This is a genomic window from Erwinia sp. 2186, from assembly GCF_057812255.1.
In genome coordinates this window covers 688,741-746,411 of record NZ_CM173824.1, presented here as the reverse complement: position 1 = coordinate 746,411, position 57,671 = coordinate 688,741, and the positions used below count along the sequence as shown (strand labels likewise).

General features: G+C 55.8%; 48 protein-coding genes and 1 riboswitch (2 of these 49 only partly in view). Of the genes, 22 read left to right on the top strand and 26 right to left on the bottom strand.

All coding sequences use genetic code 11. From position 1 onward, the window contains the following. Positions 1–755, bottom strand: partial view of a transporter substrate-binding domain-containing protein gene (locus ACXKZG_RS03455; RefSeq protein ID WP_471720981.1) — the 5' portion only. It extends 16 nt beyond the left edge of the window; the window shows 755 of its 771 coding nt (coding positions 1–755); the start codon lies at positions 753–755; its stop codon lies beyond the left edge, outside the window. A gap of 165 nt (positions 756–920) precedes the next feature. Between ACXKZG_RS03455 and ACXKZG_RS03450 the strand changes: the two genes are divergently transcribed. Beyond that, positions 921–1,502, top strand: coding sequence for an NAD(P)H-dependent oxidoreductase (locus ACXKZG_RS03450; RefSeq protein ID WP_346567159.1), 582 nt, complete (start codon positions 921–923; stop codon positions 1,500–1,502). Between the two features lie 33 nt (positions 1,503–1,535). Then, positions 1,536–1,844 carry a putative quinol monooxygenase gene (locus ACXKZG_RS03445; RefSeq protein ID WP_013203849.1) on the top strand — a complete coding sequence of 103 codons (309 nt, stop codon included), beginning with the start codon at positions 1,536–1,538 and terminating at the stop codon, positions 1,842–1,844. A gap of 96 nt (positions 1,845–1,940) precedes the next feature. On the opposite strand, the gene ACXKZG_RS03440 is transcribed toward ACXKZG_RS03445, so the two are convergent. From ACXKZG_RS03440 to ACXKZG_RS03420, 5 genes are all read right to left on the bottom strand, one after another. Then, positions 1,941–2,840 (bottom strand): LysR family transcriptional regulator, encoded by a 900-nt coding sequence (locus ACXKZG_RS03440; RefSeq protein WP_013203863.1) that lies wholly within the window; start codon positions 2,838–2,840, stop codon positions 1,941–1,943. 99 nt (positions 2,841–2,939) lie between these two features. Next, positions 2,940–3,317, bottom strand: coding sequence for a DUF1090 domain-containing protein (locus ACXKZG_RS03435; RefSeq protein ID WP_134822764.1), 378 nt, complete (start codon positions 3,315–3,317; stop codon positions 2,940–2,942). A 16-nt stretch (positions 3,318–3,333) separates the two neighbouring features. Continuing rightward, the gene (locus ACXKZG_RS03430) at positions 3,334–3,816 is read right to left on the bottom strand and encodes a GlcG/HbpS family heme-binding protein (protein WP_134822765.1); all 483 of its coding nucleotides are present in this window, start codon (positions 3,814–3,816) and stop codon (positions 3,334–3,336) included. 70 nt (positions 3,817–3,886) lie between these two features. Beyond that, positions 3,887–4,534, bottom strand: coding sequence for a response regulator transcription factor (locus ACXKZG_RS03425; protein WP_488875698.1), 648 nt, complete (start codon positions 4,532–4,534; stop codon positions 3,887–3,889). Further along, positions 4,531–5,856, bottom strand: coding sequence for a sensor histidine kinase (locus ACXKZG_RS03420; RefSeq protein ID WP_488875697.1), 1,326 nt, complete (start codon positions 5,854–5,856; stop codon positions 4,531–4,533). The genes ACXKZG_RS03425 and ACXKZG_RS03420 overlap by 4 nt, the downstream gene beginning before the upstream one ends. 195 nt (positions 5,857–6,051) lie before the next feature. Here ACXKZG_RS03420 and ampC point away from each other — a divergent pair, with 195 nt between their 5' ends. Then, complete coding sequence (gene ampC, locus ACXKZG_RS03415; RefSeq protein ID WP_488875696.1) at positions 6,052–7,218, top strand: class C beta-lactamase; 1,167 nt, start codon at positions 6,052–6,054, stop codon at positions 7,216–7,218. 80 nt (positions 7,219–7,298) lie between these two features. Here the strand turns inward: ampC and parE are convergent, their stop codons facing one another. Genes parE through nudF form a run of 5 tightly spaced genes read right to left on the bottom strand, consistent with a single transcriptional unit; the run spans position 7,299 to position 11,757 of the window. After that, complete coding sequence (gene parE / locus ACXKZG_RS03410) at positions 7,299–9,194, bottom strand: DNA topoisomerase IV subunit B (RefSeq protein WP_053144838.1); 1,896 nt, start codon at positions 9,192–9,194, stop codon at positions 7,299–7,301. Positions 9,195–9,247: 53 nt separating this feature from the next. Next, complete coding sequence (gene yqiA / locus ACXKZG_RS03405) at positions 9,248–9,829, bottom strand: esterase YqiA (RefSeq protein WP_134822769.1); 582 nt, start codon at positions 9,827–9,829, stop codon at positions 9,248–9,250. Between the two features lie 3 nt (positions 9,830–9,832). Beyond that, a complete protein-coding gene (gene cpdA, locus ACXKZG_RS03400; protein WP_013203871.1) occupies positions 9,833–10,660 on the bottom strand; it encodes a 3',5'-cyclic-AMP phosphodiesterase in 828 nt (275 codons plus the stop codon). Between the two features lie 39 nt (positions 10,661–10,699). Beyond that, on the bottom strand, positions 10,700–11,125 hold the full coding sequence (locus tag ACXKZG_RS03395) for a DUF1249 family protein (protein ID WP_488875695.1): 426 nt from the start codon (positions 11,123–11,125) through the stop codon (positions 10,700–10,702). Then, positions 11,122–11,757 carry an ADP-ribose diphosphatase gene (gene nudF / locus ACXKZG_RS03390; RefSeq protein WP_013203873.1) on the bottom strand — a complete coding sequence of 212 codons (636 nt, stop codon included), beginning with the start codon at positions 11,755–11,757 and terminating at the stop codon, positions 11,122–11,124. Before nudF ends, ACXKZG_RS03395 begins: the two co-directional genes overlap by 4 nt. 212 nt (positions 11,758–11,969) lie before the next feature. Between nudF and tolC the strand changes: the two genes are divergently transcribed. From tolC to ACXKZG_RS03360, 6 genes are all read left to right on the top strand, one after another. Then, positions 11,970–13,448: an outer membrane channel protein TolC gene (gene tolC, locus ACXKZG_RS03385; protein WP_488875694.1), complete on the top strand. Its 1,479-nt coding sequence runs from the start codon at positions 11,970–11,972 to the stop codon at positions 13,446–13,448. Positions 13,449–13,592: 144 nt separating this feature from the next. Next, positions 13,593–14,264, top strand: coding sequence for a DUF1190 family protein (locus ACXKZG_RS03380; RefSeq protein ID WP_013203875.1), 672 nt, complete (start codon positions 13,593–13,595; stop codon positions 14,262–14,264). 4 nt (positions 14,265–14,268) lie between these two features. Further along, entirely contained in the window at positions 14,269–15,429 is a 1,161-nt protein-coding gene (locus tag ACXKZG_RS03375; protein ID WP_488875693.1) for a glutathionylspermidine synthase family protein, read from the top strand. A 542-nt stretch (positions 15,430–15,971) separates the two neighbouring features. After that, positions 15,972–16,415, top strand: coding sequence for a hypothetical protein (locus ACXKZG_RS03370; RefSeq protein WP_487320601.1), 444 nt, complete (start codon positions 15,972–15,974; stop codon positions 16,413–16,415). 235 nt (positions 16,416–16,650) lie between these two features. After that, positions 16,651–25,107: an Ig-like domain-containing protein gene (locus ACXKZG_RS03365; RefSeq protein ID WP_488875692.1), complete on the top strand. Its 8,457-nt coding sequence runs from the start codon at positions 16,651–16,653 to the stop codon at positions 25,105–25,107. 127 nt (positions 25,108–25,234) lie between these two features. Then, positions 25,235–26,251: a hypothetical protein gene (locus ACXKZG_RS03360; protein ID WP_134822773.1), complete on the top strand. Its 1,017-nt coding sequence runs from the start codon at positions 25,235–25,237 to the stop codon at positions 26,249–26,251. Positions 26,252–26,261: 10 nt separating this feature from the next. Here ACXKZG_RS03360 and ygiD read toward each other — a convergent pair whose 3' ends face one another. After that, positions 26,262–27,047 carry a 4,5-DOPA-extradiol-dioxygenase gene (gene ygiD, locus ACXKZG_RS03355; protein ID WP_134822774.1) on the bottom strand — a complete coding sequence of 262 codons (786 nt, stop codon included), beginning with the start codon at positions 27,045–27,047 and terminating at the stop codon, positions 26,262–26,264. A 195-nt stretch (positions 27,048–27,242) separates the two neighbouring features. On the opposite strand from ygiD, the gene zupT reads away from it, so the two are divergent. Beyond that, a complete protein-coding gene (gene zupT / locus ACXKZG_RS03350) occupies positions 27,243–28,010 on the top strand; it encodes a zinc transporter ZupT (protein ID WP_488875691.1) in 768 nt (255 codons plus the stop codon). Between the two features lie 104 nt (positions 28,011–28,114). Here zupT and ribB read toward each other — a convergent pair whose 3' ends face one another. After that, a complete protein-coding gene (ribB, locus tag ACXKZG_RS03345; protein WP_013203882.1) occupies positions 28,115–28,771 on the bottom strand; it encodes a 3,4-dihydroxy-2-butanone-4-phosphate synthase in 657 nt (218 codons plus the stop codon). A 107-nt stretch (positions 28,772–28,878) separates the two neighbouring features. After that, positions 28,879–29,031: riboswitch (FMN riboswitch) on the bottom strand. 147 nt (positions 29,032–29,178) lie between these two features. Between ribB and ubiK the strand changes: the two genes are divergently transcribed. Next, entirely contained in the window at positions 29,179–29,466 is a 288-nt protein-coding gene (gene ubiK / locus ACXKZG_RS03340) for a ubiquinone biosynthesis accessory factor UbiK (protein ID WP_013203883.1), read from the top strand. 64 nt (positions 29,467–29,530) lie between these two features. On the opposite strand, the gene hldE is transcribed toward ubiK, so the two are convergent. From hldE to ACXKZG_RS03325, 3 genes are all read right to left on the bottom strand, one after another. Further along, the gene (gene hldE, locus ACXKZG_RS03335; protein ID WP_338573525.1) at positions 29,531–30,958 is read right to left on the bottom strand and encodes a bifunctional D-glycero-beta-D-manno-heptose-7-phosphate kinase/D-glycero-beta-D-manno-heptose 1-phosphate adenylyltransferase HldE; all 1,428 of its coding nucleotides are present in this window, start codon (positions 30,956–30,958) and stop codon (positions 29,531–29,533) included. Between the two features lie 119 nt (positions 30,959–31,077). Continuing rightward, a complete protein-coding gene (gene glnE, locus ACXKZG_RS03330) occupies positions 31,078–33,912 on the bottom strand; it encodes a bifunctional [glutamate--ammonia ligase]-adenylyl-L-tyrosine phosphorylase/[glutamate--ammonia-ligase] adenylyltransferase (RefSeq protein ID WP_488875690.1) in 2,835 nt (944 codons plus the stop codon). A gap of 57 nt (positions 33,913–33,969) precedes the next feature. Next, the gene (locus tag ACXKZG_RS03325) at positions 33,970–35,274 is read right to left on the bottom strand and encodes a CYTH domain-containing protein (RefSeq protein WP_013203886.1); all 1,305 of its coding nucleotides are present in this window, start codon (positions 35,272–35,274) and stop codon (positions 33,970–33,972) included. 271 nt (positions 35,275–35,545) lie between these two features. On the opposite strand from ACXKZG_RS03325, the gene ACXKZG_RS03320 reads away from it, so the two are divergent. Both ACXKZG_RS03320 and ACXKZG_RS03315 read left to right on the top strand, forming a co-directional pair. Further along, positions 35,546–36,166: a TIGR04211 family SH3 domain-containing protein gene (locus tag ACXKZG_RS03320; protein WP_013203887.1), complete on the top strand. Its 621-nt coding sequence runs from the start codon at positions 35,546–35,548 to the stop codon at positions 36,164–36,166. A 139-nt stretch (positions 36,167–36,305) separates the two neighbouring features. Next, complete coding sequence (locus tag ACXKZG_RS03315; RefSeq protein ID WP_346567178.1) at positions 36,306–37,532, top strand: multifunctional CCA addition/repair protein; 1,227 nt, start codon at positions 36,306–36,308, stop codon at positions 37,530–37,532. A gap of 49 nt (positions 37,533–37,581) precedes the next feature. Here ACXKZG_RS03315 and bacA read toward each other — a convergent pair whose 3' ends face one another. Then, positions 37,582–38,400, bottom strand: coding sequence for an undecaprenyl-diphosphate phosphatase (gene bacA / locus ACXKZG_RS03310; RefSeq protein ID WP_013203889.1), 819 nt, complete (start codon positions 38,398–38,400; stop codon positions 37,582–37,584). 143 nt (positions 38,401–38,543) lie between these two features. After that, complete coding sequence (gene folB / locus ACXKZG_RS03305; protein ID WP_013203890.1) at positions 38,544–38,903, bottom strand: bifunctional dihydroneopterin aldolase/7,8-dihydroneopterin epimerase; 360 nt, start codon at positions 38,901–38,903, stop codon at positions 38,544–38,546. A 107-nt stretch (positions 38,904–39,010) separates the two neighbouring features. Here folB and plsY point away from each other — a divergent pair, with 107 nt between their 5' ends. Further along, positions 39,011–39,619: a glycerol-3-phosphate 1-O-acyltransferase PlsY gene (gene plsY / locus ACXKZG_RS03300; RefSeq protein ID WP_013203891.1), complete on the top strand. Its 609-nt coding sequence runs from the start codon at positions 39,011–39,013 to the stop codon at positions 39,617–39,619. A gap of 100 nt (positions 39,620–39,719) precedes the next feature. Here the strand turns inward: plsY and tsaD are convergent, their stop codons facing one another. Then, entirely contained in the window at positions 39,720–40,739 is a 1,020-nt protein-coding gene (tsaD, locus tag ACXKZG_RS03295; protein WP_013203892.1) for a tRNA (adenosine(37)-N6)-threonylcarbamoyltransferase complex transferase subunit TsaD, read from the bottom strand. 302 nt (positions 40,740–41,041) lie between these two features. Here tsaD and rpsU point away from each other — a divergent pair, with 302 nt between their 5' ends. The 3 genes from rpsU to rpoD all read left to right on the top strand — a co-directional run bounded on the left by rpsU (position 41,042) and on the right by rpoD (position 45,213). Then, positions 41,042–41,257: a 30S ribosomal protein S21 gene (gene rpsU, locus ACXKZG_RS03290; protein ID WP_001144069.1), complete on the top strand. Its 216-nt coding sequence runs from the start codon at positions 41,042–41,044 to the stop codon at positions 41,255–41,257. 111 nt (positions 41,258–41,368) lie between these two features. Next, positions 41,369–43,114, top strand: coding sequence for a DNA primase (gene dnaG, locus ACXKZG_RS03285; protein ID WP_013203893.1), 1,746 nt, complete (start codon positions 41,369–41,371; stop codon positions 43,112–43,114). Between the two features lie 260 nt (positions 43,115–43,374). Continuing rightward, positions 43,375–45,213 carry an RNA polymerase sigma factor RpoD gene (gene rpoD / locus ACXKZG_RS03280; RefSeq protein ID WP_013203894.1) on the top strand — a complete coding sequence of 613 codons (1,839 nt, stop codon included), beginning with the start codon at positions 43,375–43,377 and terminating at the stop codon, positions 45,211–45,213. Positions 45,214–45,285: 72 nt separating this feature from the next. On the opposite strand, the gene mug is transcribed toward rpoD, so the two are convergent. From mug to ACXKZG_RS03260, 4 genes are all read right to left on the bottom strand, one after another. Then, positions 45,286–45,804, bottom strand: coding sequence for a G/U mismatch-specific DNA glycosylase (mug, locus tag ACXKZG_RS03275; protein WP_488876218.1), 519 nt, complete (start codon positions 45,802–45,804; stop codon positions 45,286–45,288). 37 nt (positions 45,805–45,841) lie between these two features. After that, positions 45,842–46,798, bottom strand: coding sequence for a YncE family protein (locus tag ACXKZG_RS03270; protein ID WP_265909649.1), 957 nt, complete (start codon positions 46,796–46,798; stop codon positions 45,842–45,844). Positions 46,799–46,869: 71 nt separating this feature from the next. Next, positions 46,870–47,331, bottom strand: coding sequence for a heme-degrading domain-containing protein (locus ACXKZG_RS03265; RefSeq protein ID WP_013203897.1), 462 nt, complete (start codon positions 47,329–47,331; stop codon positions 46,870–46,872). Positions 47,332–47,431: 100 nt separating this feature from the next. Next, on the bottom strand, positions 47,432–48,352 hold the full coding sequence (locus ACXKZG_RS03260) for a LysR substrate-binding domain-containing protein (RefSeq protein ID WP_134822779.1): 921 nt from the start codon (positions 48,350–48,352) through the stop codon (positions 47,432–47,434). A gap of 130 nt (positions 48,353–48,482) precedes the next feature. On the opposite strand from ACXKZG_RS03260, the gene ACXKZG_RS03255 reads away from it, so the two are divergent. Further along, a complete protein-coding gene (locus tag ACXKZG_RS03255; RefSeq protein ID WP_013203899.1) occupies positions 48,483–48,872 on the top strand; it encodes a tautomerase family protein in 390 nt (129 codons plus the stop codon). Positions 48,873–48,908: 36 nt separating this feature from the next. Here ACXKZG_RS03255 and ACXKZG_RS03250 read toward each other — a convergent pair whose 3' ends face one another. From ACXKZG_RS03250 to ACXKZG_RS03240, 3 genes are all read right to left on the bottom strand, one after another. Continuing rightward, complete coding sequence (locus ACXKZG_RS03250) at positions 48,909–50,255, bottom strand: amidase (protein ID WP_488875689.1); 1,347 nt, start codon at positions 50,253–50,255, stop codon at positions 48,909–48,911. A gap of 60 nt (positions 50,256–50,315) precedes the next feature. Next, positions 50,316–51,476 (bottom strand): alanine racemase, encoded by a 1,161-nt coding sequence (locus tag ACXKZG_RS03245; protein WP_488875688.1) that lies wholly within the window; start codon positions 51,474–51,476, stop codon positions 50,316–50,318. A 151-nt stretch (positions 51,477–51,627) separates the two neighbouring features. After that, positions 51,628–52,779, bottom strand: coding sequence for a porin (locus ACXKZG_RS03240; protein ID WP_013203902.1), 1,152 nt, complete (start codon positions 52,777–52,779; stop codon positions 51,628–51,630). Positions 52,780–53,109: 330 nt separating this feature from the next. Between ACXKZG_RS03240 and ACXKZG_RS03235 the strand changes: the two genes are divergently transcribed. The 4 genes from ACXKZG_RS03235 to opgB all read left to right on the top strand — a co-directional run. Then, a complete protein-coding gene (locus ACXKZG_RS03235; protein ID WP_488875687.1) occupies positions 53,110–54,888 on the top strand; it encodes a glycerol-3-phosphate dehydrogenase/oxidase in 1,779 nt (592 codons plus the stop codon). Beyond that, positions 54,860–55,705: a class I fructose-bisphosphate aldolase gene (locus tag ACXKZG_RS03230; protein ID WP_041692131.1), complete on the top strand. Its 846-nt coding sequence runs from the start codon at positions 54,860–54,862 to the stop codon at positions 55,703–55,705. Before ACXKZG_RS03235 ends, ACXKZG_RS03230 begins: the two co-directional genes overlap by 29 nt. A gap of 14 nt (positions 55,706–55,719) precedes the next feature. Further along, entirely contained in the window at positions 55,720–57,210 is a 1,491-nt protein-coding gene (locus ACXKZG_RS03225) for an FGGY-family carbohydrate kinase (protein ID WP_488875686.1), read from the top strand. Positions 57,211–57,583: 373 nt separating this feature from the next. After that, positions 57,584–57,671, top strand: the 5' end (the start) of a protein-coding gene (gene opgB / locus ACXKZG_RS03220) for a phosphatidylglycerol--membrane-oligosaccharide glycerophosphotransferase (RefSeq protein ID WP_488875685.1). The gene runs 2,210 nt beyond the window's last position; only the first 88 of its 2,298 coding nucleotides appear in the window; it begins with the start codon at positions 57,584–57,586; its stop codon lies off the right edge, out of view.

Genomic DNA, 57,671 nt, shown 5'->3' with positions numbered 1-57,671 from the left:
AGCCACTGGCTGACAACCTGCTGATATTCGCCGGTGGCATTGCTCAAATGCAGCCACTGGTCGACATACAGTTTCCAGCTCAGATCGTCACGCGGCAGCATGTAGGCTTTCTCGCCGTACTGCATCGGCTGCTCAGGATTGATGGCGCAGAGCTTGGGATAATGCTTCTGCTGGAACATCGCTTCCGAGGCATCGGTGATCATCACGTCGGCCTTTTTATCCACTAACTGCTGGAATATGGTGACGTTGTCGTGGAACAGCGTCAGGTTAGCCTGCGGCAGGTAAGCGTGGGCAAACGCCTCGTTGGTGCCACCCGCCGGTTCGATCAGCCGCACCGACGGCTTATTCAGCTGTTCAATGGTGCGGTACTTCTTCTTATCGGCACAGCGCACCAGCGGGATCTTGCCATCGGTACCCAGCGGGGTAGCAAACCAGGCGGTTTGCTGGCGCTTCAGGGTGACCGACACGCCGCCCAGGGCGATATCGCACTGCTTGGCGATAAAATCTGGCGTTAAGGTTTTCCAGGTTGTGGGCACCCACTTCACTTCCGCGCCGAGATTTTTAGCCAGTGACTGCGCCATCGCGATATCAATACCTTCATATTGCCCGTCAGCGCGCAGGAAGGTGTACGGCTTGTAATCGCCGGTGGTGCAAACCGTCAGGACTTTGCTTTGCAGCACGCGGTCCAGATGTGACTGAGCACTGGCGCCGCCTGCAACCAGCAATAACGCGGCAACCCCGCTTTTAATGCGCATTTTTTTTATCATTGTTGTCTGTCTCATGGTAACTGTGCCGAAATCCTACCTTGTGAAGCGCCATTATTGCTCAAAAAGCAAAAGTGTTGTGATCAAACACACATTTTTCTCTGCGGTTCTCGCGCGTAGACTGGCCGTAATGTCATGAACTGGAGAACAAAGAGCATGAGCAAGATTTTAATTATTGATGCAGGAAAAGCCTTCGCCCATTCAAAAGGCGAGCTGAACCACACGATGACCGAAGTGGCCGCTACCTTTTTACGCGATGCCGGCCATCAGGTCGACGTCACCGTGGTTGACGACGGGTATGTGGTAGCCGATGAAGTGCAGAAATATCTTGATGCAGATACCGTGATTTACCAGATGCCAGGTTGGTGGATGGGCGAGCCGTGGATCCTGAAAAAATACATTGATGAAGTCTTTACCGAAGGCCACGGTTCGCTATACGCCAGCGATGGCCGTACCCGCTCCGACGCGGCGAAAAAATACGGCTCCGGCGGGCTGATTCAGGGCACCAAATATATGCTTTCCCTGACCTGGAATGCGCCACTGCAGGCCTTTACCGATCCCGAGCAGTTCTTCGAGGGCGTCGGCGTCGATGGCCTGTACCTGCACTTCCACAAGGCAAATCAGTTCCTCGGCATGGAAGGTTTACCGACCTTTATTTGTAACGATGTGATTAAACAGCCGGAGATTGCCGCAGATATTGCACGCTATCGGACTCATCTGAGCGAAATCTTTGCTTAACTAGTCAGACGACAATCCCAAAAAGGAACGACTATGCTCACCGTGATCGCTGAAATTTGCGTAAAGCCAGGCCGCCGTACGGCCGTTTTACAGGCTATTGAGAACGTAACGCCAACAGTGTTGGAGGAAGCGGGCTGCGGAAGCTATCAGGCGCTGACTGACTATAAAGCGCAGGTTCCCTGGAAGCAGCATTCGCCGGATTCCATCTTTATGGTCGAGCACTGGGATTCTCTGCGCCATCTGGAGCAGCATCAGCAGGCTGCCCATATGGAACAGCACCGCACCAACATCAAAGCCGATGTGGTGGATGTGAAGATTTTCGTGCTGGAAGCGGCTAAGTAACCTGCCTTAATCACTTCGCCCGGATGAGCACACCTCTCCGGGCGATTTTTCTGACCCTGTCGGTATTCGCTATATTTTCTCTGCACTTGCCCTTTTTTAAAGCAAAGGCTTGCTGGCGATCTGCTCGCTAAGAAAATCCAGGAAGCAGCTGATCCGCACCGATAAGGTGGTGTTGCGGTAGTAGACCGCGTGGATCGGGTGATGCATCTCGCGCGTCAGGTCATCCAGCACGGTAACAAGCCTGCCGCTGGCGCGATCCTCGCGACTGAGAAAATCAGAGATGCGCACGATCCCCTGCCCGTAAACCGCCAGCTGCCTGAGCGTTTCGCCACTGGATGCCGACATTGTCGGTTTGATTTGCAGCGGCTCCCCTTCACTCTTCCACACCGGCCAGACGTTATGACGATCTAACTGGCTGAAGCCCAGCAAACGGTGATCGTCCAGATCCTCCACGCGCGTCGGCACACCATATTTCGCCAGATAGTCCGGGCTGGCCACCAGGCGTAATCGGCTGCTGCCTAATGCCCTGGCATGAATACTGGAATCCCTGAGTTCACCAATCCGGATGGCGATATCGGTCTGCTGCTCCAGCAGATCGATCACCAGATCGTCGGTGTTCAGTTCAAGTTGGATTAATGGATAGCGCGCGGTGAATTCGTCCAGTAACGGCACGATCACATGCAGCATAAACGGCGTGGCGGCATTGACCCGCAGCCGGCCAGAAGGGATTTCACGCCGCTGAGCAATCTGCTCCTCGGCGGTTTCGACCGAACGCAGGATCTCCCGCGCGTGCTCCAGAAAAATCTGGCCCTCTTCGGTCAGGGCGATGCGACGGGTGGTGCGGTGCAATAAGGTGGTCTGCAGCTTCTTTTCCAGCCTGCTCAGCGCACGGCTGATGCCGGAAGTGGTCTGGCTCAGCTGTTCGGCGGCAGCGGTGATCGAACCGGTATCGACAACCACGACCCAGGCCCGCAGTTCTTCAAGCGTGATTTTCAAGGATGGCCTTAGCGAAAGTGAGGACCGGCTGAGTATATCCCAGAAACTGTGAAGTCATAAAAAAAGGAGCCTCGAGGGCTCCTTTTGCAGGTGCAGAGATTACTTGCTCAACTGCGCCTGCGCGTCTTTTAACTCTTCGTTAGCGCTGTCCAGTTTCTTCTGCTGTTTGGCAATTTTCTTGCTGTTGCCGCTGGCCTGCGCTTCACGCAGATCGGTTTCGCGCTCGGCGACTTTGGCCTGCTTCTCACTGACCTTCTGTTGGCGATCGGCCAGCAGACCTTCGTTAGTGCAGTGCTGATCGATCTCTTTCAGCGCTTTTTCCAGGCCCGCTTTCTGTGAACTGTTGCCATGGGCGTCGGCATAATTAATTTGTTCGACAACCTCTGCGCGTTTCGCGGCGCAGCCGGTTGCCGGTTCCGCGGCCTGGACTGAACCCCACACCATCAGCAGCGAAGTCAGTAGAATGATTTTTTTCATGATTTAGCCTTCCTCATTAGCCTTTGAACACATTATCGATAGCGGCCTGAGCGCACTGCTCATCCAGATTTCCGCCTGGTGCACCACCCACGCCTACCGAGCCGATCACCTGGTCGCCATCACGCAGCGGCAAACCACCAGCCAGCAACAGGAAACCCGGGATGTCACGCATATTGGCGGCACCGGCGTTCGACTGCGCGGCTTCCATCACTTTGCCAGAGGCGTTTTTCGCGCTCAGCGCGGTGAAGGCCTTCATGCGGCTGGCTTCAACGGTGTGCGGGCCGGCGTTATCCATGCGCTGCAGGGCTTTCACGTTGCCGCCACGATCGAGGACGGTCACGCTGACGTTATATTTTTTTGCCGAACAGGACTGAATGACGGCAGACGCCAATTCATTGGCCTGCTGCAGAGATATGTTTTTTTCAGTCAGCGACGCGGCATGTACCGGCAGTGCGCTAAAGCAGGCCAGTACGGCCAGAGCAGAAAGGGTCTTTTTCATCTCAGTATTCCTGTTTTCGGTAAGTGGACCCTATTCTGCAGGAAACGTCAGAGGCGAACTATTCGGTGGATTACCCATCGCGCCTGGTAGATCTACCAGGTTCAGACAGGGTTTGCAGCCGGGCATACTGCCAGACCAGCGTTGCCAGGTTGTTGACCTCAAGGCGGGCAAAGATCGAGGCACGATGCGCTTCGGCGGTACGCGGGGAAAGCGCCAGCGTCTTAGCGATCTCTTTGGCGCTCTGCCCTTCGACCAGCAGCGCCAGCACCTCGCGCTCACGGTTCGTCAGCTGAGCAAACTTATTCTCCAACTGCTGCCGTTCCTGCCGTTGCCCGGCGCGCAGTTCGCTCTCTTTGAAGGCCTCGCTGATGCACTCAATCAGCGCATCGCTGTCGATGGGTTTGGTAAAAAACTCCCAGGCACCGTGCTGGAACGCCCGGCGGCACAGGTCGATAGTGCCGTGGCCGGTCATCAGGATCACCGGCAGCAGCGGATAGTGACGGGACGTCTCTTCCAGCCAGCTCAGCCCGCTTTTTCCCGGCATGCGGATATCCAGCAACAGGCAACCGGTCAGCGAGGGCGTGACCGACGCGTCGCTTTCAAAGGCGGCAATGCTGTCGAAGGTGTTGACCTGCCAGCCCAGCGTCTGCAACAGAAAGCTCAGGGATTCCCTGATCGACGCATCATCGTCAATCAGCCAGATAGGTGACTCGTTCATTGCTTCTCCCAAAGCTGAAAACGCAGGTGTATGCAGGCTCCGCCAGCCTCATGGTTCGACAGGCGAATCGTCCCGTTCATGCGTAATACCAGGGTTTCCGCCAGCGTCATCCCCAGGCCGATACCCTCGGCGCGGGTGGTATAAAACGGCATCAGCGCCTGCTTCAGGCCCTCTTCCGAAAATCCTTTCCCGCCGTCGGTCAGCGTTATCAGCACGCTGCGATCGTCCACCCTGCACTGCACCCGAACCCAGCCTTTGCGCTGCGCGCTCTGCGCCTGCACCGCATTGCTTAACAGATTATGCAGCACCTGCTCCAGCCACAGGCGGTCGGCGCGCACCAGCGGTGCTGGCGTAACAAAATCGCGCTGCACGGCTATCTCGCCTTCGCGGATCTCCCGCGCCAGCAGATCCTCGACATGTCCCCACAGACGTTTCACGTCCACCGCTTCCATCTTCACTTCACGTTGTTCAAGGTGATCGCGGAAGCGCTGCAGCAGTAAGGCAATGCGCTGAGTCTGGCTTAAGGCGCCCTCTAGCGCTTTCGGCAGCAGGCTGAGATCGCCCTTGGCCACCAGCCTTTGCGCGCCCTGTAACCAGGTCTGGATGGCGGTCAGCGGCTGATTGATCTCATGCACCATGCCCGCCGTAATTTCGCCCAGTGCGTTGAGCTGTGAATGCTGATAAAACTGCGCGCGGCGATCGGCCTGGCGCTGGCGCTGCAGCTGATGCAGCAGCAGAACCAGCCCACTAAGCAGCAGCGCCAGCAGTAACGAAGGCCATATTTTGACTGCCGCCCAGTTTGCCGACGCGTCAGCGGTCAGCGTAAACGGCTGGATCTCCTGCGCAAAGGTCGTCGACCAGTGCCAGAGCCCGCCAGACTGCCCGCTGCCGGCGGTGAGCAGCACGTTTTCCTGCCAGCTTAACGTCAGATGGCTGAACTCAGCCTGCTGTAATGCCGCCGCGATGACCGGGCGAAAGTCCACCAGCTCGCGGACATTCTGCCAGGGATTATTCAGCCAGTAACGGCCATTATCCGCGAGGGTAATCCGCACTTCTTCAGAGCTTCCGCCAGGCAGGGGTTCAATGGCGACAATTTGCGGGAATTTGTGATTAAGCGCTTTGGCATCGCTGCCGGGTGAGATCAGCGGCAATACCGCCGCATTCTGCGTCAGCCGGTACGCAATCTGCAGCTCCACTTCCTGAAACGCCTTATTGAGCGCTTTCCATTGTTGATACAGCTGAATGCCGGGCACCACCATCAGCGGGATCGCCATCAGCAGTAACCAGATGATCAGGCTGCGTTTTATCAGCGGAAATGTCACCAGAAGATCCTTAATCAGCACATTGGCGGCAGAGTAGCCTGTATTATCGCCAGGGATCAACTAAACGGACAGAGAATAAGGGAAAGGGTAAATGTCGCGGCCATCACAAAATTGGCCGATTGCGGTTAAGGACATGTTAACTTCCGGGAGGATCCCTTAGCATAAGCCGGTTAATTAATTATCTGGAGCACTGTGATGTTTAAAGGACTTTCCCCTGTTGTTTGCCTGTCTGCCGTACTGACGTTGACCTCTGCTGACGCTTTTTCTGCCCCGACGCTGAGTAGTGAACAGATCAAGAGCGTGGTCGATGGCCAGATTGCCCCGCTGCTTAAAGCCCAGCAGATCCCCGGCATGGCCGTGGCAGTGATCTATCAGGGTCATCCCTGGTTCTTTAACTATGGCGTGGCGGAAGTGAAAAGCGGCCGCCCGGTTTCTGCCAGCACTATTTTTGAGCTGGGCTCGGTCAGCAAAACCTTTACCGGCGTGCTGGGCGGCTATGCCGTGCAGAGCGGGCTGATCAAGCTCGATGATCCGGTGGCGAAATACAGTGCAGAATTGTCCGGTAAACAGTGGCGCGATATCACCCTGCTCAACCTCGCCACCTATACGGCGGGAGGATTGCCTCTGCAGGTGCCTGATGCGGTCACCGACCAGAAATCGCTGTGGAATTACTATCAGCAGTGGCAACCACAGTGGAAAGCCGGAACTATGCGCAACTATTCCAACGCCAGCATTGGCCTGTTTGGACTGTTAGCCGTGGCGAAATCCAACAGCAGCTTTGCTTCGCTGATGCAGCAGCAGGTTTTCAACCCGTTAAGCCTGACCCACACCTACCTTCGCGTGCCCGAATCCGCTCAGGCTGACTACGCCTGGGGCTATAAAAATGGCCAGCCGCTGCGCGTGACGCCGGGTCCATTGGATGAACAGGCGTATGGCGTGAAGTCCAGCGCGCAGGACATGGCGAAATTTTTACAGGCCAATATCGATCCCGACAGCCTGCCATCTGAGGATGCGGTGCTGAAAAAATCGCTGCTGACCGCGCAGAAAGGCTATTACCAGGTGGGGAATTTCCGGCAGGGACTGGGTTGGGAAATGTATGACTGGCCGACCAATCCCCAGACGATTATTGCCGACAGCGCCAATGACGTTGCCCTGAAGCCACGTGAGGTCCGTGCGCTGGTGCCGGCCCGTGCGGCAACGCCCGCCAGCTGGATCCATAAGACCGGCAGCACCAATGGCTTTGGCACTTACATTGCCTTTATCCCTGCGGAGAAGCTCGGGATCGTGATGCTGGCGAACAAGAATTACCCGAACCCGACTCGCGTGGAAGCCGCGGCGAATATTCTGCAGGCATTGCGTTAAGCTGTTAACCCGCCAGCGTTGACGCAATAAACAAGGCCCGGACGGTTTCCTGTCCGGGCCTTGTTTATATCGGCGTTAGATTACGCTTCGATATCCGCCGTATGGCCGTTTTCCTGCAGCCAGTTGCGGCGATCTTCCGAACGCTTCTTCGCCAGCAGCATATCCATCACCGCCATGGTCTTCTCCACTTCATCATCTTCAACCGTCAGCTGAACCAGGCGACGGGTGTTCGGATCAAGGGTGGTTTCACGCAGCTGTAAGGGGTTCATCTCGCCCAGCCCTTTAAAGCGCTGTACGCCAGGCTTGCCCTTTTTACGCTTGAGCTGATCGAGAATGCCGGCTTTCTCTTCTTCATCGAGCGCGTAATAAACCTCTTTACCCAAATCGATGCGGTAAAGCGGCGGCATCGCCACGTAGACGTGGCCGTTTTTCACCAGCGTGCGGAAGTGACGCACAAACAGCGCGCAGAGCAGCGTGGCGATATGCAAGCCATCGGAGTCCGCATCCGCAAGGATACAGATTTTGCCGTAACGCAGCTGGCTGAGATCTTCGCTGTCTGGATCGATGCCAATCGCAACCGAGATATCATGAACTTCCTGCGAGGCTAACACCTCATCCGAAGAGACTTCCCAGGTATTCAGGATCTTACCTTTCAGCGGCATGATCGCCTGATATTCACGATCGCGGGCCTGCTTGGCCGATCCGCCTGCGGAATCTCCTTCCACCAGGAACAGCTCGGTGCGGTTAAGATCCTGCGCGCTACAGTCAGCCAGTTTGCCAGGCAGTGCCGGGCCGCTGGTCAGCTTCTTACGCACCACCTTTTTGGCGGCACGCATACGCCGTTGCGCGCTGGATACTGCCATTTCGGCCAGCATCTCAGCGGTCTGAATATTCTGGTTCAGCCACAGGCTGAAGGCATCCTTCACCACGCCCGAAACAAAGGCTGCGCACTGACGTGAAGACAGGCGCTCTTTGGTCTGGCCGGCAAATTGCGGATCCTGCATTTTGACCGACAGCACGTAAGCACAGCGATCCCAGATATCTTCCGCAGACAGCTTCACGCCGCGCGGCAGGATATTGCGGTATTCGCAAAACTCACGCATCGCATCCAGCAGGCCCTGACGCAGACCGTTGACGTGCGTCCCGCCCTGCATAGTCGGGATCAGGTTGACGTAGCTTTCGGTCAGCAGCTCGCCGCCTTCCGGCAGCCACAACAGCGCCCAGTCCACCGCTTCCACATCGCCGGCGAACGCGCCGACAAATGGCCGCTCTGGCAGCGTAGGCAGACCGTTTACCGCTTCACACAGGTAATCGGTCAGGCCATCGGCATAGCACCAGGTCTGTTCGGTGTTGTTCACGTTGTCTTTGAAAACAATTTCAACGCCCGGACAGAGTACCGCTTTTGCCTTCAGCAAATGGCTGAGGCGCGAAACGGAAAATCGTGGGCTGTCGAAGAAGTTCACGTCTGGCCAGAAGCGGACGCGGGTGCCGGTGTTGCGCTTACCCACGGTGCCGGTGACGTGCAAATCTTCCACTTTATCGCCGTTTTCGAAGGCCATTTCATAGACTTCGGCATTACGGCGAACCGTCACTTCCACTCGGGTGGAAAGGGCGTTAACCACCGAGATCCCCACGCCGTGCAGGCCGCCAGAGAACTGATAGTTTTTGTTGGAGAATTTACCGCCGGCGTGCAGACGACAGAAGATCAGCTCAACGGCTGGAACACCCTCTTCCGGGTGAATATCCACAGGCATGCCGCGGCCATCGTCGATAACTTCCAACGATTGATCGGCATGCAGGATCACTTCGACGCGTTTGGCATGGCCCGCCAGCGCCTCATCGACGCTGTTATCGATCACTTCCTGACCTAAGTGGTTAGGACGTGATGTATCGGTGTACATCCCCGGACGGCGACGAACGGGTTCAAGGCCGCTGAGTACCTCAATGGAGTCAGCGTTATAGCTGGATTGAGTCATCGTATAAATCTGATTGGTGGCTAAAAGTGAGAAGCCAGTCGCCGCGACTCACGTCAGCCGGAGGACAAGCCCAGGAAGTCGAGGATCGGGGAGAAATGGCGTTCGAATCCGATAAAAGCATGATTGCCGCCCTCTTCAACCGTCTGGCGGCAGGCACTGTAGTAGTCCAGGGCCTGACGGTAGTCGAGCACTTCATCGCCCGTTTGTTGCAGCAACCAGAGCAAATCCGGTGACTTTAACGGGTCAATCTGCATCATTTTCAGATCGTAAATATGGCGTGACTCTAACACATATTGCTGGCCGGTGTATGGGTTCTCGTTGTTGCCCAAATAATCCGCCAACAGCTCAAAAGGCCGCACCGCCGGGTTCACCACCACCGCCGGAAGATGGAAGCGTTGTGACATCCAGGTGGCGTAATAGCCGCCTAACGAAGAGCCGACAATGCCGACCTGTTCACCGGATGCAGACATCAGCCAGTTCTCCAGCATCTGCGCGGCTTCGCCAGGAAAAGCAGGGAGTTGCGGCACATGCACCCTGAGATCGGGATGGTGAGCGGCCAGCCATTCACGGAACTGGGTGGCTTTGGCTGACTGCGGGGAACTGTTAAAGCCATGCAGATAAAGTAGCGTGGCCATCCGTCAGTATCCTTCCGAATCGGGATCGGGACTGAAGGCCCGCGTCGCCAGGCGTTCAACCTGCGTTTCCACCCGACCGTCCGGCAGAAGATCCAGCCAACGCCAGCCCGGCGCTTCGGAATCAATGGTGAAATTGGTGCAATGGGGTTTGAACTGCACGCAGGTCGACGGTGTCGCCAGCAGGCGGCGTCCGTTCCAGTTCAGATCGAGATCCTGATGAATATGGCCGCACAGTAGCGTGGTGGCCAGCGGGTATTTTTGCAGCACCGCATCCAGCGAATGGGGATTGCGCAGGCTGTGTTGATCCAGCCAGGTACAGCCAGAAGGCAGCGGATGGTGATGCAACAGCACCAGCGTGTGACGATGCGGTTCTTTCGCCAGCGTATTCTCCAGCCATTCCAGCTGATAGTCGCTGAGCATGCCGTGCGGCACGCCAAACACCTGGCTGTCTAACAAGACAATCTGCCAGCTGTCGCCGATCAGCACATGTTTCTCATCGGCAATCTGCGATTCGGCCAACGTACTGAACATCGCGGGCTGGAAATCGTGATTTCCTGGCAACCAGACGCAGGGCGCGGGCAGGCGCGCGATACCCTCAGCAAAATGCTGATAGGCTTCGACAGTATGGTCCTGAGCCAGATCGCCTGTGGCGACAATCAAATCATAGTGACGGGGGCTGGCGGATATTGCCTGCAGTACCGCGTCATAACTGGCCCAGGTGTTCACACCCAGCAGCGTTTCATCTTTACCTGCAAAGAGGTGGGTATCGGTTATCTGTAAAATCCTGACCGTAGACCCACCCGCCGCAGGAAGTAGTAGCCGGCTATCCAATCAAAATCCTTAGGGTTAACGCCATCTCAGTTGTCTGTCTTAGCAAACCGGTACGGCCATCGCGCCATGCGCCAAACAGTAGCGCAACCAGTCTGCGAGGAACTGGTTTATCTGATGCTTTTCATCACGCTGATGGAGCTTTTTATTAGGATAATCATAGCGCGCTTTGAAGCGATAGATCTGTTGCGTTGAACACACTTCCGCAACCATCGCATCGTGATACAGCCTGACGGACATGGCAGGCAGGCTCCAGTAGCTCACCGCGGGCGCGGTTTGCTTCACTTCCACCAGCGTGGTGTAACGCGTCGATTCCTGGATGGTGACAGAATAATGGGCACCGTTCACCTGATAGGTCACTGACCCTCCCGCCTGGTCTTCTTTAGGCAGCAGGCGACGCAGCTGGGCGAAATTGGTTTCGCACACGCGCATCATTTCAGGGAAATCAGGTACATAGCGCTTTATCATTCGGTTTTCCACTCGTTGCGTAGTTTTTTATGGTGCAGTTCAAGCCATTGCAAAGCGATGACAGAGGCTGCGTTGTCTATTTTCCCCTCTTCCACCCACTGGTAAGCCTGCTCACGGCTGACCACATGGACAAGAATATCCTCATTCTCTTCCTCCAGACCGTGGTTTCCCTTCGCCACGCTGGCATCCACTTCTCCCACCAGGATATGCAACCGCTCGCTGGTGCCGCCAGGACTGGCCAGATAGCTCAGCACCGGCTTCACGCGCGCGGGGGTTATCCCGGCTTCTTCTACTGCTTCACGCCGCACCACATCTTCATAGGTTTCGCCCGGCTCAACGATCCCGGCGACTAATTCTAACAGCCAGGGCGTCTCACTGCTGTCAAACGCGGGAATTCGGATTTGTTCGATCAGGACCACTTCGTCGCGCACGGGGTCATAGGGTAGCAGCACTGCGGCATGTCCGCGCTCAAAGACTTCCCTTTTTACTTCACCACTCATCCCACCCTTAAACAAGCGGTGACGAAATCGGTAGCTGGTGAGTGAAAAAAAACCGCTATAAAGTGTCTCTCGTGCAATAATTTCTACATCGTTTTTTGTGAAAGTCACTGGGTATTTTTTGCTGTTTTCCATCGGGGCAGCTCCATTCCGGATGAGTGCGAAAACGAGAAAAGCAACCCGAATCCGCTGAGAGTGTGGTTCTTAATGAATTATTTGAGTAAATTAGGGCAACATGGCACGTTCAGCCAACTTAACTGTTCCGTTTACTCTGCTAGAATCGGCGATTATTTTTTGGCTTACGTCAGCGCTACCATAGCAATTTTGCTGCACTACAAGGAATGCAAATGAAGAAACTGCTCCCGTTACTCATCGGCCTGAGCCTGGGCGGCTTCAGTGTCGCCAGTCAGGCAGAAAACCTGTTGCAGATTTACCAACAGGCTCGTTTGTCTAACCCCGATCTTCGCAGTTCTGCAGCAGATCGTGATGCGGCCTTTGAGAAAATCAACGAAGCCCGTAGCCCGTTGCTGCCGCAGTTAGGCCTGGGTGCTGATTATACCTATAACAACGGCTATCGCGACAGCAGTGGCCTGCATTCCAATACCACCAGCGGAACCTTGCAGCTGACTCAGACCATTTTTGACATGTCAAAATGGCGTGCGCTGACCCTGCAGGAAAAACAAGCCGGCATCCAGGATGTGACTTATCAGACTGCACAGCAGACGCTGATCCTGAACACCGCTACCGCCTACTTTAACGTGCTGAATGCGATTGATACGCTGTCCTACACGGAAGCGCAGAAACAGTCTATTTATCGCCAGTTAGATCAGACCACCCAACGCTTCAACGTCGGTCTGGTTGCCATCACTGACGTGCAGAACGCCCGCGCCCAGTATGACAGCGTGCTGGCTAACGAAGTGACCGCACGCAACGCGCTGGATAACAACGTTGAAATCCTGCGTCAGGTCACCGGCAACTACTATCCAAGCCTGGCGTCGCTGAACATTGACCGCTTTAAAACGGAAAAACCTCAGCCGGTTAACGCACTGCTGAAAGAAGCCGAAAGCCGCAACCTGAGCCTGTTGTCAGCGCGTCTGTCCCAGGATCTGGCACGCGAAACCATCCGTTCAGCCGAAACTGGCCATATGCCAACGCTGGATCTGACCGCCTCTACCGGTATGTCTAACAGCAAATACGGTGGCAGCCGCGCCAACCAGACGTCTGCGACCGATGACAGCATCACCGGTTCTAACCAGGTTGGCCTGAGCTTCTCTCTGCCGCTGTACAGCGGTGGCGCCGTCACCTCTCAGGTTAAGCAGGCGCAGTATTCATTCGTTGCTGCCAGCGAGCAGCTAGAAAGCGCGCACCGTTCTGCCGTTCAGACCGTGCGTTCTTCCTTTAACAACGTGAATGCGTCCATCAGCAGCATCGACGCGTACCGTCAGGCCGTGGTCTCTGCCCAGAGCTCCCTCGATGCGATGGAAGCCGGTTATCAGGTGGGTACGCGTACCATCGTTGATGTGCTGGATGCGACCTCCACGCTGTTCAGTGCTAAACAGCAGCTTTCCGATGCCCGCTACAGCTACATGATCAATGAGCTGAACATCAAGTCGGCACTGGGTACGCTGAACGAGCAGGATCTGCAGTCGCTGAATGCGCGTCTGGGCAAAGATGTGTCTACCTCTCCTGAGGCGGTGGCACCTGAAACCCCGGAGCAAAATAACGCGGCTGATAACGGCAATGCTGCACCGGCTCAGGTTCATGCTACGCCGGTTGCGCAAAGTACCGCGCCAGCTCGTGCCAGCGGCAATCCATTCAGTAAGTGATCCCCTGAGGGGCAGCGCCTGCTGCCCCTTCACAATCAAACGTATAGCTAAGTAAAGATCCCCCTCCGTACTGCCCTCATCGCTTCATTTTTCACCGCTGTTACCCTATTCTATGCACTACCTTTGGGCACAGGACAGAACGTGATGAAACGGACTAAACAAATCAATCATGCCTCCTTTCGCAAAAGCTGGAGCGCACGACACTTAACCCCGGTAGCCTTAGCGGTCACCGCGGTCTTTATGCTTGCCGGTTGTGAACAATCGGATGAAAGCGTTTCCTTGTATCAAAATGCCGACGACTGCTCCAGCGCCAACCCGGGCAAAAGCGAGCAATGCACCACGGCGTTCAACAACGCGAAAAAAGAAGCGGAAAAAACCGCACCGAAATATGCCACTCGTGAAGACTGCGTGGCGGAATTCGGTGAGGGTCAGTGCCAGCAAACCCCTGCTCAGGCGGGTGTAGGCACAACCAATAATGCCGAATCTCAGCAGAGCGGAAGCTTCTGGATGCCGCTGATGGCAGGCTACATGATGGGCCGTATGATGGGCGGCGGTTTTGGTGGTCAACAGCAGCCGCTGTTCACCTCACGCGCACCGAACAGCCCGGCCAACGGCAAGTTTGTTGATGCCAGCGGTAAAAGCTTTGGCGCTGCCACACCAGGTCGCACCATGAACGTGCCGAAAACCGCCATGGCGCCGAAACCTGCCACCACCAGCACGGTCACCCGTGGCGGCTTTGGTGACAGCGTAGCTAAGCAGGCCACCGCGCAGCGTAGCAGCGCGACATCCGGTTCCCGCCGCACCTCAGGGGGCTAATGCCATGAAGCGTCTTGCTATCGCTGAACGCCCGGACTGGCGTGAAAAGGCCACCGAATACGGTTTCCGTTTTCATACCATGCACGGCGAGCCTTACTGGTGTGAGGATGCTTACTACCAGTTTACGCTCCAGCAAATTGAGAAGCTGGAGGACGTAACCAGCGAACTGCATCAGATGTGTTTACAGGTGGTGGAGAAAGTGGTGAACAGCGAAGAGCTGCTCGCCAAATTCCGCATTCCAAAACACACCTGGGACTTCGTGCGCGCCTCGTGGAAAACTAACCAGCCGTCGCTCTATTCGCGGCTGGATCTGGCCTGGGATGGCCATTCCGACATTAAGCTGCTTGAGAACAACGCCGATACGCCGACCTCGCTGTATGAAGCGGCGTTCTTTCAGTGGATCTGGCTGGAAGATCAGCAGGCGGCGGGTAACCTGCCCACCGGCAGCGATCAGTTCAATAGCCTGCAAGAGAAGCTGATTGAGCGCTTTGCCAACCTCCATCAGCAGCATGGCTTCAGCTGGCTGCATTTTGCCTGCTGTCGCGACACCGACGAAGATCGTGGCACGGTTCAGTATCTGCAGGACTGCGCCACCGAAGCCGGCTTACCGAGCGAATTTCTGTTTATGGATGAAATTGGCCTGGGCGAAAGAGGCCAGTTCACCGATGTGCATGACCAGGTAATCGGCAACCTCTTCAAGCTGTATCCGTGGGAGTTTATGCTGCGTGAGGTGTTCTCTACCAAGTTGGAAGATGCTGGCGTTCGCTGGCTGGAACCGGCATGGAAAAGCATTATCTCCAACAAAGCGTTGCTGCCGCTGCTATGGCAAATGTTCCCCAATCATCCGAATTTGTTGCCGGCGTATTTTGCCGAAGATGAGGTGCCGCATATGGATAAATATGTGGTTAAGCCGTTGTTTTCGCGCGAAGGTTCGAACATCAGCATCATGGAAAACGGCAAGGAAATTGCCAGTGCCGATGGACCTTATGGCGAAGAAGGCATGATTGTGCAGCAGTTCCACCCGCTGCCAAAATTTGGCGACAGCTACACCTTAATTGGCAGCTGGCTGATCGACGATCAACCGGCTGGTATTGGCATCCGCGAAGACCGGGCGTTGATTACACAGGATCTGTCGCGGTTCTATCCGCACACCTTTATTGAATAACGCTGTTATGTCTTTCAGTTGAGCACTCCGTTAACGCGGAGTGCTTCGCTGATGCTGTTCATGTCTTTCCACCCTGTTCTCGGCCCCGGTTCTGCCCCTTCCTTTCCTTTTCCGTCTTTCACGGCAATTTTCTCCTTAGTTTTTTAAAATTTGCGCTGCAGGCAGTCTGATAATTCCTCTTATTCACCTCAAAAATTCCTAAGCGGTTATGCTAACAATCATCAATAATATGAAGACGCACACGCCGAAATAAACAATCGTCCAGAATGACATCAGGATAAAACACAAGGATATCAAGATCTAAAGGTGCCAATAAACGCCCTATATATCCAGTAGTGGCACCCGTAATGGATAACGCTAAAGATTAAGATCTTTATTAATTCCATGATCGTTTTAACAAAACAAGATCTGTTCAACTAATCGTCAAAAACGATTTCATTAAGATCTCTCCCATCTTTATCCTCATGCAAAAGTTGTTAAGAAAAATCCAGTCCTGCGGAGGAATCTTAATAACTTTATTAAAGTTGCCGCCTTGTTATTAGATGAGAGCACCTGTGTGCTTTTCATTTTTACACTCGGCCTGGATAGCCATAAGGATATGTACAATGAAGATTCATCAATTCGTCTCACTTGCGCTTCTTTCACTGACGCTTTGCGCCTGCAGTTCGCCGCAAGGAAAAAAAGGAACGGTCAAAAAAACTGGCGACAGCCTGGTGCAACAAAAGACTGACGGTAAGAAGTGTGTTGATAACTTTGATATGTTGAAAGGCCTGAATTACGAAGCCTTTAATCAGTACCGTCTGCAATTCGATAAAATCAATAACTCCCACGCGTATTTTAAAAGTCATGAAGGCCTGATGGAACAGGATCCGAAAGAGCTGATGACGCTGACTCTGAATGACAAACTGAACATGGTCTGCGAGCGTGTAAAAAGCCAGGCTTTCCTGGAAATTCAAAAAAAAATGAAATCCATCAGCCAGATCTAAATAAACCGCTTTTTGCCGCTGACAGCCTGTCACATTAACAATCAAAAAATCTTTTCCTACATTTTTTTCTCTACTTTCCATAACCTCCTCTCCGGGGTTATGGAACTTTTTTTCCGGACGGGAAGATATGGACTTCAAATTCAAAAAAATAGCCTCTGTTCTTGTTATTCTGAACCATCTGTTTGTCTCGATTGCTATACCGCTTTATTCTTCAGCCGTCCGGGCTAATTCAGACATGCTGGCATTAAGCGAGACGATGGCGGAGCTCAACGCGGGGATAAGTACCCTGCCAGACCGCCTTACCCTTGAGCCCGCGCCTGCAACTACAGCGCAGGAAAGTAGCGATCCTTCGCCGTCGGCACTGAACCTTTCGGCCCCTTTATTCCCTGCCTCACCGGCCTACGACGCCTCTTCTTCCTCTGGCCCTTTCAATACTGCGGCAGAGTTAAATAAAGAAGGCAGCAATGACCTTATTTCACAGCTCCCTTCGCTGGAAGGAAGCCAGAGCAGCTTATCAGAAGAAAAATCGCTGCTGTTAAATGAGGATATGCAACGTTCCCGTGAAGCGGATGAAAACGATCTGCGCCCGCTCGAAGGCGTTAAACAGTTCTGGCAAATCATGGGCGCAGACAGCCGTTCTCAGGCGGGTATGGGCGTCATTACCGGCATTGCGAATGATATGGCCAGCAGTGCGCTGCGTGACTGGATGGGCCAAAGCGGCAATACCCGCATCCAGTTCAATTCCGCGGGTGAAGCCAGCGCCGATTTACTGATCCCGTGGTGGGATACTCCGAGCACGCTGCTGTTCAACCAACAGGGCGTTCGCGTCAATAAAGAACGCACCACGCTCAATCTCGGGCTGGGGCTGCGTCATTACCTTTCCGACCACTTTATGCTCGGGGTCAACAGCTTCTATGACCGCGATATCACCGGCAACAATGCGCGATTCAGCGTCGGGGCCGAAGCCTGGACCCACTACCTGAAACTGAGCGCCAATAAATATCAGCGCCTGACCGACTGGCACCAGTCACCACTGGATGCGATGGAAGATTACGACGAACGTCCTGCCAACGGTTTTGATCTGGCCGCCGATGCCTGGCTGCCGTTCTACCCGCAATTTGGCGCGTCGGTGAAGTATGAAAAGTACTTTGGCAAAGGCATCATTCTTGATAATTCTGCCAGTCCCAGTGACCTGCGGGATTCCCCTTCCGCCGTCACCACCACGGTGAATTACACGCCGATCCCGTTGCTGACCTTCAAAGCGGGCCACAAATCCGGTAGCGGATCCGACAGCTTTGTCGGTCTGGACATTAATTACCGCCTGGGCCTGTCGTGGCAAGAACAGACCGATCGTGAAACGGTCAAGGTGATGCGCAGCCTGCCTGGCGCACGTTACGATTTTGTCGATCGTAACTACAACATCGTCATGCAGTATCGAAAACAGAATCTGATTTCACTCTCCTTACCCGCCTCGGTTAGCGCTGAAGCAGCGTCCACCACGGTGATCACCGCCAGTGTTCGCGCGAAATACGGGTTGAAGAAAATTGACTGGCGCGCAGCAGAACTGATTGCGGCGGGTGGCTCGCTGTCTCAGGATTCGGCGACGTCTGTGGCGGTCAAATTACCGAAGTATCTGCACGAAGGGGTTAACAGCTATACCGTTTCGGCCATCGCCACCGATAACCACGGCAATGTCTCGCCAGAAAGTACCGTGGTGATTAACCTTATCCCTTCCAGCACCATCATCACGCTGGAGGTTAAACCGGCCGATAATGTGGTGGCCAACGGCGTGGATGCTGCACAGCTGCATGCCAAAGTCACCGGAAAATCCGGTGAACTGTTAAGCGATCATAACGTGCGCTTTGTGGTCTCAGGCATTGATGACAGCTGTATTCTGAAGGGCGCTAACAACTGTGAAGCGCTGCATATTACCGATACCTCGGGTAGCGCGATGGTGCCGCTGGCCTCAACCCGCGCCGGTAAGGTCACTATTTTCTCGCATCTGGATAACGGTAACCGCGACAGCAAAACGCTGAACTTTATCGCCGATAGCACTACCGCTGAAATGGCCGAGCTGACCATGGACGTCAACAATGCCGTCGCCAATGGCAGCGTCGCCAATAAAGCCAGGGTGCTGGTCGCCGATTACTACGGCAACCCGATCCGTAATGTGCCGGTCACCTTCTCTGTCGCTGGGAATGCGACGCTTTCTACCACCGCCACCGTGACTGACAGCAACGGTTCTGCCACCGTGGAGTTGACCAGCAAACTGGCTGGCACCGTCACCCTGACCGCATCAGCCACCGGCATGACCAAAAGTGCCGAGCTGACATTTGTCGCAGATTTGCGTACCGCGAAAATTGATGATCTGTTCGCGACGCCAGCCACCGAGGTGACGGCGAATGGCGCTGATGCCACAGTCCTGACGGCAGTAGTGAAAGACACCAACGGCAACCGCGTCAGTGGCGCGCCGGTGATTTTCAACGCCACGGGTGCGGCCAAACTGGGCCAGACCACGGTTATCTCTGATGCCGACGGAGCCGTCAGGGTTAATCTGACCAGTATCCGAGCTGGCAGCAGTACGGTAACCGCAATCACCGGAGAAGATAAAACCGGTAAGCAGGTCACCGTCACCTTTATCAGTGATATCAGTACCGCGCAGATAGACCAGTTCACCGCTTCGCCAGAAGCTGGCGTGAAGGCGGATGGCACTGAAGCCGCCCAGCTCAACGCCGTGGTGCAGGATGCTCAGGGCAACGCCGTCAGTGGGATTCTGGTTAACTTTGCGATAATAAGCGGCAATGGTCGACTCAGCGCGACTGAGGCCATATCGGGCAATGACGGCACCGTTACGATTAGCCTGGCCAGCGCCACAGCCAACAGCATTACCGTCAGCGCCACAACGCCTTTTGACGCGACGGGTAAACAGGTTTCCGTTGAGTTTGTTGCGGACGTTGCCACGGCCAGCGTTGAGAGCCTTATTGCCTCACCTGCCTCTGAGGTGAAAGCCAACGGCATTGCCACTTCGATCCTCAGCGCGCAGGTGAAAGACGCCAGGGGTAACCTCGTCAGCGGGGCAAAAGTGAGCTTTAGCGTGCCTGCCGATGGAAAAGGCAAATTAAGCCAGTCATCCGCTATCACCAGCAGAGAGGGTATCGCCACCGTCCAGTTGACCAGCACGCAGGCGGATACCCTCACCGTTACGGCGAAAACCGATTTTGATACCACAGGAAAGCAGGCCACCGTCAGCTTTATTGCTGATGCCACGACAGCGAGAATTGCCAGCCTGAGCGCATCGCGTGATACAGAGGTGAAAGCCAACGGATCTGACAGTTCACTGCTGACCGCGAAGGTAAAAGATAACTTTGGCAATGCCGTAGCGGGCGTTACGGTCACTTTCCGCGTGCATGGCCATGCCATCCTGGGTGAGTCGACCGCTGAAACCGACAGTGACGGCACCGCGACAGTCTCCCTTACCAGCAAAGCGGCAGGAAGCAGCACGGTGACGGCAGTGGTCGACGGTGACAACATCGGTAAGCAGACTGTTGTTGGCTTTATCGCCGACGTAGCCACAGCGAAAGTCGAGAGCCTGATCCCTTCACGCGATAATGATGTGCTGTCCAACGGCAACGATATGTCGGTTCTCACCGTGACGGTCAAGGATGCCAACGGCAACCTGGTCAATAATGCTAAAGTGTTCTTCAACGTGTCCGGCAAGGGATCGGCGACGCCATCTCCAGCCACGACGTCCAACGGTATCGCGACCGTGCAACTAACCAGCACTGAGGCCGGGATCGTAACCGTTACGGCCACCACAGACGCTGATGCCTCCGGTAAGCAGACCTCAGTCACCTTCAGGGCCGATGTGGGCACAGCCAAAATCGACAGCCTGAGCGCTTCACGAGATTCTAATGTGAAAGCCAATGGCACCGACAGTTCAATACTTACCGCCACGGTGAAAGATGCTAACGGCAACCTGGTGGACGGTGCGAAGGTGTTCTTCACTTCATCAGCAGGCAAGGGGAAACTCAGTCAGACCTCTGCCACCACCGTCAACGGTGTAGCCACGACCGTTCTGACCAGCCTTAGCGCTGAAACCATCACCGTTACGGCAACAACCAACGTCGATAGCACCGGAAAACAGGCTGCCGTCAGCTTTATTGGTGACTCAGACACCGCGACAATTGCCGACCTGAACGCGTCGCGTACGGAGAATGTGAAGGCTAATGGTCAGGACAGCGCCATGGTTACCGCCACGGTGAAAGATGCTCAGGGAAACCTGGTCAATGGCGCGACCGTCACATTTAAGGTCTCAGATGGCGATGGCAAGTTGAGTCCGACTTCGGCAATCAGCCAGAATGGCATCGCAACCGCGCAGCTCACCAGCACAAAAGCTGACATCAGTACGGTCACCGCTGTCACCGACTTTGATAAAATGGGCAAACAAACTTCTGTCAGCTTTATGGCCGACCTTGCCACGGCGAAAGTAGCCAGCTTAAGCGCCACACGAACAGAAGGGATAATAGCTAACGGCACAGATAGTACAACCCTTGTTGCGACCATAAAAGATGCGAACGGTAACTTGGCCAGTGGGGTGCATGTGAACTTCAGCGTGCTAAAAGGTAAAGGGGATCTACAGGCAACGGGTATCACAGTAAATGGAATTGCCAGCGTTGATATGGTAAGTACCCGTGCTGAAATGAACACTGTTACGGCAGTAACGTCGTTCGACACTCAAGTAAACGAGACGCTCTCCATAAGCTTTATCGCTGACCTTTCCACAGCGAAAATAGAACACTTCACCGCTTCACGTGTCTCGAATGTTTTAGCTAACATGTCTGATAGCTCGGAACTTAACGCCATCGTAACTGATGCTAATGGAAACCACGTGAAGCAGGCTGACGTGTTCTTTAACGTTGATGGTAATGGCAATTTAAGTGTCAAGGCAGCCAAAACCAACGATGAAGGCTATGCCACGGTGAATCTGACAAACCGCACTGCGGAACTCAGCACCGTCACCGCAACCACGGACGCTGATAAAACCGGTAAAAATACAACGGTCGGCTTTATCGCCGATCGCACTACGGCGAAAGTAGTTAGCTTCACCGCCTTCCCTCCAACAGCAGTGGCAAATGGCTATTCAGCGATCACCTTGACGGCGGTAGTTACGGATGCCTACAACAACCCGGTGAGTCAAGTGCCGGTAATTATAGGCGATGCGTATATGCTAATGACCACCGACAGCGACGGTAAAGTTAGCGAGGAGTTTACTAGTACCAACGCAGTGACCGAGACTTTACTTGCCATTACGGAGACTGACCCGAACGGTCAACAGGTCACCGTAACCTTTGTCGCAGATGCTCAAACAGCCAGTATTGCCACGCTCACCGCGACGCCGGCATCAGGGATCAAGGCCGATGGCAAAGCGACTTCCACCATTGATGTCACGGTGAAAGATGCCAATGGCAATGTCGTGGCAAACGAGGAGGTAACCTTCCATGTGACAGGTAATGCCGATCTGAGCCCGTCCACAGTCAAAACCAACGGCAAAGGGGCAGCCAAGGTGACGCTGAAAAGCGCTACTGCTGGCAGCACGACCATCACCGCCGTTACGGCTTTCGACACCACCGGTAAACAGACTGCCGTCAGCTTTATTGCCGACGCAGACACGGCAAAAATCGACAGCCTGATCCCTTCACGGACGGATAACGTCAAGGCTGACGGCAGCGATAGCTCTGTGATCACCGCCACGGTAAAAGATGCCAACGGAAATCGGGTCAATGGCGCAAAAGTCACCTTCACGGTAACGGGCGGCAAATTAGCTGAGGACAGCGTTACTACTGTAGATGGCGTCGCCAGCGTGCAGCTAACCAGCCTGTCGGCGGAAAGCATCACGGTCACCGCGACCGTCGGCGCGGACTCGACCGGTAAACAAACCAGCGTCCTTTTTAAAGCCGACCCGGCTACGGCAACCATCGACAGCCTGATCCCGTCACGGCCTTCAGACGTGAAGGCGAACGGCACTGACCACTCCGTGCTGACTGCCACGGTGAAGGATGCTAACGGTAACCTCGTCAGCGGCGTCACCGTGTCCTTTAAAATCAACGTTGGCAATGGGACGTTGAGTCAGAATTCAGCCACTACCGTCAATGGTTTAGCGACTGTCGAACTCATGAGCCGTACCGCTGCAATCACCACGGTCAGAGCGCATACCGAAACGGACACGAACTTCAAAGAGGCCGCCGTCAGCTTTATAGCCGATAGCACTACGGTGAAGATCGACACGCTTACCGCTTCACGATCTTCAGACGTGACGGCAAATGGCGCTGACCGCTCGGTAATTAGCGCCAGGTTAAGAGATGCCAACGGTAATCCGGTCAGTGGATTTGATGTGACATTTACCGTGACATCCGGTGAGGGTGTGCTGGCTAAGACCACGAGGAGCAATGTGAACGGCGTGGCGACGGCGAACCTTACCAGCCGCAGCGCCAGTAGCAGCACCGTCACGGCGACCCTCGAGGGCGACAGCATCGGCAAACAGGTTAGCGTCAGCTTTGTGGCCGATGCCGCGACTGCGCATGTTGACTTCCTGGACGCCTCGCGCAAATCCGACGTCATCGCCAATGGTGCCGACAGTTCGGTGCTTAGAGCCAGGGTGGTCGATGCCTATAACAATGCTGTGAGCAACAAACCCGTCAGCTTCAGCGTAAGCGGAAACGCCAACCTGGCCGGCACGTCCGCGACGACGGACAGCGAGGGGTATGCAGAAATGAAACTGACCAGCCTTATTGCGGACAGCAGTACCGTTACTGCAACCACTGATTACGATAAAACCGGTAAGCAGGCTTCCGTCAGCTTTATTGCTGACCAGGCCACGGCCAAAGTCGACAGTCTTAGCGCTGCGCCGGAGAGTGGAATTACCGCTAACGGCACGGATAAATCTGTGCTGACGGCAACGGTGTCGGATGCCAACGGAAATCGGGTCAATAACGCCCGGGTGACGTTCACCATCAAGGGCAACGCCAACCTCATTAACTCATCGGCGACAACAGGCAATGATGGTAAAGCATCAGTGAGCGCCATCAGCTTTACCGCAGGCAGCAGCACGGTGCTGGCGCAGACAGCTTATGACAAAACCGGGAAGCAGGCCTCCGTCAACTTTATTGGCGATATTGCTACCGCCGCCATCAACAGTTTTACCGCGTCTCAAAGCCAGGTAATCGCTGACGGTAAGTCATTTGCCACCCTGACGGGAATTGTGAAAGATGCCAATGGCAATCTGGTGGCAGGGGCCGCAGTAACCTTTAAAGCGCCAGCTAACGGCACCCTGAGCCAGTCTTCAGCTGTTTCCGACAGTGAAGGCAAGGTGGTGGTAACCATTGCCAGTAAAATAGCGGGGATTCATGAGACGAGAGCCGTGACCAAGTATGATCCTGAGGGTAAGAACGCTGCAGTCAACTTTATCGCCAACGAAAACACGGCAAAAGTGACTGACATTATGATGTCAGCAAATATTCCACTGGCTAATGCTAAAGATCAGTCGATCCTCACCGCTGTAGTACAGGATGCAAATGAGAACCCTGTCAGTGACGTAGAGGTGATTTTTACCCTCAGTGGCAAAGCGACGCCAAATCAGCTTACTGCCCGCACCGACAACAACGGTTACGCGAAGATGACGCTCACCAGTACCGTGGCAGGCAGCAATACGGTTACGGCCAGGACGGATATGGTTAAAGACAGCAAGAGCATCACCGTTGTCTTTAAGGCAGATGCGTCTACCGCCACGATAGCCAGCCTGACGGCAACGCCGGCAGAAGGCATTATTGCGGACGGCGTCGCCGTCTCAACCATCAAGGCTCTGATCACCGACGCCTACAATAACCCTGTGTCGGATACATCAGTTACCTTCTCCGCACCAGGTACGCTTAGCAAAGGACAGGTACAGACCGACAGTGCAGGTATGGCTGTCACGACAGTGAGCAGTTCTCAAGCAATGACAATGGACGTCATGGCCAGCACTAAGGGCATTGAAAAAACGGTGAGCGTTACCTTTATCGCCAATACTAAAACAGCCGTCGTCGACAGCCTGACGGCCTCGCCAGCGACCGGCGTGACGGCGGATGGTAATACCTTCTCCACGCTCACTGCCGTGGTGAAAGATGCCAAGGGGAATCCCGTAAAAGATGTGGCGGTCACCTTCCAGGCGGCAGGAACAGTTATATGGGGCGCAAGAACCCTTAAAACAGATGCTGAAGGAGTCTCCACAGCGGAAATTGCCAGCACCCTTGCAGGTAGCATAACTCTCACTGCCATCATCAGCACTGACACAACCGGCAAGTCCACAAAGGTTATCTTTGTTGCCGCCCCAATTAATGCCAGCAACTCAGTCTTGCAACTTAGCAACAACATATTGCCAGCTGATGGGAAATCTACGCTTGCCATAACGTTAACTGCGAAAGATAAATTTCAGAATGTCGTCACTGGAGGGAAAGTTGCCTTCAAGGTCGCTAATTTAGAAGGAACGAAAATAAGCGCAGTCACTGAAAAGAATGGGGTTTACACGGCGACACTGACCGGCGGGACGAAAGCGGGTACAGGAACTATCTCCGTTCTGCAAAATGATGTCTTAGTGGAAAACATGTCGGTTGATGTGGGCTTGTATTCGCCGCAGTTAACCTTAGTAATTAATTAAGCGACTCCGAAACTGTGTTTATAGTTAACAGGCCGGTAATCGCCGGCCTGTTAAAATTGACGCTACCGAAGACGGAATAAAACAGCCGAGGCTCCATTAATTAACTGATGTAAAGGAACTACGATAAATGAAAAAATCATTGAAAAGAAAAATCACCTTTGGCCTGTTCACCCTGACACTGTCATTTAATGCTGCCGCCCTTGACTGTTATATTGGTAATACGGTCGATGAAGTTGTATCAATCGGTAAACTGGTACTGCTCTCTGGCACGCAGAATGGCAGCCGGGTCTGGGAATCAAAAGAATATGTGCGTGATATTACCTGCAAAGGAAGTATCCAGGAAAACGTCTATTTTTATCCATTTCCCTATATTAAGAGCGAGACGCCGCCAAGCGGCGTAGAAATGGGACTGGTATATGATGGTAAAGATCTCGGTACCTTTGATGAAAGCTCAGGAAATGGCAACATCAACACCAAAATTGATACCGGCTGGACAATCAACGGAGCGGCCGCTACAAAAACATTTCGATTTCAGGCCTATCTGAAAAAGACCGGGGATATCGACACCAGTAAGGTATCAGGCGCTATCCGTCTGTTTCAATTGGATGGCAAAGGTGGATTAAACAAAGCGGCTAACGCAATGAATTATAAATTCAGCCTCTCAGAGTGGAATCAGGCCGGCACGGTAAGCTGTTCCCATACGGTTTCTAACAGCACATTCAGTCTTGCAGTGCCCACAGCCCAAGCCCTGTCAGCCTCATCAAGCCTCAGTGCGCAACCGGTGGTGAATATTGCCTGCTCGTCGGATACCTCCGGGCTGGCTAATTTAATTTCCACTGTAACCGGTGACTTTTCGCTGTCAGGAAATGCCATGACAAACAAAAGCGATCATTACGGCACTGACAAAGACCAATTTGGTTTTGCCGTCGCCCTTAAAGGAACCGCTGTCACGCCCGGTAAGACCGTGCCGTTAACTATCCCGATTAGCGCAGGCAAGGCAAGCTACTCTGTGCCGCTGGTATTAACCCCAAAACTGGCAGCATTAACCCTGAACAGTCCAGCGTGGATCTTTAACAATGCCGAAAAAGAGGTGAAGGCCAAAGCAACGCCGGTTTTCACACCTCATTCTGTCAACACCAACTGATGGTGTGCATTTAGCCCACCTTTACCGAAAGCATACTGAGCGAAGACATCACTAAACCATCCACCGGGATAGAGACGGCTTCACCCGGCAAACGGGCACCCAGCACGTAAAGCAGTGGCAGGTAGTGCTCAGGCGTCGGGTTGGATAACGCAGCGCCGCTGTGCTGACTGAAGTTCACCAGCGGATGCTGCTCTGCTTCCCCTTCCCAGCTCAAGTTTTCACGCACGTAGTCGTTAAAGGATGAGGCCCACGGGTAAGGTTCAGCATTGCCTTCCCAACGCACCATGCGCAGGTTATGCACCACGTTGCCGCTGGCGACAATCATCACGCCCTGCTCGCGCAGTGCCGCGAGCTTACGGCCCAGTTCAAAGTGATAAGCCGGCGGTTGCGTACCGTCGACGCTCAGCTGAACCACTGGAATATCGGCTTCCGGGTACATTTTAATCAGCACGCCCCATGAACCGTGGTCAAAACCCCACTCCTGATCCAGACGGACATCGTAAGGTGCCAGCGCGTCAACCACCTGGCGGGCCAGGTCCGGTGAACCCGGAGCCGGATAAGTGGTGTCAAACAGCGCCTGAGGGAATCCGCCAAAATCGTGAATGGTTCTTGGCTTTTCCATCGCTGTAACCGCCGTGCCCCGGGTGTACCAGTGCGCGGAGACCGCCACGATAGCTTTAGGACGCGGTAAGGTTTGGCCCAGCTCACGCCAGGCTTCGGTATAAACATTTTCTTCCAGCACGTTCATTGGGCTGCCATGGCCAAGAAAAAGTGCGGGCATACGTGACTGACTCATAGTGGTTCCCCTGAAGATGTCGGCTTAATGATCGCTACATTACGCCCTTTCGACAGGGGATGAACCCGGATAACAGTGATGAAGATATTCAAGAAATTTGAACAGCGAAAAATACAAATCCTGACGTTACAACTGATTATTTTTTGATAAGGTATAGCAAAGGCTATACTTTATTCTTGTCTTCAGGAGGTCACCTTGTCCGTGCCATTAATACTGACTTTACTTGCCGGTGGCGCGACCTTTATTGGCGCGTTTCTGGGTGTTGTCGGCCAGAAACCGTCGAACCGGGTGCTGGCGTTTGCGCTGGGTTTTGCTGCCGGCATTATGCTGCTAATTTCGCTGATGGAGATGCTGCCAGCGGCGCTGCACGCTGAAGGCATGTCTCCTGTTTTGGGTTACGGCATGTTTGTGGTTGGGCTTCTGGGTTACTTCGCCCTCGATCGGAAGTTGCCCCACCAGCATCCACAGGATCTACTTAGCGGCGGCCAACCTCCCCGCAACCTTCGGCGCACGGCAATCTTACTGACGCTCGGCATCAGCCTGCATAATTTTCCAGAAGGTGTGGCAACCTATGTCACCGCCAGCAGTGACCTCGAAATGGGCTTAGGCATCGCGCTGGCCGTTGCCATCCACAATATTCCTGAAGGACTTGCCGTCGCCGGGCCGATGTATGCCGCAACGGGTTCAAAAAGGAAAGCGATCTTCTGGGCAGGCGTGTCAGGCATGGCCGAAATCCTGGGTGGCGTGCTGGCCTTCCTGGTGCTCGGTCCACTTGTGTCACCAGTGATGATGGGCGCGGTGATGGCGACCGTGGCCGGGATTATGGTGGCGCTGTCGGTCGATGAGTTGATGCCGCTGGCGAAAGAGATCGATCCGAAAAGTAATCCCAGCTATGGCGTGCTGTGCGGGATGGCGGTGATGGGCCTGAGCCTGACCATGCTGCAAAGCAGTGGCTTAAGTTAAAGCAGCGGCTTAAGTTAAAGCAGTGGCTTAGTTAAAGCAGCGGCTTAAGTTCGTGCATAAAAAAACCGGGTGACAGGCACCCGGTTTTTTTCATCGTCGGGCAATTAGCTGGCCTGACGAGACTCGTTGCTACGGCGATAAGCCACCAAATCTTCGATGGTCACAACCGGCATATTCTGCTGCTTAGCAAACACGATAGCTTCTGGCGCATGCGCCATAGTGCCATCATCGTTGGTCAGTTCACACAGCACACCCGCCGGTTTGAAGCCGGCCAGCGTCACCAGATCGATAGTTGCTTCAGTATGACCACCGCGCGTCAGCACGCCGCCTTCGCTGGCGCGAAGTGGGAACACATGGCCAGGACGATTCAGGTCAGAAGGTTTGGCATCGTCGGCGATAGCCGCACGGATGGTGGTCACGCGATCTTTCGCCGAAACGCCGGTGGTCACGCCTTCTGCCGCTTCAATGGTGACGGTGAAGCCGGTGCCATAAGCACTGGTATTGGTTTCGACCATCATTGGTAGCTCAAGCTGACGACGACGCTCTTCCGTCAGACAAAGGCAGACAATGCCGCTGCCGTGGCGAATGGTCAGCGCCATCTGCTCAACGGTCATGGTTTCGGCGGCAAAGATCATGTCACCTTCGTTTTCACGATCTTCATCGTCCAGGACCATCACACCGCGCCCGTCGCGCAAGGCAGCGATAGCACGTTCTACACGCTCTTCAGGCGTGCCAAATTCAGAAAGTAGCGTCTGATTCATGGTAATAAAACCTTATAAAATGTATGGGTTACCAGAATCAGGGCGTGCTTAGGAGTGTCATGCAGTGACAAAAAATAACGGCGCGGCGGGCAAAGCCCGGCCTGATACGTTACTCTCTCCCATCCGGACTTTAACCGTCGGCCCCGGAGTTACACCGGGTCTGCTGACCTTCAAACCGGGAGGTCTGAAGCGCTCGCGGGCTTTCGGCATGACGCCGATTTACCGCCGGTGGGGAATTACACCCCGCCCTGAGAATAAGCCTGCTTACTATAACGCCGATAAAAAGCCAGGGCAACGAACAAAATGTGCCTTTAGTTTGGCATTTTTCTGCTTTGCTTATTTCTGGTTTATCCTTTCGGATTATCGCATTACACTTAAAGAAACTTTGCCGCTACCAGGAAGCCGCTATGATTGACCCCAAAAAAATTGAACAACTCGCCCGTCAGGTTCACGAATCCATGCCAAAAGGCATCCGTGAGTTCGGCGACGATGTTGAGAAAAAAATCCGTCAGACGCTGCAATCGCAGCTGACCCGTTTAGATTTGGTCAATCGCGAAGAGTTTGATGTGCAAACTCAGGTGTTATTACGCACCCGTGAAAAGCTGGCTGCGCTGGAGCAACGTCTGGCCGAGCTGGAAAGCCGCGGTACCGACGCAGCGCCAAAAGACGTGATTAAAACCGAAGATATGCAGTAATTCTCTGGTTTCAGGCCAAAAAAAGGGGCGATCTCAGATCGCCCCTTTTTCTTTCTGACCGCGGTCAGTCTTTCGCTTTAATCGCTTCGATGATTTTGCTGGTGGAGATGCCATCTTCAAAATTCAGCACCCGCACTTCGCCACCGTTAGCCCAAACTTCAACACTGCCCGCAATCTCTTCCGGCTTGTAGTCTCCGCCTTTCACCAACAGGTCTGGCAGCACATCAGCAATCACCCGCTGCGGCGTGTCTTCTTCAAACGGCACCACCCAGTCGACCGCTTCCAGCGCGCCCAGCACAATCATCCGGTTGATCAACGGATTGATCGGACGGGTTTCGCCTTTCAGCCGTTTGGTCGAGGCATCGCTGTTAACCGCAACAATCAGGCGATCGCCCAGCTTACGGGCGTTGGCCAGATAGGAAACGTGGCCAGCGTGCAGAATGTCGAAGCAGCCGTTGGTCATCACCACTTTCTCACCGCGACGACGAGCCAGCGCGACCGCTTCTCTCAGCTGCGCTTCATCCATTACGCCAAAACCCGACTCCGGACGTGCACGGATGGCGTTTTCCAGTTCAACCGGCGACACGGTAGAGGTCCCCAGCTTACCGACCACCACACCCGCCGCCGCGTTGGCGAGGAAGCAGCTCTCTTCCAGCGTATTGCCCGCCGCCAGCGCCGCCGCCAGCACGCCAATCACCGTATCACCGGCACCGGTCACGTCATACACTTCCTGTGCCTGAGTCGGCAGATGGAACGGCTTTTTGCCCGGTTGCAGCAGCGTCATGCCGTTCTCTGAACGCGTCACCAGCAAGGCTGACAGATCGAACTGCGCCATCAGCGCCATACCGCGCTCAACAATCTCGGCTTCGTCCGCACATTTGCCGACCACGGCTTCAAACTCAGAGAGATTTGGCGTCAGAATGGTGGCGCCGCGGTAACGCTCAAAGTCAGTGCCTTTCGGATCGACCAGTACCGGCACATTGGCCTCGCGGGCGATCTTAATAATGGTTTCTACGCTGGCCAACGCCCCTTTGGCGTAGTCAGACAGCACCAGCGCGCCCGCTTTAGGCAGGCCCTGACGAACACGCTCATGCAGCGGCTCAGGATCGACGCCTTCAAAACCTTCTTCGAAATCAAGGCGGATCAGCTGCTGGTTACGCGACAGAACGCGCAACTTAGTAATGGTGGGATGGGTGGCAACCGCAACGAAGTCACACTGCACGTTAACGCCACTCAGGCTGGCGTCCAGCGCGCGGGCGGCATCATCAATACCGGTCAATCCCACCAAACGTGAGCCGGCGCCCAGTGAGGCGATGTTCATCGCCACGTTAGCCGCGCCGCCAGGACGCTCCTCAACGTTATCCACTTTTACTACCGGAACCGGGGCTTCAGGGGAGATGCGGCTGGTTGGGCCGTACCAGTAGCGATCCAGCATCACGTCGCCAACAACCAGAACACCTGCACGGTTAAAATCGGGCAGCGTAATTTTCATTCCAGACACTCCAGGCTGAAGTCAAAAATAGTGCGCGGGATGATAGCACAAGCTGACAATCCCGCACATTCACCCGTAATCTTACACGCTATCGCTTGCAAACCCGGGCAAGCAGCAGATTAACTGCCGAACCAGTGCAGCCAGCTGTTGTTAACCACGCTCTTCTCCGCGCTGAAAGCATCCGGCGAAACATGCCCCGGCAACTCCTGCAACGCGAGGTGGTGCAGCGCGTCACGTAGCGTGACGTAAGCCTGGGTCAGCGCCTTCGCTTCTTCGCTGCTCATCCGGTCATTATTGGCCATCAGTTCCAGAATGCGCACGTTATCGGACCAACGGGTCAGCTTCGGTTCACTGGCGGCATAGCGTAAGACCAGGTATTGCGTAATGAATTCAATATCGGTGATGCCGCCCCGATCGGCTTTCAGATCCCAGCGCCCTTTATGCTTATTGCCAAGGTGCGCGCGCATTTTCTCGCGCATCTCGCGCACGTCGATCTTCAGCTTATCGGCCTCACGCGGCAGGCACAGGATGCCACGGCGGATATCATCAAAACGCTGGCTCAGCGCCGCCTCGCCAAATACGATGCGGGCGCGGACCAGCGCCTGATGCTCCCAGGTCCAGGCTTCATTACGCTGGTATTCATCAAAGGCGTCGAAAGTACTGACCAGCATGCCTGCGGCTCCGGATGGACGCAGCCGCGCATCCACTTCATACAGAATGCCGGACGAAGTGCGGGTGCTGAACAGGTGCATAACACGCTGGGCCAGACGCAGATAGAACTGCCTGCCGTCAATACTGCGCTCGCCGTCGGTCACCGCATCGGCCGGGCAATCATGCAGGAACACCAGGTCCAGATCCGAGCTGTAGCCCAGCTCCCAGCCACCCAGCTTGCCGTAACCCACCACGGCAAACCCGCGTTCCTGAAGCTGAGTCAGGTGCGAAGGACGACCATAACGCTGCACCATCATCTGCCAGGCCTGCTGGACCACCTGCTCGATCATCGCTTCTGCCAGCCAGGTCAGATGATCGCTGACCTTCATCACCGGCAGCGTGCCGGCAATATCTGCCGCCGCAATGCGCAGATGCTGGGCCTGCTTAAACTGACGAAGCGCTTCCAGCTGCTGCTCCTCATCCTCTTCCGGGATGCGCAGCAGATACTGGCGCAGCTCATCACGGTAGGCATCGGTGGCGGTCGGCTGGTAGAGCGTGGCCGGATCGAGCAGCTCATCGAGCAATAACGGATAGCGCGCCAGCTGGCTGGCCACCATTGGCGACGCCGCACACAGGCGGATCAGGTGCTTTAACGCGCCGTGATACTCGGTCAGCAGCTCCAGATAGGTGGTTCGCGTTACCACGCCCAGCAGCAACGGCGTCAGGCGGCTTAAGGCAACGGCAGCATCATCGCGCGGGCAGACTTCGCTCAGTAGACGCGGCATCAGCTGATCGAGCGCCTGCCGTCCACGCGGGCCAATGGTGCGTTTATCCACATCCTGACGGAAGTCGTTGATGGTTTGCAGCAAACGCTGACGCGCCTCGCTTTCAAGGTGGGGAACCAGCGGCGCAAGCTCGGCCTCTTCCAGCCGATCCTGCCAGAGCACGCCATAATCATCGGCTTCTTTATTGCCGCCGGTTTCCGGGGTGTCATCGCCAATCAGGTCATCGAAAATTGCGCGCACCGCGGCCATATGGCCCTCAAGCTGGCGGGTCAGCGCAGCCCAGTTCTCCACGCCCATCGCCCAGGCCAGACGCTCGCGGTTTAACGCGTCCGCCGGCAGCGTCTGGGTCTGTTCGTCATTGATGCTTTGCAGCAGATTTTCCAGACGACGCAGATAGAGATAGGCCTCACTGAGCTGCCCGACCTGTTCGCCAGGCAGCAAATTCAGCTCGCCAATGGCCTGCAAGGTGGGTAACAGCGCACGCAGCTGCAGCGAACGCTCACGCCCGCCCCGGATCAGCTGGAACACCTGCACAATGAATTCCGTTTCGCGGATGCCGCCTGCGCCCAACTTGATGTTGTCGGTCAGGCCGCGCCGCCGGACTTCACGGGCGATCATGCTTTTCATATTTCGCAGCGACTGGATCACGCTGAAGTCGATGTAACGGCGGTAGATAAAGGGCCGCAGCATCTGCTGTAATTCCTGGCTCCAGCGATCGTCCGTCCCGCCCATCAGGCGCGCTTTGACCATCGCATAGCGCTCCCAGTCGCGTCCCTGCTCCTGGTAATAATCTTCCAACGCGGCAAAGCTCAATACCAGCGGGCCGCTGTCACCAAAGGGCCGCAGCCGCATATCCACGCGATAGACGAAGCCGTCGACCGTCGGTTGATCGAGCACTTTGATCAGACGCTGGCCAAGCCGCGTGAAGAACTGGGCATTATCCAGCTCGCGGCGTCCGCCGGTGGTGGTGCCATTTTCCGGCCAGGTGAAAATCAGGTCGATATCAGAAGAGAAGTTCAGCTCGCCGCCGCCCAGCTTGCCCATGCCGAGGATCAGCAGCGGCTGCGGCTCACCGGCGGCATTGACCGGCGTGCCGAATTCACGGCAGCAGGCCAGCCAGAGCCAGTCACGGGCGGCGACAATCAGGGTTTCTGCCAGTTCGCTTAGCTGCTTCAGAGAGTCTTGCGTACTGCTGGTTGCCAGCGTCTGCATCCAGGCAATACGCGTCAGCATCTGCCGCCGGAACAGGCGCAGTTCACGCATCAGGGCATTTTCATCCGCCACACCTGCCAGCTTTTCAGCCAACCAGGCCGGATAGTGCCGCCACTCGTCCGGCGCGGGCGCCTGCTCCTGCAGCGATTGCCACCAGTCAGGATGGCGTGCCAGGTTGTCCTGCACAAAATCACTGAAGGCCAGCACGCCCTGCTGTCCGGCGCTCAGTTCTCCCCATGTCGGGCTGAGCTGTTGGGCCTGTGCCACCAGCAGCGGCGGCAGGGTCTGAGTAAGCGATGGCGACATAAAAACTCCCTGTGAGCAGCGTAAATTCTCTCTATTCTCTTAACGCGGCGAACGACCTCAGACGGTGCCGTTTTTCCAGAAGGCCGGTTGCTTAACCGCCTGGCGACAATGACCTTCCAGCCAGATTTCCTGACCGCTTTCGATCGCCTGCGCCAGCTGCTGCCAGCTTTGCATCCAGGCATCGACCGTCTCAGCGTCGTAGCCACCGGACAGTAAACGGGCGGCCAGCAGCTGACGATGCAGGCGGGTCAATTTATCCTGATACTCATTCATCTGACGCACATCGCCGAAGGTTTCTTTCAAATCGGCGGCAATTCTGCCGAGCATAATGTCGCAGAAGCGTTTGAACGATCCCTGCAGCTTGGCATCGCCTTTCGCGTCGATAAACCCGCGCCAGCGCTCGGTTACAATCCAGTTAGTAAGTGCTAACTGGGTATCCAGAGAGAGCGTGCTGAAACAGAGAGCGTCGGCCTTAACATCATCTTCCCGCAGCGCTTCTTCCAGCCCGGTTAAGGAGTGACGCAGCTCATTGCTGGCCTTACGCGGCACCAGTGAACCAAACAGGGAGAAAGTCTGGCGCAGGGTTTCAAGCGCCTGCTGCACTTCATGCTGAGCCGCGCGGTTGCCACGCAGCCACAGCTCTTCGTGATACTGCCACTGGCTCAGCGCCAGGGTGAACGCCGCCAGCATCGCCTGCTCTACCGTGGCTTTCGGTGCCACCTTCATTACTTTCAGCGGGCGCAGTTCGCGGGTTGGATTGCCTTTGGCCAGCGCGTATCCACGGGCGGCTTTGCTCAGGCTCCCCAGACGCAGTCCGCCCATATTTGCCAGTTCAGCGGCAAAGGCCAACAGATCATCACGTTCACCGGATTTCAGTTCCAGCTCAATTTCATTCAGCGGCTCGCTCAGCTCACCGGCGGTGACATCGCCGCGATCAAACGCAACTTCAATCTCGCTTTCCCGGTAAGTAACCACCCACTTTTCACGAACGAAATGGGTGCTGAACAGCGGCTGCAACTGCTGCTGCAGCGCGGCCAGATCGCAGCCTTGCGGCCAGATATCTGCTGGCAACAGAGCAATATCCAGCTCGGGTTTGGCAAGCGCCACATTGTATTCCGGGCGCTGATGCAGGCCACCAATGGTCTGCCCTGCTGTCTTCAGCGTCATTTCATAGCTGTCGCCGAAGCCACGAATGCGCAGCCCCATATCCCAACCGCGCAACTGGCCGTCGGCCGTTTCGAAGTAGATATTGGTGAGTTTCTGCGGTGCAGAGTGCTGATGCGGCCAGTTTGCCAGCTGTGCAGGCAATTTTTCGGCGGCGTCGGAGGTCGCGATGAACTTTAATTCGATTTCGATGGTCATATTTTCTTAACCAGATAATTAGCGGTACGGTAAAGGGCTTTTGGCGCGATTTTGCCGCTCATTTCATCAATGGGGCACACGGTGGCCAGATATGACGTGAAGAGTAATGCAGAATCGCCGTGGCTGTCTTGGCTTTCTTCTCTATTTCGCGTCTGCTCGCGTCGGCCCTCGCAGAGCGCTGAGACCAGGAAAGTTCTCATTCAGCTTTCTGCGAGCCAGCTCCAGACTGTTCCATTACTTTTGTCCAGGATCCATGTAAAAAAGACATCGAATGAAAAAAACTCAGCTTATTGGCCTCACTTTACTGACTTTTAGCGTAGCAGCATCCGTTCATGCCGAAGAAAAACGCTATATCTCCGACGAACTTTCCACCTGGGTTCGCAGTGGTCCCGGTGACAATTTCCGCCTTGTCGGCACCCTGAATGCTGGCGAAGAAGTCCAGCTGCTGCAATCGAATGACAGCACGCATTATGCACAGATCCGCGACTCAAACGGCCGCACCACCTGGATCCCGGAATCCCAGCTGAGCCAGCAGCCAAGCCTGCGTACCCGCGTGCCGCAGCTGGAACAGCAGGTCAAAGACCTGACTGACAAGCTGGCAAACATTGATGGCAGCTGGAACCAGCGCACCGCCGAGATGCAGAAGAAAGTGGCCGGTAGCGATGGCGCCATCAACAGCCTGAAGGACGAGAATCAAAAGCTGAAAAACGAACTGGTTGTGGCACAGAAAAAAGTGAGTGCCGCCAACGTTCAGCTTGATGATAAGCAGCGCACCATCATTATGCAGTGGTTTATGTACGGCGGCGGCGTGGCCGGTGTCGGCCTGCTGCTGGGTCTGCTGTTACCGCATATGATCCCGAGCCGTAAAAAGAAAGATCGCTGGATGAACTAACCCTTCACCGGTCAGCATCAGGGCATCCATTGATGCCCTTTTTGTCGTGCCTGTCATTCAGCAAACCTGACCCGCAAAGGTGGGAGAGGATCACCACATCTAGTATGATGACGGAAACGTTTAACTCAGGAGCGTGGTAGTGAAGACTTACCTTGTCGGTGGCGCGGTACGCGACGCACTGTTAAATCTGCCGGTCAAAGACAAAGATTGGGTAGTGGTGGGCGCCTCTCCGGAAGAGATGCTCAGCCAGGGTTACGAGCAGGTTGGCCGTGACTTCCCGGTGTTTTTGCATCCTGAAACCCATCAGGAGTACGCGCTTGCGCGCACCGAGCGCAAAAGTGGCAGTGGCTATACCGGTTTTGTCTGCTATTCCGCCCCGGATGTGACGCTTGAGCAGGATTTACAGCGCCGCGATTTGACCATCAATGCCATTGCCCAGGATGAACAGGGCCGCTTATACGATCCCTACGGTGGCAAAGCGGACCTTGATCAGCGTCTGTTGCGCCATGTTTCCGCGGCCTTTAACGAAGATCCGCTGCGTGTGCTGCGCGTGGCGCGATTTGCCGCGCGTTTTGCCCATCTGAATTTTGTGGTGGCGGAAGAGACCCAGGCGCTGATGCGCTGGATGGCAGAGAGCGGCGAGTTGAACACGCTGACGCCAGAAAGGGTGTGGAAGGAGACGGAAAAGGCGCTGGAAACCCGCAACCCGCAGGTCTACTTCCAGGTGCTGAGAGACTGCGGTGCTTTAGCGGTGCTGTTCCCGGAGCTGGACAATCTCTACGGCGTGCCCGCGCCGGCCAAATGGCATCCTGAAATCGATACCGGCATTCATACGCTGATGACGCTGGCTATTGCCGCTCAGCTTAGCCCGGATATCGCTGTCCGCTTTGCCACCCTGTTCCACGATGTCGGCAAGGCGCTCACGCCACCTGAGAAGTGGCCGAGCCATCACGGTCACGGCCCGGCCGGCGTCCCGCTGGTTGCCGCCGTGTGCCAGCGTCTGCGGGTGCCGAATGCGATTCGCGATCTCGCCCTGCTGGTGACTGAATTTCACGATCTGGTGCACACCGTGGAACGTCAGAGCGCCGAAACCCTGGTGGCGCTGTTTGATCGCATCGATGCCTGGCGTAAGCCTCAGCGTGTGGAGCAAATTGCCCTGACCAGCGAGGCGGATGCTCGTGGGCGCACCGGTTTTGAGAGCAATGCGTATCCGCAGGGTGATTATCTGCGTCATGCGTTTGAAGTGGTGTTAAGCGTGTCGACCAGGGAGGTGGTGGCAGCCGGATTTAAGGGTATGGAAGTCAGGGAAGAGCTGAACAGACGGCGCATTGCCGCGCTGGAACAGTGGAAGCAACAGCAGGATTAAGGTCCCGAAGCGGCCTGAGCAGGCCGACTCCGGGGCAAAGCACGCTTAACTACACAAAGATCATGTAGACCGCAGCGGCCACAATAAAGCGGTAAATCGCAAACGGCACGAACGAGATGCGCTTAATCAGGTTGAGGAACACCTTGATGGCAATCAGCGCGACCACGAATGCGGTCAGGAAGCCGACGGCAAACATCGGCAGATCGGCCATGCTCAGGAAGCCAATACTCTTGTAGAGATCCAGCACGGTCGCCCCCATCATCATTGGCACGGCCAGGATGAAGGAGAACTCTGAAGCCGCATAACGGCTCACGCCCATCAGCATACCGCCTGAAATGGTCGCGCCCGAGCGGGAGAAGCCCGGCCACAGCGCCAGACACTGGAAGCAGCCGATCACGAACGCCTGACGATAGGTCATATCATCCACGCCGACCGCTTTCGGATTTTTAGGCTTCAGGTATTCTGCCGCCAGCAGCAGCACGCCGCCGACAACCAACGCGTACATCACGTTAATCGGATTGAAAAGCTCTTTGATTTTGTCGTGGAAAATCAGACCGATAACGACAGCGGGCACCATGCCCAACAGGATGTGGATAAGCGTCAGATGACCTTTGCCCGTGCCTTCGTGCGGCACCTTGCCAAAATGAATGCCGATTAAACCAAACAGTCGACGCCAGAACATCACTACGACAGCTAAGATTGAACCAAGCTGGATAACAACCTCAAAGGTGTCCGCCTTGTCGCCTTCAAATCCTAACAAATGACCGACGATGATCATGTGCCCGGTGGAGGAGACCGGAAGAAACTCCGTAAGCCCCTCAACAATGCCGAGTATTGCTGCCACCCATAGCTGATGAATATCTGCCATCCAATCTACCCCTATCCGTATAAAAAACATTAAAAAGGCGGTTGCTTATCGCTACCGCCAAATTCTGCCCAGGTTGAGTTAGGCCAACCTTAAGACAGAGCATAATGTGGTTTGGTTTCACCGTGATGGCAATCACATTGGGTTTATTTCGGATTAGTCCCGCGTTCGATGATCACCCCGACCTGGGCTGCCTGGGCCACTGCGCCTGGCTTGCTGAGCTTAATTCGCACCCAGGGAGAGTTGAATCGGGTCAGCAGCAAGGCAGCCACTTCTTCCGCCACGCGCTCAACCAGCGCAAAACGGCCACCGGCAACGTGATTAATAATGGTCTCAGAGACGTCGGCGTAGCTCAGGCAGTCGTTCACATCATCACTGGCGGCGGCTTTGCGGTTGTCCCAGGCCATTTCGACATCGAACACCAGCTTCTGCTGAATGGTTTGTTCCCAGTCGAAAGCACCAATGGTGGTTATGACCGTGAGTTGTTCAATAAATACAATATCCATGATGGCCGTCTCTGTTTTTGTGGTTGCCGGATACCACTTCCGGCGGATTATGCGTATTATCCACGGATGACGAGAACAAAACGACCCCTACTGGATGGAACGGTGTTATGAGTGTATTCGCGCTTGGTATGATTCTTTTCGCGTATCTGTGCGGCTCCATTTCCAGCGCGATCCTGGTTTGCCGACTGTTCAGACTGCCGGACCCGCGACTTAATGGTTCCGGTAATCCCGGTACGACAAATGTGCTGCGTATTGGCGGGAAAACCCCTGCAGCGATGGTATTGGTGTTTGATGTTCTGAAAGGCATGCTGCCGGTCTGGCTGGCTTATCACTATGGCGTTTCGCCACTCTATCTCGGCCTCATCGCCATTGCCGCCTGCCTCGGTCATATCTATCCGGTGTTTTTCCACTTTAAAGGCGGAAAAGGCGTGGCGACAGCCTTTGGTGCCATTGCGCCGATTGGCTGGGACTTAACCGGGCTGATGACCGGGACCTGGCTGCTGACCGTGCTGTTGAGCGGCTACTCCTCCCTTGGCGCGATTATCAGCGCACTGATTGCCCCCTTCTACGTCTGGTGGTTCAAACCCCAGCTGACCTTCCCGGTCGCCATGCTCTCGTGTCTGGTGCTGCTGCGTCATCACGACAATATTCAGCGTCTGTGGCGTGGGCAGGAATCGAAGATCTGGAAGAAAAAAAAGAAGAAACCTGACGCCTGAGAACGCCGGGCAAAGCCATCGCCCGGGCGGGCATTGAAGGGTTTATTGCGTCATCCGTAACGCCTCTGCCATCACCGGCTGATGATGGCAGAGTGGAACACTACGCCTGGATTGCAGGCAGTTCCGCCAGCGGCCAGCGCGGACGTACTGTCACGCTCAACTCGCCCCGCGTTCCGCCTTTCATCCGCACCATACCCGCGTAAGCAATCATCGCGCCATTGTCGGTGCAGAACTCCGGTCGCGCATAAAACACTTCCCCACCGCGCGCCTTCATCACCTCCGCCATTTTGCTGCGCAGCGTGCGGTTGGCACTGACGCCACCGGCAATCACCAAACGTTTAAAACCGGTCTGCTCCAACGCGCGCTTGCATTTGATCGCCAGCGTATCAACCACCGCATCCTCAAAGGCACGGGCGATATCAGCACGGGTCTGATCGTCATCGCTGTTTTCACGGATGGTGTTGGCCGCAAAGGTTTTCAGCCCGGAAAAGCTGAAATCCAACCCAGGGCGATCGGTCATCGGACGCGGGAAGATAAAGCGCTTTTCGGTGCCCTGCTGAGCCATTTTCGACAGCATTGGGCCGCCAGGATAATCCAGCCCCAACAGCTTGGCGGTTTTATCAAAGGCTTCGCCTGCCGCATCGTCCACTGACTCGCCCATCAGGCTGTATTCACCAATGCCGGTCACGCTGATTAACTGAGTGTGACCACCCGATACCAGCAAGGCGACAAAGGGGAATTCCGGCGGATTATCTTCCAGCATCGGTGCCAGCAGATGGCCTTCCATATGATGAACCGGGATCGCCGGCACATCCCAGGCAAAGGCCAGTGAACGGCCGATAGTGGCCCCGACCAGCAGCGCGCCGACCAGACCGGGACCGGCGGTATAGGCCACCGCATCAATGTCTTTGGCCTGCAATCCGGCTTCTTTTAACGCCGCCTGGATCAGCGGTACGGTTTTACGCACGTGATCGCGCGACGCCAGTTCCGGCACCACACCGCCGTAATCGGCATGCAGTTTGACCTGGCTGTAAAGTTGATTGGCGAGCAAACCGGCGGTTTCGTCGTAAATGGCGATTCCGGTTTCATCGCAGGATGTTTCAATTCCGAGCACACGCATGACTTTATTTACCTCATTCTGGCGGCGCGCAGTGTACCATGAAGGCCGCTGCCATTCGGCAATTTTGCAACGAAAAACGTGACTCCCTGAAAAAGCTGGGGAAAATATTTTCGCGAGCGCCTTCCCTTTGATGTATACTCCTTGGCCTGAAAAAACCGGCAGTGGCACAGGCGCATCTGTTGGTAAGTTAATGCTATGGTGCTTTACAACGCTGCCTGTGTTGGAGTAAAATTCCGCACCATTTTGAAACAAGCTGGCACCGACGTCAGCAACAAAACCGATTTTATCGAGGTGAGAGTTACATGCCGGTAATTAAAGTACGTGAAAACGAGCCATTTGACGTAGCACTGCGTCGCTTCAAGCGTTCTTGCGAGAAAGCAGGCGTTCTGGCTGAAGTTCGTCGTCGTGAGTTTTATGAAAAACCGACTACCGAACGTAAGCGCGCTAAAGCGTCAGCAGTTAAACGCCACGCGAAGAAACTGGCTCGCGAAAACGCACGCCGCACTCGTCTGTACTAGTCGTTGGGGGTTCGCCCTCACGTTTTACAGATAAGTAGTAGTTAAGAAGGCCGTGCTTTCCGAAAGGAATGCGCGGCTTGTTCTCGTTTATGCACTGATAAACCGGGGCCTATGGCTGGACGAATTCCACGTGTATTTATCAATGACTTGCTGGCGCGCACGGACATCGTGGACCTCATCGATGCACGGGTAAAGCTGAAGAAGCAGGGCAAGAACTACCACGCGTGCTGTCCTTTCCATAACGAAAAAACCCCCTCTTTCACCGTGAACGGTGAGAAACAGTTCTACCACTGCTTCGGCTGTGGCGCCCACGGCAATGCTGTCGACTTCCTGATGAACTACGATCGTCTGGAGTTTGTGGAAAGCATCGAAGAGTTGGCGACGCTGTACGGATTAGAAGTGCCGTACGAAAGCGGAACCGGCCCGAGCCAGTTAGAGCGTCATCAGCGTCAGAGCCTTTATCAATTGATGGGCGGCCTGAATGAGTTTTATCAGCAGGCGTTGTCACAGAGTCAGTCTTCAGGTGCACGCGAGTATCTTGCCAATCGCGGACTGAGTGACGCTGTCATCAAGCACTTTTCTATCGGCTATGCCCCTGCAGGCTGGGATAACGCCCTGAAGCGCTTCGGTCGCAATCAGGACGATCGCCAGTCGTTAATCGATGCGGGCATGTTGGTCACCAACGACCAGGGCCGCAGTTACGATCGTTTTCGCGAACGGGTGATGTTCCCGATCCACGACAAGCGCGGGCGGGTAATAGGATTTGGCGGTCGCGTGTTAGGCGACGGGATGCCGAAATACCTCAACTCCCCCGAAACCGATATTTTCCATAAGGGTCGTCAGTTATACGGCCTGTATGAAGCGCAAAAGAATCATCCCGAACCGGCGAAGCTACTGGTGGTTGAAGGCTATATGGATGTGGTGGCGCTGGCGCAGTTTGGCATTGATTATGCCGTTGCCTCGCTGGGAACCTCGACCACACCGGAGCATATTCAGCTGCTGTTCCGCACCACCGACACGGTTATTTGCTGTTATGACGGCGACCGGGCCGGTCGTGAAGCGGCCTGGCGCGCGCTGGAAACCGCATTACCTTACATGAATGACGGTCGTCAGCTACGCTTTATGTTTCTGCCTGATGGTGAAGACCCGGATACGCTGGTGCGTAAAGAGGGTAAAGAGGCCTTTGAAGCCCGGATGGAGCAGGCGATGCCGCTCTCCGCGTTCCTGTTTGACTCTTTACTGCCGCAGGTTGATTTGCGATCGCCAGATGGTCGCGCGCAGTTGAGCACCCTGGCGTTGCCGTTGATTACCCAGGTGCCGGGCGAAACGTTACGCATTTATTTGCGTCAGGAGCTGGGCAACAAGCTGGGCATTCTGGACGACAGCCAGCTGGATAAGCTGATGCCGAAGCTGGGCGAGAAAGCCCGGCCTCCTCAGCAGCCCCAGCTAAAACGCACAACCATGCGTATACTGATTGGACTGCTGATCCAGAATCCGGCGCTGGCGACTACCGTGCCGCCGCTGGAAGGATTAGAAGCGTCAGATCTGGCCGGATTCCCACTTTTTGTGGAGTTAGTGAGCACTTGCGTAGCTCATCCTGGCCTGACCACCGGACAGCTACTAGAGTTGTACCGTGGAACAAATTTTAGCCAGAGCCTTGAAACTCTGGCCACATGGAACCACATGATCGTAGAAGATGAAGTGGAAACCATGTTTCAGGACTCCCTGGCCAGCATGTATGACGCGGCGCTGGAACGCCGGCTCGAAGAGCTGATTGCGCGCGACCGCACACATGGCCTGAACTCGGAAGAACGCCGCGAGTTCTGGACGCTGAGCCAGGCCTTAGCCAAGAAATAAGTTATATTGCCGAATTTGTGAAGCGTATATCGGCGACGTCAGTTTGAACGCGAGCACTACCAGCGATCAAATAGATAAGCCAGATAGCTTCCATACAGAATATGTAAAGAACACTGCGGCTTAAGTGCCGATAATCCGCCAGGTCGAGCCTGGCAGCCGCTTGGATGGGCAGCGGCATAAATCCAACGCCCTCACTGTTATTGTTGGCTTGTTAGCCGACCGACACCAATCTAATTTAACAGAAGTGTGGATACCGTCTTATGGAGCAAAACCCGCAGTCACAGCTTAAGCTTCTTGTCACCCGTGGTAAAGAGCAAGGCTATCTGACCTATGCCGAGGTCAATGACCATCTGCCGGAAGATATCGTCGACTCCGATCAGATCGAAGACATCATTCAGATGATCAACGACATGGGCATCCAGGTTGTAGAAGAAGCGCCTGATGCCGACGATCTGATCCTCAACGAAAACAGCAGCGACACTGACGAAGATGCCGCCGAAGCCGCCGCTCAGGTGCTGTCCAGCGTTGAATCTGAAATCGGGCGTACCACTGACCCGGTGCGTATGTACATGCGCGAAATGGGTACCGTTGAACTTCTGACGCGTGAAGGCGAAATCGACATCGCTAAGCGTATCGAAGACGGTATCAACCAGGTTCAGTGCTCCGTTGCCGAATATCCGGAAGCTATTACCTATTTGCTGGAACAGTATGACCGTGTTGAAGCGGGCGAAGCACGCCTGTCAGACATGATCACCGGCTTTGTCGATCCTAACGCTGAAGCAGAAATTGCCCCTACCGCTACCCACGTGGGCTCTGAGCTTTCTGAAGCAGAACGTAACGACAACGACGAAGAAGAAGAAGACGAAGACGACGCGGAAGATGACAACAGCATCGACCCGGAACTGGCGCGCGAGAAGTTTAACGACCTGCGTGTTCAGTACGAGAAAGCGCGTACCGTTATCAAAGCTAAAGGCCGCAGCCACGCTGATGCCGCCGCTGAGATCCAGAATCTTTCTGACGTCTTCAAGCAGTTCCGCCTGGTGCCGAAGCAGTTCGACTTCCTGGTCAACAGCATGCGCATCATGATGGATCGCGTTCGTACGCAAGAGCGCCTGATCATGAAGTTCTGTGTTGAAATCTGCAAAATGCCGAAGAAGAACTTCATCACCCTGTTCACCGGCAACGAAACCAGCGAAACCTGGTTCAAAGCCGCGCTGGCAATGAACAAGCCATGGTCTGAGAAGCTGAAAGACGTCGCCGATGACGTGCAGCGCGGCCTGATGAAGCTCGGACAGATTGAGCAAGAAACCGGCCTGACCATCGAGCAGGTTAAGGACATCAACCGTCGTATGTCTATCGGTGAAGCGAAAGCCCGCCGTGCGAAGAAAGAGATGGTTGAAGCGAACTTACGTCTGGTTATCTCGATTGCCAAGAAGTACACCAACCGTGGTCTGCAGTTCCTGGATCTGATTCAGGAAGGTAACATCGGTCTGATGAAAGCCGTTGATAAGTTTGAATATCGCCGCGGTTATAAGTTCTCAACTTATGCCACCTGGTGGATCCGTCAGGCTATCACCCGCTCCATCGCTGACCAGGCGCGCACCATCCGTATTCCGGTGCATATGATTGAGACCATCAACAAACTCAACCGTATTTCCCGCCAGATGCTGCAGGAAATGGGTCGCGAGCCGACGCCGGAAGAACTGGCCGAACGCATGCTGATGCCAGAAGATAAAATCCGTAAGGTGCTGAAAATCGCTAAAGAGCCTATCTCTATGGAGACGCCGATTGGTGATGACGAAGATTCGCATCTGGGTGATTTCATCGAAGATACCACGCTGGAGCTGCCGCTGGATTCCGCGACCTCCGAGAGCCTGCGCTCTGCCACGCACGATGTGCTGGCTGGCCTGACCGCGCGTGAAGCGAAAGTACTGCGTATGCGTTTCGGTATCGATATGAATACCGACCACACGCTGGAAGAAGTCGGCAAGCAGTTTGACGTAACCCGTGAGCGTATTCGTCAGATTGAAGCGAAGGCGCTGCGTAAACTGCGTCATCCGAGCCGCTCTGAAGTGCTGCGCAGCTTCCTGGACGATTAATCGTTCCCTAAGCGCCAGTAAAAAAGCCCCTGCATGCAGGGGCTTTTTTTATGCCTGAAGCCGGGCAGCGTCCTAACGGCCTCGTGCCGCAAGGGCGGTATCCAACTCGCGGTAAGCGGCCGCCAGCTGCTCCTGAGACGCCCGGTTCAGCCCGCTGGGGTTGGGTAGCACCCACACTTCGGTGTCGCCAATGGTTTGCGGCTGCCTGCCCCACTCCACCTTACTGACCCGGAACGCCTGCTGGTAAGCCTGCTTGCCCAGCACCGCCAGCGCATCAGGCTGGTACTGCAGCACTTTCTCAATCAGCGCTTTGCCGCCGTCACGCAGCTCCATGCCGGACAGCTCGGTCGCCTCTTTGGTAGGCCGCTCCACCAGCATTGTGATGCCGCAGCCGGTCTCCAGCAGCTGCATCTCCTCTTCCGGCTTCAGCTGCCTGACGGTGAATCCCGCCTGCCAGATGGTCTTCCAGAAGCGATTGCCGTTATGGGCAAAATGAAAGCCCTTATGGGCGGAGGATTTTCCCGGATTGATGCCGCAAAAAATCACCCGCAGGCCCGGTGCCAGAATATCGGTAATATTATGCTCGTCGATCTCACTCACTGGTTATCTTCTCTTCCAAATGCCGCGTTTATTCTGCTAACGCATAATAGCTCAATACTTCACAACCTCGCCCGACAGACGGCGTGGCGGTCACGGACAGGCTGGCAATATCAATGACGCTCAGGGTGCCATCATCTTCGTTAGCAATCAGCAGCGTGCGGTTGTCGGGGCTGAAACAGCCGTCCATCGGCTTATTGCCGACAGCCACCTGACCGAGCGGATTCAGCTCGCCGTCAAACAGGCTGATCACCGGCTCCTGATCGCCAATCACCACCAGCAAAGAGCCATCCTCACTGAAGCGGACAATCTGTGACGCCTTCTGGTGGCCGGTGAGCGGCAAGGTGCGGATAAGCTGATGGCTTTCCGCATCCAGCACATACAGACGCGGCTGGTCGCCATCGGTTGCAACGATCGCCGGATGGCACGGCGACGCCGCAATCCCGTTTATCGGTCCCGGCATCGCAATATTGTCCACCACCTGACCTTTGCCGTTTTCCAGCGCCACCACGGTTATCGAGGCATCTTCTTCGTTGTCGGTAAACAGCTTACGGCCGGAAGGCAGGATGGTCAGGCGATGGGTATTGTGCGAAGGCACCGCAATCTGGCTGACGATCTTATCGGTATTGGGGTCGATCGCCAGGATCGTCGCGCTGTTTTCGCAGCACTGATAGACATAGCCATCGCTTGCCAGCCGCGAAGTATGCGGCGACTCCAGCGGGCTGACATCAATAAATCCGCTGACCTGGCGGGAGATCAGATCGATCACCGCAATCTTGTGGCCGGGATGGGGATTATCGCCGTGGATGCCATCACCAAAGATCGGCACATAGGCTTTATGCTGCTGCGGCAGGATCAGTAACTCGTGGGGACGCGGAGGGAAAGCATTAAGCTCCTGCTCTACGGCAAAGGTCTCAGGATTGAGGAACAGCACGTTGCTGCCCTGCTTATCCACTGCGATCAAACCATAGCGAGTGGCCGACGTCATACACACCTCCAGTAAAATGAACGTTTCATTTAAAGGTAGCGCATAACGTCGTCAAGTTTTGCGGGAAAAGGTTACAAAACTTGCTGGATCCCCCACATCGCCAGCGCATGATCCTCATGGGAAGGCAGTCCGCTGACCGTCACCGCACCGATAATCCCGCCACCGGTAAGCAGTAATGGGAAGCTGCCGCCGTGGTCGGTATAGCGCTCAGGATCCATATAATTCATCGCTTCCATCCGCGTGCCGGCCGCTTCATTCACTTCGCCGGTGTATAAAGAGGCATGACCGTTGCGCAGGGTGCTGTTGCGCTTGCGGGCAATCCACTCCAGATTTTCGGCGCTGGAACCCGGCAGCGCGGCGCAGAACAACACCTGACCGAAGGCATAAACTTCAATCGCCACCGGGTAGTTTTCCTGTGAGGCGCGCTGGCGGATCAGCTCACCCACTTTCCAGGCATCATCAAAGCTGAACTGGGTCAGACGAACAAGTTGCTCCTGCTGCAGCAGGGTTTCAAGGCTGGGAACGCTGGACATCGGACTCTCCGTGAGCGGGAAACGAGGCCTTCAGCTTAATTGATTACTATTTTCCAAAATAGATAAATATGAAATATCAGTTCTGTTTTTGCGAGCAAGATCACTGCTCAAACGCCGCCCGCAGCCAGTGAATAAAGCCGCTGACCGCGCGCGGCACCTGCGCAGACCACGGGCGCACCACGTACAGCATCCCGGCAAAGGCGCCCACCGTCTGCCAGTCTGGCAACACCTCCACCAGCCGCCCTTCGCTTAAGGCCGCGCGGGCGCTGAAGTCCGGCAGCAGCGCGATGCCCAGCCCGTCCAGCGCCGCATCGCGAATGGATTCACTGTTATTGGTGGCAAACGGCCCGCTGACGTTCACCGTCACCGATTCTTCTCCCGCCTGGCGTGAGGCAAAGGTCCAGCGTGGCATCTCCGTGCCGCGCGGGTAATACAGACACTGATGATCGCTCAGGGCCTGCGGCGTTTGCGGGAAGCCGTGCTGCGCAAGATACGCCGGGGAAGCAACCACCTGCGCATGCGTGGCACACAGCGGCAGCGCCACATGGGTTTCGGGCAGGGTATCGCTGTGGCGGATAGCGAGGTCAAAGCCTTCACTGGCCAGCGATACCAGTCGGTCGGACACCTCAAGCTGCACACGCACCTGTGGATGCTCGCGCAGAAAGGCGGTGATATGCGGCACCAGCTGCTGGCGGGCAAATGCCACCGGCGCCGTCACCCGCACCAGGCCGCGTAACGGCCCCGCCGAGTCACGCACGCTGAAAAAGCTCTGTTCAATCTGCGCAAAAGGCTGGCGTAACTCTTCCACCAGCTTCTCACCGGCACTGGTCAGCCGCAGGCTGCGGGTGGTACGCGTAACCAGCGGCACGCCCGCCAGATGCTCCAGCTCTTTAATTTTCTGGCTCATCGCCGCTTTGCTGACCTCCAGGCGCTCGGCAGCCCGGGTAAAGCTCCCCTGCTCTGCCAGCACCGTCAGCCAGTGCAGATGGATCCACAGCGCGTCGGTCTTTACGTCTTTCATGGTTATTGTTCACAATAGTAAATAATCAATTCAAGTATAGCGCTTTTTCCCGTCTCATAATCCCCGTAAAGTGAACCTCAGATAAGCCGCAGCCATCCGGCTCAATTGACTGTTTTCAGGGGATAAACCAATGCCATTACTGCAATTCGATGTGATTCAGGGCCGTTCAGAATCGGAGATGAGAACCTTACTGGACGCAGCGCACCGCGCGGTGCTGGCGGCGTTTAAGGTGCCAGCGCGCGATCGCTACCAGATTGTTCACGAAAACAAAGCGTATCAGATGGTGTTTGAAGATACCGGACTGGGTCTGACCCGTACTGATAATCTGGTGATGGTGCGCGTCTTTACCAGCCCGCGCAGCGATGAGCAGAAGCAGTTTTTTATGGCCGAACTGTGCCGTGAGCTGAAAGAGAGCTGTGGCATTTTGGGCAGCGACGTGATGATCAGTTTTATCACCAACGGCAAAGGCGACTGGAGCTTTGGCAACGGCGTGGCGCAGTATATGACCGGCGATCTGTAAACTGACGGCACGCTTGTCCGGCAAGCGCGCCGACGATTATTCCCAGCCAGCGGGCTGTTGATGCCAGCCGGTCAGCGATTCCAGCCGGTGCGCCATCGCCAGCAGCTGTGACTCATGGTGGTAGTTGGCCACCAGCTGCGCACCAATCGGCATCCCTTCAGCACTCAGCGCCACCGGCAGGGTAATCGCACAGCCATCAAGATAGTTCACCGCACGGGTCAGCAGCGCCAGCGTGGCCTGCTGCTCATCCACCTCGTCAACCGGGCAGGCGGTGATGGTCAGCGTTGGCATCAGCAGGATATCCCAGTCGTCCATCAACTCATGGAACTGCCCGATATGCTGCTCACGCTGGCGTAACAGGCCTTCGAAGCTCTCTTTATTGATCGCCGCCCCGTGCAGCAGCTTCTCCGCCGTTAACGGATTGTAGCGATCGCGGTGGCTGGTCATCATCTCGCGATGCCAGGCCCAGGCTTCCGCCGAAATAATTTCCCCGCTGCGGGCGCTCAGCCCGGTCCATGAGAACGGCAGCTTAATGCGGGTGACCGATATTCCCGCCTCGCTCAGCCGTCTCTGGGTCTTTTCCAGCGCGGCGACAATCTCTGGGTCGATTGCCGCGCCCAGCGTATCCGGCTCAATAAACGCCACCTTTAACGTGTCCGCCACCGCAAGGCGCTGCGTATCGCCACTCATACTGCGGTAAATCAGCTCCGCGTCGGCCACCGTGTGGGTTAACGGACCAATCGAATCCAGCGTGGTGGAGAGCGGAATACAGCCTTCGCGGCTGATGCGATTTTGCGTGGGCTTCAGGCCCACCAGGCCATTCAGCGCGGCGGGAATACGCACCGAGCCGCCGGTATCGGTGCCGATCGCCGCCGGCACTAAGCCCGCCGCCACCGCCACCGCCGATCCGCTGGAGGATCCGCCCGGTACGCGATGCACCTCGCAATCCCAGGGATTCCACGGCGTGCCGGCATTCTGATTGATCCCCCAGCCGCCAAAGGCAAACTCCACCAGCTGGGTTTTTCCGGCAATCACCGCGCCGTGTTGCAGCAACCGGGTTACCGCAGGCGCGGTATGGGTTGAGCGGCTGTCCGGCAGCTGACGGGAGCTGGCGCTGCAGGGCGTGCCCCGCCAGTGCAGCAGATCCTTAATGCCCAGTGGCATCCCCTGTAGCGGCCCAAGATCGACGCCGGCTTTCAGCAACAGATCCTGCCCCTGCGCTGCCGTCAGCATCGTCTGCGCAAACACCGTGACAAACGCATTGAGCCTGTCGTTATAACGGGCGATGCGGGCGAGATAAAATTCCGCAATCTCTTCACAGCTCAGCTCGCCGCGACGTAACGCGGCGGCCAGTTCGGCGATCGGTGAAAATGGCGCAATCATGCGGTCTCCATGGCCTGTCATCATTTATGAAGGAGACAGTGCAATATCCGATCCATATTTTTACAGAAACATGCCGCGCGCATCGATATTGATGATTTCCGCCGTGCCATGGCTGTTTCTCATCACAAATTGCGTAAATTGTGCCATTACCGCGCAGGAGTGATTGGGGAAAACGCGCATCAGGCTGCCGAGCGGCGGTGTATTGCCATAATGTGGAATAAAGCCGTGCTCTTCCGATAATTTTTCGACGCGATACTGCCGATCCGTCAGCGCATTAACCGCCAGACCAAAATCGGCTGCACCAGTTCCGTGCGGACCCTTGTCAGAACTGAGTGCTTTTGAGCCCGCATCAATAATGGCGTAGCGATCGTTTACCGACACCACCCGCGCGACCACGCTGATGGCCACCTCATCCAGCGTGCACAGCTGCAGGCGCAACCCGGTAAGATCGCATAAGGCGTAATTGCCGGGACGGATCTCGTCATACCCTTCAGGCAACGGCGCACCAAGGATCGACGGCGTTGCACCGACGGACAGCGCGCAATGCGTAAATCCGGCCTGATGCAGGCGCTGGCGCAGTCCCTGCATACACTGGGCTTCTGCCTGCACGATCGCCGCCATCTGCTGCGGGTTCTGTGCGCCATAGGCATGTCCGGCATGAGAGACCAGCCCGGCAAAGTGCAGGCCGGCGGCTTGCACCGCGTGGGCCAGCTGCAACGCTTCGTCGCCTTCCGGATTGACCCCAACCCGTCCAAGCCCGACATCAACCTTGATCCACACCGATAAATCCAGCGAAGTGACCGCCGCTGCGGCCTGCGCGATAGCCGCCACGCCGGCCTGACTGGCGACAATCACCCCCAGTTTGCAGCCGTTGCTGGCGGCCAAGGCAAACAGCGCGCTGACGCTTTCAGCCAGTACCACCGGGTAAGCCAGCAGCACATCGCGCACGCCGCCGTTGATAAACACCACGCCTTCACTGGGTTTCGACACGGTGATGCCGACCGCGCCCAGCGCAATCTGCTGTTGTGCGATCGCCACGCTTTTATGGGTTTTCACATGAGGACGGAGCCGGACGTTCCCCGTCGCGGCGCGCTGCTGCATCTGCTGTAAATTACGCGTAAGCCGTTGCGCATCGATTTCAATATAGGGCGTCAGCCGGTCGTCATAAAATGGACGATCGCTGCCTGCCACTGCTTCTGAACCTGCCTTGAGTTGATTCACACTGCCTCCATCGCATCGGACTCTCCCGTCATCAGGAGCGAGTTGCCCATCCTAACCCAAACGCGCCTCAGCGAAAAAAAAAGCGCCCGTGCAAATGCAGGGGCGCTCAGAGTCTGCCTGAACCGTGAATAAGGTCACGGTTTACAGCGAATTAGAAGTCGTAACGCAGACGGACCAGGTTCATATCACCCAGGTTGTCGGTGCTGGAGGTGAAGACGTGTTCGTAGTCAACACGGAAGCCGTAATCCAGCTGGAAGGTCACGCCGACGCCGTTATCGATGCGCTGATAGTTGCGGTCGTTAACGTACTCCAGACGGTCACCCATAAAGTACGGCATCACCGATTTCAGGGCGTACTGGCCCACCGGGATGGTGTAACCGGCCAGATATTCAATGCCCCACGCATCGCCCGCGAAGTAGTTATTCACGTTAACTTGCTTGGTGGTCAGGAAGTTCTGGTAGTAACCGCCGCCGAAGCTGAAGGTCCAGTTGTCCGGTTTCCAGCTCAGAGAAGTGCCGTAGATGTTCTGATCGTAGGTTTTGTTGTCGCCGTTGCCAGGGTTACGCATCTCTGCGCGGGTGTAGTTCCACGCGGTGCCCCAGGTCAGGTCTTTGGTCAGGTGATAATCCACACCCAGCGAGCCGCCGCCCTGACGCTTGTAGCGTAAGCCGTTGCCCGGCAGGTATTCGTTATCGCTGAACAGGTACGACGCATAGACGTCAGCCGCGCCGAAGGTGTTTTTGTACTTCAGCATCTTACGGCTACGGTATGAACCATCGTAGTCGCCGTTGATGCCGTTGCCCGGTGCCTGGGCAAGCATGTCGTAATCCCAGATATCGGTTTTCGCGCCGACCACATCATAGTAAACGCTGTTCTGCTGGCCGAAGGTCATCTGGCCCCAGGTCTTACTTTTGAAACCGGTATACAGCATACGGCGGCTGGTGTTGTTAGCGCCGTCAGCGTGATGATTATCCCAGTCAAACACCGCCGGAATATTCACGCCCAGCTCGTAGTAACCGATCCAGCTAATGTCATCAAACAGGTAGTAATCCGCCGCAAAGCGGAAACGGGTGCCACCATCGAAGCCGTTACGCTTGTAAGAGCCGTTATCGCTGGCGCCGGTCATATTGTTGAACTGCGGACGAATACTGCCGCCAACGGTAAAGTTCAGGCGGCTGAGCGGGTCGCCAGCCTGAGGATCTTGCTTCAACACAGTCACTTCTGCATGGGCGGCGAATGACGCACTGCCTGCCAGCAGCCCCAGACCAATGGCCTGAGATAAAACGCGCATTTTTGTTAACATAATGTATCCCTGGAAAGAATCGTCTTAGAATTTTGCCCGCTGATAATAGCCTGAGAAACATGACAAAAAATCGCCTTTCATGACCGTTTTGTGCGGTTTTGCTGACGAAATCATTAAGTAAATGTGTCATTTGACGCATTTACTCACGAAATCAAGCATTTTGTGCGGTTTTTAGCGTTTCCTGTGCAGCATTCTCATCAGAATTGATGTTTTGCAATAATTTGCCGATAAGCGCCGTTAACGCTGCGCGGGTTAACACTTTTGCAACACCAAAGTGAATTTCTGTCCCTGACTGCTATACCTCACAAAGGATTGCATAAGGAGGACAGCATGGCATCAGACAGCAGCAGGCCTGACGATCGCGAGGCGCGACTGACCCGGCTCCGGCAACTCACCCGCACGCCGGTACTGATTATTGGTGGCGGCATTAACGGCATCAGCACCTTCCGCGAGCTGGCCCTGCAGGGGATCCCGGTGGTGATGGTGGAAAAAGGCGACTGGTGTCAGGCTGCCAGCGGCGCGTTGTCACGGATGATCCACGGCGGATTGCGCTATCTGGAAACCGGTGAGTTTTCGCTGGTGAAAGAGTCGGTACAGGAGCGCGACCGGCTGTTAAAAAATGCGCCGCACTTCGTCGCCCCGCTGCGCACCACCGTGCCCATTGACAGCTGGGGTGGTGGCCTGATGAATGCCGGAAAACGCTTCCTGCGCCTGTCCGAAAAACCGAGTCGTCGCGGCGCGCTGGTGATCAAAACCGGCCTGGCGCTGTATGACACCTGGTCCCGCCGCTTCGGCACCCTGCCCAAACATCAGCTGCACACTAAACAACAGACCCAACAACGTTGGCCGGGTTTTGCCGACTGGGTGAAGTGCAGCGCCGCCTATTACGATGCGTGGATTGCCGCACCGGAACGGCTGGGCTTTGAACTGATTGACGATACCGAGCGTGCGGCCGCAGGCGCGCTGGCGCTGAACTATGTCAGCGTTGAGCAGTGTGATGGCGAGAACATCACCCTGCGCGACAGCTTCAGCGGCGAGACGTTTTCGCTGCGACCGCATGTGGTGGTCAATGCCACCGGCGCGTGGATCGATCGGCTGAACGGCACCTTAAGCCCGACCCTGCCGGAGCAAAAGCTGATTGGCGGCACCAAGGGCTCGCATCTGATCCTGCGCAGCCCGGAGCTGCTGCAGATGCTGGATGGCGAAATGGTCTACTACGAGAATCAGGAAGGCCGGGTTTGCATCATGTTCCCGTGGTACGGCAACGTGCTGGTGGGCTCGACCGATATTCGGGTGGATAACCCGGATGATGTGGTCTGCGAAGCGGACGAGAAAACCTATATTCTGCAATCGCTGCGCTTCGTCTTTCCCCACCTTAAGGTCAAAGACGAAGACGTGCTCTATACCTTCAGCGGCGTGCGCCCGCTTCCGGCCAGCGATTCGGCCTTTAATGGCACCATTTCACGCAATCACTCATTAGTGTTACTGCCGCCGGTGGCCGGACGGGAGTTCACCACCCTGTGCCTGGTCGGCGGCAAATGGACCACCTTCCGCAAATTTGGCGAAGAAGCGGCAGACCGCGTGCTGAAGCTGCTGGGCGAAAGCCGCAAGGTCAGCACGGTGGAGTTGGCGATTGGCGGCGGCCGCAATTATCCCAATGCGGCGCGAAAACCCATCTGGATGCACGAACTGAGTGAGGAATTCGGCCTGACGCCGGCGCGCGTTTCACAGCTGGTTGCCCGTTACGGCACCCGCGCCCAGGCGATGCTGCATACCATGGCACTCCAGCCTGACCAGCCGTTGCAGGCTAACCCGAACTGGAGCCAGAACGAAATACGCTTCCTGATCGCGCACGAGCAGGTGCAGACGCTGGAGGACCTGTTGGTTCGCCGCACGCCGCTGGCCATCAGCGGACAGCTGACCGTTGATCTGATTGCGGAGATCAACCGCCTGCTGGCGGAGGCGCGCGGCTGGTCGCCGGAACAGGCCGCGCAGCACCTCGATCACACCCTTGCACGTCTTGCCAGCCTGCACGGGCTCGGCAGGCTTTCTCCTGTGGCCGTTAATAAGGAAACCCGCCATGTCAGCCAGTCAGAAAGTGAGGCTTAACCGACTCTTTAATCAGGGTAAATGCCTGGATGTCGCCATCGATCACGGCATCGCCAACGAGCCCGATTTCCTGATCGGCCTGGAAGATATCGCCAGCGTGATGCGCAGCCTGGTCACCGCTCAGCCTGACGCGATTCAGGTCAATTACGGCCAGGCCGATCTGCTTCAGCAATTGCCCCAGCGCCACAAGCCCGCGCTGGTGCTGCGCACCGACGTCGGCAATGCCTATAACGCCGCCCGTCATCGTGAGATGTGGGCGGTGCTGCACAATCCGGACGATCCGATTCTGGCGGCCCTGCAAATGGACGCGGCGGCAGTGGTGGTGAATCTCTATCTGATCCCCGATGAGCCGGGCATTTTTCGCCAGTGCATTGAGAATATCGGCCGGCTGCGCCACGCCTGCGAGCGTTACGGCATGCCGCTGATGATTGAGCCGCTGGTAATGGCAGCGGCCGGACAGGGCGCGGCCTATGGCTCGCTGGGCGACGTGGAGAAAATGGTGCCGCTGGTCCGGCTGGCGCGCGAACTGGGCGCGGATATCATCAAGGTTGATCCGACCGATAACGTGGAAGAGTTTCACCGCGTGGTGGAAGCGGCCCGTTGTCCGACGCTGGTGCGCGGCGGCGGCAAGGGTGAACTTGGCCCGGTGCTGACCAAAAGCGCGGCGCTGATGGCGCAGGGCGCATCCGGCATGGTGTATGGCCGTAACGTCTATCAACACAGCAATCCGGCCAGCGTGGTGACGGCGCTGATGGCGATAATTCATCAGGGCGTCAGCGGAGAAGAGGCGCTGGCGATCTATCAGCGTGCTGGCTGAAACGGAGAAATGCGATGAGCCAACTGCTGGGCATTGATGCCGGCAACACCATGATTAAGGCGGTGTTGTTCGATCTGGATGGCACGGTCCGCGCCGTTGCCAGCTGTGCGGGCGAAACCCACCAGCCACAGCCCGGCTATGCCGAACGACCGGTGAACGAGGTCTGGCTGGGCGTCACCGCCGCCATCAAAGCCTGCCTGGCGCAGATGCCGGATGCGCAGGTGATTGCCGTCGGTGCCGCCGGGCATGGCAACGGGCTGTATGCGCTGGATCAGGCGCAGCAGCCGTTAATCGGCATTCAGTCGGTCGACAGCCGCGCCGCCGACCGGGTGGAGGAGCTGGAACAGAGCGGCAACGCAGCGGCGATTTATGCCCGTTCGCTGCAAAAAGTCTGGGCCAGCTCAACGCCGGTGTTGCTGAGCTGGCTGAAGCGAAACTGGCCGGAACTGTATCAGCGCATCGGCCATGTGCTCTGTGCCAAGGACGTTATCAGTCACTTCCTGTCTGGCGAAGTCAGTGCTGACTATTCCGATGCGTCCGGAGCCGGGCTGATTGATCACCGCGTTCGCGGCTACAGCGCCGACCTGCTGGCCCTGTACGACCTGGCGGACGCCCTGCCGCTGCTTCCCGCCCTGCATGAATCCTGCGAAGTGGTCGGCACCGTCACCCCACATGCCGCGCAGCTTACCGGTTTACCTGCCGGTATTCCGGTGGTGGCGGGGATCTTTGACGTGGTGGCCAGTGCCGTTGGCTCCGGCGTGGTGTCGCCAGGCGAAGCCTCGATTGTGGCAGGCACCTGGAGCATTAATCAGGTGGTGGTGTCCCGCCCCGATTATCTGCGTCCGGTCTTTATGAACGCCCTGATTGAGCGCGATCGCTATATGGCGATTGAAGCCAGCGCCACCTCGGCGACCAATCTGGACTGGTTTATCCGCGAGTTTGCCGACGGCCGCAGCGGCGGCGCAGAACAAAGCAGTGATTTAGTGGCAAAGGTGGTGCCGGATGCGCATCTGCCGGTCTACCATCCCTACCTCTATTCCGGCCGGAAAGAAGAACCGGCCAAAGCCGGATTCTATGGCCTCAGCGGCTGGCATACCCGCGCCGATATGCTGTTCGCCTTATTTGAAGGCGTGACCTTTTCTCACCGTGCGCATATCGATCGGCTGCGCGCGGCCGGGCTGCCGTTCACCTCGGCCACTCTTTCTGGCGGTGCCAGCCGCAGCTGCGTCTGGCCACAGATGTTTGCCGACGTGTTGGCGATCCCGATTCAGGTCGCGGAGTGTAAAGAGACCGGCGCGTTGGGCGCGGCAATCTGTGCCGGCGTCGGCGTGGGGATCTGGGCGAATCTGGCGGAAGGCGTGGCGCAGGCGGTCAAGCTCAACCCGGTGATTTTGCAGCCCGACGCTGCCCGCGTTGCCTTCCATGAACCCCGTTATCGCCTGTTCAAAAAGCTGGAGCGGGCGATGGACAGCCTCTGGCATGAAGAGCTTAACGACCTGGCTTAACGTGATCTAAATCTGAATTCCGTTACGTCGCTGGCGGGCAACCGGCGAGCACATAACGTTAATTTAACTTAACACTCCGCAAGCAGGCTGGCGGAGAACACCCGCATTTTACTGATAATTCAACGAACTTCCCGTCATCTGCCCCACTTACGCCCCGAAAAACGTTAATGTAACCGATTTGAAAATAATACAAACTTAAACAAAGTGTAAACAGACCGTCATAAATCGCGCGGTCAGGCGCATTTTGCTGGGTGGTAACAACATTGCCAGGGATAATTCGCTGCGCTAAATTGGCATATTACGCGCAGATCAGACCACTGCTACTTCCGGCACAGGGCAGGGATCGCGTCAGGTTGAGGATAAAAATAAGCTCATGGGTTCAGAATTACTCTCGCTGGTACTGTTCATTGCTTCAGTGTCGCTTTACACCTGGAAAGCCGGAAGAAATAAACTGTGGTTCA

Coding starts and splice junctions, on each gene's coding strand:
- ACXKZG_RS03450 (WP_346567159.1), top strand. CDS start 921: ATGAGCAAGATTTTAATTATTGATGCAGGAAAAGCCTTCGCCCATTCA.
- ACXKZG_RS03445 (WP_013203849.1), top strand. CDS start 1,536: ATGCTCACCGTGATCGCTGAAATTTGCGTAAAGCCAGGCCGCCGTACG.
- ACXKZG_RS03435 (WP_134822764.1), bottom strand. CDS start 3,317: ATGAAAAAAATCATTCTACTGACTTCGCTGCTGATGGTGTGGGGTTCA.
- ACXKZG_RS03430 (WP_134822765.1), bottom strand. CDS start 3,816: ATGAAAAAGACCCTTTCTGCTCTGGCCGTACTGGCCTGCTTTAGCGCA.
- ACXKZG_RS03425 (WP_488875698.1), bottom strand. CDS start 4,534: ATGAACGAGTCACCTATCTGGCTGATTGACGATGATGCGTCGATCAGG.
- ampC (WP_488875696.1), top strand. CDS start 6,052: ATGTTTAAAGGACTTTCCCCTGTTGTTTGCCTGTCTGCCGTACTGACG.
- parE (WP_053144838.1), bottom strand. CDS start 9,194: ATGACTCAATCCAGCTATAACGCTGACTCCATTGAGGTACTCAGCGGC.
- yqiA (WP_134822769.1), bottom strand. CDS start 9,829: ATGGCCACGCTACTTTATCTGCATGGCTTTAACAGTTCCCCGCAGTCA.
- ACXKZG_RS03395 (WP_488875695.1), bottom strand. CDS start 11,125: ATGATAAAGCGCTATGTACCTGATTTCCCTGAAATGATGCGCGTGTGC.
- nudF (WP_013203873.1), bottom strand. CDS start 11,757: ATGGAAAACAGCAAAAAATACCCAGTGACTTTCACAAAAAACGATGTA.
- tolC (WP_488875694.1), top strand. CDS start 11,970: ATGAAGAAACTGCTCCCGTTACTCATCGGCCTGAGCCTGGGCGGCTTC.
- ACXKZG_RS03380 (WP_013203875.1), top strand. CDS start 13,593: ATGAAACGGACTAAACAAATCAATCATGCCTCCTTTCGCAAAAGCTGG.
- ACXKZG_RS03375 (WP_488875693.1), top strand. CDS start 14,269: ATGAAGCGTCTTGCTATCGCTGAACGCCCGGACTGGCGTGAAAAGGCC.
- ACXKZG_RS03370 (WP_487320601.1), top strand. CDS start 15,972: ATGAGAGCACCTGTGTGCTTTTCATTTTTACACTCGGCCTGGATAGCC.
- ACXKZG_RS03365 (WP_488875692.1), top strand. CDS start 16,651: ATGCTGGCATTAAGCGAGACGATGGCGGAGCTCAACGCGGGGATAAGT.
- ACXKZG_RS03360 (WP_134822773.1), top strand. CDS start 25,235: ATGAAAAAATCATTGAAAAGAAAAATCACCTTTGGCCTGTTCACCCTG.
- ygiD (WP_134822774.1), bottom strand. CDS start 27,047: ATGAGTCAGTCACGTATGCCCGCACTTTTTCTTGGCCATGGCAGCCCA.
- ribB (WP_013203882.1), bottom strand. CDS start 28,771: ATGAATCAGACGCTACTTTCTGAATTTGGCACGCCTGAAGAGCGTGTA.
- ubiK (WP_013203883.1), top strand. CDS start 29,179: ATGATTGACCCCAAAAAAATTGAACAACTCGCCCGTCAGGTTCACGAA.
- hldE (WP_338573525.1), bottom strand. CDS start 30,958: ATGAAAATTACGCTGCCCGATTTTAACCGTGCAGGTGTTCTGGTTGTT.
- glnE (WP_488875690.1), bottom strand. CDS start 33,912: ATGTCGCCATCGCTTACTCAGACCCTGCCGCCGCTGCTGGTGGCACAG.
- ACXKZG_RS03325 (WP_013203886.1), bottom strand. CDS start 35,274: ATGACCATCGAAATCGAATTAAAGTTCATCGCGACCTCCGACGCCGCC.
- ACXKZG_RS03320 (WP_013203887.1), top strand. CDS start 35,546: ATGAAAAAAACTCAGCTTATTGGCCTCACTTTACTGACTTTTAGCGTA.
- bacA (WP_013203889.1), bottom strand. CDS start 38,400: ATGGCAGATATTCATCAGCTATGGGTGGCAGCAATACTCGGCATTGTT.
- folB (WP_013203890.1), bottom strand. CDS start 38,903: ATGGATATTGTATTTATTGAACAACTCACGGTCATAACCACCATTGGT.
- plsY (WP_013203891.1), top strand. CDS start 39,011: ATGAGTGTATTCGCGCTTGGTATGATTCTTTTCGCGTATCTGTGCGGC.
- tsaD (WP_013203892.1), bottom strand. CDS start 40,739: ATGCGTGTGCTCGGAATTGAAACATCCTGCGATGAAACCGGAATCGCC.
- rpsU (WP_001144069.1), top strand. CDS start 41,042: ATGCCGGTAATTAAAGTACGTGAAAACGAGCCATTTGACGTAGCACTG.
- dnaG (WP_013203893.1), top strand. CDS start 41,369: ATGGCTGGACGAATTCCACGTGTATTTATCAATGACTTGCTGGCGCGC.
- rpoD (WP_013203894.1), top strand. CDS start 43,375: ATGGAGCAAAACCCGCAGTCACAGCTTAAGCTTCTTGTCACCCGTGGT.
- ACXKZG_RS03270 (WP_265909649.1), bottom strand. CDS start 46,798: ATGACGTCGGCCACTCGCTATGGTTTGATCGCAGTGGATAAGCAGGGC.
- ACXKZG_RS03265 (WP_013203897.1), bottom strand. CDS start 47,331: ATGTCCAGCGTTCCCAGCCTTGAAACCCTGCTGCAGCAGGAGCAACTT.
- ACXKZG_RS03260 (WP_134822779.1), bottom strand. CDS start 48,352: ATGAAAGACGTAAAGACCGACGCGCTGTGGATCCATCTGCACTGGCTG.
- ACXKZG_RS03255 (WP_013203899.1), top strand. CDS start 48,483: ATGCCATTACTGCAATTCGATGTGATTCAGGGCCGTTCAGAATCGGAG.
- ACXKZG_RS03250 (WP_488875689.1), bottom strand. CDS start 50,255: ATGATTGCGCCATTTTCACCGATCGCCGAACTGGCCGCCGCGTTACGT.
- ACXKZG_RS03240 (WP_013203902.1), bottom strand. CDS start 52,779: ATGTTAACAAAAATGCGCGTTTTATCTCAGGCCATTGGTCTGGGGCTG.
- ACXKZG_RS03235 (WP_488875687.1), top strand. CDS start 53,110: ATGGCATCAGACAGCAGCAGGCCTGACGATCGCGAGGCGCGACTGACC.
- ACXKZG_RS03230 (WP_041692131.1), top strand. CDS start 54,860: ATGTCAGCCAGTCAGAAAGTGAGGCTTAACCGACTCTTTAATCAGGGT.
- ACXKZG_RS03225 (WP_488875686.1), top strand. CDS start 55,720: ATGAGCCAACTGCTGGGCATTGATGCCGGCAACACCATGATTAAGGCG.